Origin of the sequence: Methylomonas sp. LL1 (assembly GCF_015711015.1) — a bacterium.
In the GTDB taxonomy this organism is placed as follows: domain Bacteria; phylum Pseudomonadota; class Gammaproteobacteria; order Methylococcales; family Methylomonadaceae; genus Methylomonas.
Window position 1 is genome coordinate 1,843,156 of record NZ_CP064653.1, and the last position, 57,671, is coordinate 1,900,826.

The following is a 57,671-nucleotide window of genomic DNA, read 5'->3' on the forward strand; positions in this document are numbered from 1 at the left end:
AATCAATGTACTTAGGATTTTTTTCATCATATTCAAAAAGGATTCAAGTGATTAAGCCAGGAACCGGCGGCATCCGTTGCCGAGCCGCACTCCGAATATTCGCTGGGACCCGAACCATCGGCAAAGGGAAACAACCGGGCACCGCCGCAGCCTTCGCCGGTTAACCAACCCGTGGCCGCATCTATCCATTTCATTTCCACATTATCCGGCGGCACCAGCGTGACCGGCTGATGGCTGATTTGACGCATCAGCTCGGACCAGATTTGCAACGCGCCGCTACCCCCGGTCAAACCCGTGGGCTTATTGTCGTCACGCCCCACCCAAACCACCGACAGATAATCGCCACTAAAGCCGGCAAACCAGCTATCGCGTAACTCGTTGGTGGTGCCGGTTTTGCCGACCAGATTCATCTCGCCGGGCAGGTAATTGTAGGCCGAGCGGCCGGTACCGACGCGCATCACCTCTTGCAAGATGGTATTGGTGATAAAAGTGGCCGCAGGGTCAACCGCCTGACGCACGGTAAACGGATAACTCTGCAGAGCCTTGCCATCCGCCGCGTTGACAGCCCGGATCGAACGCAACGGAGTGGCGAAACCGTCACCGGCCAGGGTTTGGTAAATTTGGGTCACTTCCAGCGGCGATAAGGGCGAAGCGCCCAACAGCAAGGATGGATACAAGTCCACCGGCCTACTGACGCCCATGTTTTTCAGGTTATTGGCGATCCGGCTCAAACCCACGTCCATGCCTATCCTGACCGTGGCCATGTTGTAGGAATTGGTCAAGGCCGTATGCAACGGGACGACGCCATGTTCGCGATTATCATAGTTGTCCGGCGACCAGGTTTTGCCTCTTTCGGCCGGAATTTCCAACCGGCTATCGCTGACCGGGGTGGTAATCGTGTAACGATCCGGATATTCCAAGGCCGTCAGATAGACCACGGGCTTGATCAATGACCCTATCGGCCTCACCGCATCCAATGCACGGTTAAAGCCGATGTCGCTGGCCTCGCGCGCGCCGGCCAAGGCGACGATTTCACCGCTATCGCGTCGGGTAACGATGGCCGCGCTTTGCAGATCATTGCTCTTGGGACTTTTTTCCAGTTGTTTCAATTTCGCGGCAATCGACTGCTCCAGCGCTTCCTGCACCCGTGTATCCAGCGTCGTGACAATGCGCAAACCTTCGGAGGTCAGATCTTCCTCCTTGTATTCCTGCTTCAACTGACGCTTGACCAAGTCGATAAAACCGGGATAGCGGTTGGCGGAACGATGCGTCACCGAGGCTACGGCCAACGGCTGTTTCTTGGCTTCGCTCGCCTGTTGGGCATCGATATAACCTTGCTCCAACATCGAATCCAATACCAGATTGCGCCGTTCCATCGCCCGTTCCTGATTGCGGCGCGGGTCGTAATAAGACGGGCCGCGTACTAATGCTACCAGTGTCGATACCTGCGATAAATTCAAGGTTTTCAGCGACTGACCAAAATAAAACTCGCTGGCCAGGCCGAAACCATGCACGGCATTGCCGCCGTCCTGGCCCAGAAAAATCTCGTTCAGATAGGCCTCGAGAATTTCATCCTTGCTATAGCGATATTCCAAAATCAAGGACATCAAGGCCTCGTTGACTTTGCGCGTCAGGCTGCGCTCGGAAGTCAGGAAAAAGTTTTTTACCAGCTGCTGGGTGATGGTACTCCCGCCCTGAACCATGCCGCCGGCCTTCACATTGGCCCACATCGCCCTCAGAATGCCTTTGGGCGAGACGCCGAAATGGTGGTAAAAATCTCGATCTTCGGTGGAAAATAAGCCTTGCAGCAAGGTTTGAGGCGCTTCGTCCAGTTTGATCAGAATCCGGTCTTCCTTGCGAGTCGGATAGAAACTGCCGATCTGAATGGGATCCATCCGCACAATCGCCAGCTCCGCACCGTTACCAACATCGGTAATACTGGCAACGGCGCCACCGACGAAGCGGATATTGATCTTGCGGCTTTCCTGCAACTTATCGCCAAAATTAAAGGCACGGGTTCTGACGCTGGCTTGGCCGCCCTTAATCAAGTACGAGCCCTCGCCCGCCAATTGGTTATCCTGCCGGTAATGTAATTGCAGCAGCAAATCCTCAAAACTTTTGCTGCTATATTCCAGACCGGCATAAAGCTCTACCGGACTGGCATACACGCGCGCCGGGATAGACCAGCGTTTGCCCTCGAACTGTTCGCGAACGGTATAATCTAGGTAGCCGACATAGGAAGACAACAGGAATCCGGCCAGCAACAGCAGCGGAATCAGCGCTTTTATCAGCCACGAAGAATTTGACTTCGTTTTTCTGCGTCGGACGGAGGATGAACTGGATCGAGTTCGGGGTCTGGGTCGTCTTGCCATTCAAGTAAGATGAGTTTGCTATATGAGGCCGCGGGTAAAGATACAAAACCACGGGGTCTAGCCGTGGCCGATTATCTTGATTTCGGCGCTTCAACCGCGAAGAACGGAGTCGTGCGCGTCGTGCCGAAATAATTTATCTGGGTTTATTAAGGCTGCCATTATCCATCAATTCATAATTTATCGCGATGCATGATGCGATTGAATCGAAAAGACCATGCCAAATGCATAGCAAAACCGGGACCGGTTTGACACGGCTGGTTTTTTCATACTATACAATGCTAAGTTATTAGCATGCCGCCATTTCCAGGTTTAAGGATGGCGTTCTACAATCGTAAAATCAAGGCATTCATAGCTTATGGTTGCCGTCTTAATTTAATCTTAACTCTAGTGAATGATGTGAACGAAAGTGATCAACGCCGGCACCCGCGACTCAAGCATCGCGCCAAGATACGGGTCGTGCTGCCCATCCCATCCGGACTATTTTTTGCCGACATGCGGGATTTTTCGGAAAGCGGGCTTTTTTTGATCTATAAAAACGACGACATGCCGAAAGTAGGAGATGTTCTGGAGGTACAAACCACGGAATTCGAAGACGCCCCGATCAGGTCCACTAAAGTGGTACGGATCGAACCAGGCGTCGGTTTTGGAGTCGAGTTTATCTAACTCACGCCCTGACATCCAACTGGAAACCGCTTCGATTGGCTTCCTGCTGCCCGCGCAACAATTCGATGCCGGCCTTATTGGCCATTGCCGCCGCCTTGCTGGCCACGCTGAAATCCTGAGCGGAAGGTTGTGCGGGCGCCATCGCCGCTCTGCGAATGGTTTCCGCTTTACGCATTGTGGCTTCAGGATCGCCGGGAACAGCCGAGATATCGATACCGACTTCTCCGCCGGTAGCGTAGCGTTGTCCATCAGGGCCGGTAACAAATTGAAAATTCGCGCCACTAACGGCAATACCGCCGGCCGCGCTCAGATGCGCCTGTTCGTGGCTACGCACTTCGCGGTCGCGATCTTTTAAGGCTTGGATTTCCCGCTGTTGCTGCTGAGCATCGGTCTTGTCGGTTTGATTTTGGCCGGACGCATTGGTCGTTGGCGAAATCTCGGACACAGCTTTGGCCTGATCCTGATAGCGCAGGATAAAGGCTGAGTGACTAAGTGAAGAACTGGTTATCTGCATGGCGGGCCCGGTTCTATGTTGCAAAAACCTGTTTGCGAATATAACGCTATTTCAGACATTTGTACAAATTGTTTGTTCATTTTCCGGAGAGATAAAACCATGTCAGACAAACGGCGCATGGAAATCAGTCAATCGGCGATTACTGGCATAATACCCAGCCGGCAATCCGCCCCGACACCGTCCCACGCCATGCAAAAACCCTTCAAAATCCAGAGCCGCTATCAACCGGCCGGCGACCAACCGACCGCCATCAAACAACTGGTGGACGGCATCAATGACGGCGAGTTGCATCAAACCTTGCTCGGCGTGACCGGCTCCGGCAAGACCTTTACCGTCGCCAATGTGATCCAGCAAACCCAGCGCCCGGCGATGATCATGGCCCCCAACAAAACGCTGGCGGCGCAGCTGTATGGCGAGATGAAGGAATTCTTTCCGGAGAACAGCGTCGAGTATTTCGTCTCCTACTACGACTACTACCAACCGGAGGCGTATATCCCTGCTTCCGATACCTTCATCGACAAGGATGCCTCGCTAAACCAACATATCGAGCAAATGCGGCTGTCCGCTACCAAGGCTTTATTGGAGCGCCGCGATACTATCGTCGTCGCCACCGTGTCGGCGATTTATGGTTTGGGCGAGCCGGAATCCTATTTCCAGATGGTGCTGCACTTGGTGCGCGGCGACATGGTCAAGCAGCGCGACATCCTGCGCCGCTTAGCCGAGATGCAATACACCCGCAACGACACCGAACTGCGCAGGGCAACTTACCGGGTGCGCGGCGAAGTCATCGACGTGTTCCCGGCCGAATCGGAAGAACAAGCCTTGCGCATCGAGTTGTTCGACGACGAAATCGAACGGCTGTCGATGTTCGACCCCTTGACCGGCGAAGTCACGCAAAGGCTCGCCCGGTTTACGATTTATCCGAAAAGCCATTACGTCACGCCGCGCGATCAATTGCTGGTCGCGGTGGAGAAAATCAAGCTCGAACTGGCCGAGCGCCTGGAGCACTTGCGTGACAACCACAAGCTGGTGGAAGCCCAGCGGTTGGAGCAACGCACGCTGTTCGACATCGAAATGATCATGGAAGTCGGCTATTGCTCCGGCATCGAAAACTATTCCCGCCACCTGTCCAATCGCGCCGACGGCGAGTCTCCACCGACCATGTTCGATTATCTGCCGAAAGACGCGCTGGTGATCATCGACGAAAGCCATGTCACCGTGCCTCAGATCGGCGCGATGTACAAGGGCGACCGGTCGCGCAAGGAAACCTTGGTCGAGTATGGTTTTCGGCTGCCGTCGGCGCTGGACAACCGGCCGCTACGCTTCGAAGAGTTCGAACAAATCTGCGGCCAGCGCATCTATGTTTCGGCCACGCCGAGCACTTACGAAAAAGAACATTCCGGCGCGGTGGTGGAACAGGTGGTGCGGCCGACCGGTTTGGTCGATCCGCTGATCGAAGTCAGGCCGGCCACCACTCAAGTCGACGACCTGCTGTCGGAAATCAACAAACGCATCGCAGTTCAGGAGCGGGTGCTGGTGACGACGTTGACCAAGCGCATGTCGGAAGACTTGACCGATTACCTGATGGAACATGGGATCAAGGTGCGCTACCTGCATTCGGACATCGAAACCGTGGAACGGGTGGAAATCATCCGCGACTTGCGGCTGGGCGTGTTCGACGTGCTGGTCGGCATCAACCTGCTGCGGGAAGGCCTGGACATCCCCGAGGTGTCGCTGGTGGCGATCCTGGACGCCGACAAGGAAGGTTTCCTGCGCTCCCTGACTTCGTTGATCCAGACCATAGGCCGCGCCGCCCGCAACGCCAACGGCAAGGTGATACTCTACGGCGACAAGATCACCCGCTCGATGCAACTGGCCATAGACGAGACCGAGCGCCGCCGAAACAAGCAGATTATTTTCAATAAGGACCACAACATCACGCCTAAAACTATCTTCAAATCGGTCACCGACATTCTGGAACTGTCGATTCCGGGTTCCGGCGGTTCGATTTCCAGCGCCCGCGCCAAGGTCGCCGAGCCTGCCGTCGAATACAAGGCCATGAAGCCGAAGCAAGCCGCCAAGCTGTTGAAACAGTTGGAGGAGAAAATGTACCAGCACGCCAAAAACCTGGAATTCGAGGATGCGGCTCGGGTCAGGGATCAGATAAAATTACTGCAAGCGGAAATGGTGGTTTGATCCACCGCATACACTCATTACAGGAGATATAGATCATGTCTACAGCCTGGGCCGGCGGCGCCGATGCCATCGCCGAACGCATGGAAAAAATGACCGAATTGTTCGTGGCTGAAACCCGCAAGGCGATCTATACGGGCAAGTCGGCGACGCATTGCGAGGAATGCGGAGAACCGATACCCGAAGCGCGAAGAAAGGCAATCGCCTGTCAATATTGCTTGCCTTGCCAAACCCAACTGGAACAAGGAAAAAAATAAATCCGGCCGCAGTAACAACTGTTACTCCTTGTTAGCGCGAGCTCCAATCCCTCTTATCGGTCACGCGGCATATACCGCGCTATTCCACTTAAACCATTGGGATATGACATAGTTTTTTCATGCCACTTGCGCGCAAACACAATAAATAACTGATTAAAGTCTGCTTTTTATTTACGGCCCAATGTTTGCTTGGTCACACGACTTTACCTTGTGATTCAGGAGTTTTGGCCTTGTCATCTGCCTCCATCGATCGCCTGCAAGTATCGCGGCTGTTTCTTACTCATCGAGATGAGATCGTTAATTTCCTGATGCTGAAAGTTCGCTGCCCGGACGCGGCACAGGATTTGAGCCAGGAAACCTATCTGCGCCTGCTGCGCAAGGACACGCTGCAACACACCGACAACTTGACTGGTTATTTATTCCGCACCGCAGAACGTCTGGCAATCGATTTCCTCCGTTATGACCAACGCGTTACCAGTAAACACGATGAACTGAACGAAGAATTGGTTTGCCCGAATATCCAGCCGGAAGCCTTGCTGATATTGCGCCAACAATGCGAGTTATTGCTGGATGCCATCGCTTCCTTGCCGGCCCAATGCCGCCATGTTCTGCTGTTAAGAAAAATCGACGAAATGAGTTATGCGGCCATTGCGATGAAATTGGGGATTTCCGAAAAAACCGTGCAACGCCATCTGGTCAAGGCGATGCTGCATTGTCACCGTCGCTTGGCTGCGCCGGTCCCCGCATGAGTTTCAGTCAGCGCGCGCTTGAACAAGCCATAACCTGGTTCGTCGCGCTACAAGACGAAGCCTGCGAACAAACCACCCGCGAACGTTTTCAACAATGGTTGTCCCAACATGAATCGCATGTCGCCGCTTATGCGCGGGCCGAACACTTATGGGGAAACCTGGATCAACTCGTTACCGATGATATTCCGGGCTTAAAAGCCGCCCGAGCCGCGCAACCCCGCCAATGGCGCTCGACTATCAGTGCCGGCGCGGGATTACTGTGTATCGCCATTGCGCCAGGTTGGTGGCTGGATTACCGAGTGGAAGCGATCGAACTGGCCACCGGTATTGGCGAGCGGCGCAACCTAACATTGGCCGACGGCTCCCAAATCCAGCTCAATGCCGCGACGCGCTTGAGCGCAAAGGTTTCCTGGTGCCGCCGCCAAGTGGTTTTACAGCAAGGAGAAGCGATGTTCGACGTCGCCCATCGGACCTTTCCAAGCTTTACTGTCCAAGTCGGCAACATGCGGATTCTAGACATAGGCACCCGCTTCGATGTGCATATGCGGTCCGACGATAGCCAAGTTTCGGTATTGGAGGGCGAAGTGGAGCTGAAACGGGACGGCGCCTGGCTGGGCGATAGCCTGAAGGCCGGTTTCAGCCGCCGCTTCGATAAAAGCGGCCGGTTACAAGCCGTTCAAGTTGCCAATGCCGATCAAGCCGGCGCCTGGCTCAACGGCCGCTTGCTGTTCGACCGCGCTCCGCTGTCGGAAGTAGCCAATGAACTGGAGCGCCAGCATGATCTGAGTTTCGTATTTGCCGATTCATCCCTGGCAAATGAAACCCTCAGCGGCAGTTTCGATGCCGCCGACTTGAAACCCTTCCTCAACGCCGTGGAAAAAATTCTGCCGATTCGTGTGCAACACCAGCATAAAAAAGTCATTTTGTCCCGCCGGCGGCCTTAGGCGATTTATGGCAATAAATGTAGCACCCAATCCAAGCAATTTGCCGTTGACTGAGCGAAGTCGAAATCAACCGTTCGCTTCAGCTACTTCGGCACAAGTCCGCTCAGCGAACGACACATATTTGACATTGGCAATAGGTACAAACTGATGTGGCTACACTAAACCGGACACACTTTTTAAAATAATCTAAAAAAGCGTGAATCCAAAATGAGCCAAGAAAAACCCAATACCTATACAGCCGAATTCAGAGCCTCAGCCGTCAAGTTGGCGAATGAATCCGATAAACCGATCAGCCAGGTAGCCCAGGATCTTGGCATTAACGTCAATACCTTGCATACCTGGATAGGAAAATACAGTCGCCCCAAAGACAGCAATAAAGCGGTCCGTACCGATGAACATCTGTACGATGAACTCAAGCGCCTTAAGAAGGAAGTGGCCCGATTGACCGAGGAGCGCGATTTACTAAAAAAGGCAGCGGCGTACTTCGCCAAGGAACAAAGATGAAGTACGCCTGGATCAAGCAGCATGCAGAGGACTTTGCGGTAGATACCCTGTGCCGGTTCATGAGGGTATCCCGAAGCGCCTACTACGACTGGCTGAAGCAAGGCCCCTCTGCGGGCGAACAAGACGATGCCGCCCTATCCGAGATGATCCAAAGCACCTTTGGCAAAAGCCGGGCAACCTACGGTACGCGCCGTCTCAAAGCCGCCTTATCCGCTCAGAACCGAACCGTCAGCCGCCGCCGTATCGGTCGTTTGATGCGAGAAGCGGGGTTGGCCTGTAAAACCAAGCGCAAATTCAAAGCCACGACGAATTCGAAGCATCATCAACCGGTTGCGTCCAATCACCTGGATCGGCAATTTGCCGTGGAAAAGCCCAATCAAGTCTATGCCGGCGACACCACCTATATCCATACGCAGGAGGGCTGGCTGTATCTGGCCGTGGTGATTGATCTCTATTCCCGGCAAGTCGTGGGCTGGTCTATGGCCGAACATATGCGGACCAAACTGGTGAACGATGCGCTACTGATGGCGGTTTGGAAGCGCAAGCCCGAGAAAGGCTTGCTATGGCATACCGATCGCGGCAGCCAATATGCATCGGACAGCCATCGAGCCTTATTAACGCAACACGGCATCCGGCAAAGCATGAGTCGTAAGGGAAACTGCTGGGATAATGCCGTCTCGGAAAGTTTCTTTCATACCCTGAAAACCGAGTTGATACATCACCAGACCTATCGAACCCGATCCGAGGCCAGGCAGGCCGTATTCGAATATATCGAAGTGTTTTATAACCGCGAGCGACTTCATTCCGCCAATGGCTACCTGTCGCCCGTTGACTACGAATTGCAGCTTAAAGCTGCTTAGCTGTGTGTCCGGAAAAGTGTTGACACATCAAACTTTCTCAAAAGTCACTTTAACAAACCTGGCATGACAGGCATTCCAGGCCGCTGTATCAGCCAATACCAAAAATAATTGTCCAGTTTCCCTAGCCGTCTTCGTTATTAAAGACATGGCAAGGACAAAGCCTCGCCAATACCAGGAAACCATGGAGATGATTATGAATGCTATCGTCAAGACTAGCCGTCGCGACACCAAGACCCGCCGCCTGGCGCTTTGCGCATTGCTATTGGGGGCATCGCTGGAATTGTCCGCGGCGGATACCGCTAAATTCGATTTCGATTTACCGGCCCAGCCATTGGCAAACACGCTGGACAGCCTTGGCAAAAGCGCCGGCACTAAATTGATTTACGCCGATTCGGTTGTCAACGGCCTGCGGGCCGACAGCTTGCGGGGACGCTATACGGTGGCCGAGGCGTTGCAACATCTGCTACGCAAAAGCGGCCTGCAATACGAAGCCGTCGGTGACGGCATGATAGCCATCAAATCAGCTCCGCCCAAACCACAATCCAGCGGCGACAATTCGATTTTCGAGTTGGGCGAGGTTACGGTCAGCGATCAGCCCGAGGGCGGCAAGCTCACCAGCCGCGACATTGCCACTTCAGTGGATGTGATGTATGCCGACAAAATTGCCGATCAAAACGTATTAACCGCCTATGACTTGTTCCACCGCATGCCCGGCGTGCAAATCACTCAGTTCGGCCAAGGCACGACGACGGGTAAGCTATCCTTCCGCGCCTTCAACGGCGAAGGTCGGGTCAACGCGGTAAAACTGTTGATCGACGGCATCCCCAGCAACACCAACGACGGCAACATGCCGTTCATCGATGCCTTGTTTCCGTTGGATATCGAGTCCATCGAAGTCGTGCGCGGCACTAACGACCCCCGTTACGGCTTGCACAACATCGCCGGTAACGCCAATATCAACACCACGGCCGGCGGCAATTATGTCAAGGGCCGGCTCAGCTACGGCAGTTTCAACAGCCACGACATACAAACCGGCCTCGGTTACGAAAAAGACGGCTTCAGCCAGAACTATCAAATTTCCTACCGGGCCAGCGACGGCTACCGCGACCACTCGGATTCGGATAAGGATAGCTTTTCCGGCAAATGGTTCTATACGGCGGAAGACAATAAATACAAGGTGGGCCTAATTGCCCGCTGGAGCGACGGCAACGCCGAGGAACCGGGCTATTTGACCTATCAGGAACAATTGGCCGATCCCGAACAATCGATGCCGCGCAACGCCACCGATTACAGTAAACGCTCAATAGGCCAAGTCAGCGCCCATCTGGATGTCAATCTGACCGACGAATTGTTTTGGTCCAACAAAGCTTACGGCAATGTGTTCGACGATCAGCGCCTGGTCAAATTCGAACCGGTCTTCGCCCAAGTCAAACGCGATCGCGACGAAGTCCAATATGGCGCGATCACCTCGCTGACCTACCACCCTACCATTGACTGGTTGGAAGACTTCTCGATCGAATCGGGATTTGACTTCCAGCAACAAGAAAACAAATACCGCCAATATAGAACCGACAATGGAATACCGCGCACCCCCGCCAACAGCGCAAACATCAGGAATGACGAGCAATGGAACCTCCTGGTTTATGGCGGCTACGTCCAAGCCGTGATCAAACCCACCAAATGGCTGAAAATCACCCCTGGCTATCGGGCCGACCAAGTGGACGGCAACCTAACCAACTACCGGCCCGGCAGCATCGGAGAATACCCGGTCAACGATTACGGCACCATTTCGCAACCGAAAATCGGCGCGGTGATTACCCCGCTGGAAGGATACAGCCTCTATGGCAACTGGGGCCGAACCTTTCAGATTGGCGTCGGCAGCGCCACCTTCAAAAACCCGCAAGCCGCCAACATAGCTCCGTCTATCAACGAAGGCTGGGAAGTCGGCTTAAAAGTCAATCCCGTGGACTGGGCCGAGGGCCGGGTGGCTTATTGGGTGCAAGATGCCACTAACGAAATGAGCCGTAATCTGGCCAGCAGCGCCTCGACGGCCATTGGTTCCACCAAGCGGCAAGGCGTCGATATCGAAGCCAAAATTACGCCGATCGAACCGGTCACTATCTGGGCCGCCTATTCCTTGCAAGAGGCCGTCGTAAAACAAGCCCCTCCCTATGTTCAATATTCCAGCGAATACGTAGCGGGCAATCAAGTCGTCAACACGCCCAATTATCTGTTTTCCGCCGGTATCGATTATCAAATCACCACCGCTCTGCGTTCGTCGTTGTGGACCAGCGGGCAAGGCAATTATTTTGTCGACCAATCCAATACTCGCGGTAAACACGGCGAATACGCCTTGCTAAACCTGGACTTGGGCTATCAGGTTAGCAAGGAAGTCGAATTGCAGTTCCAGGCTAAAAACCTGGCCGATACTCAACGTGATTATCTGTGGTTCGACGAAACCTACGGCACCGCCGCCCAGTTGTTGTATTCCCCCGCGGAAGGCCGCGCCTTTTACGGTGCGGTCAACGTCAAATTCAACTTATGAGTTCGATGCCGAGACAGCGTTCATCCGCCGGCAAAGCCGCGATCCGCCGGTTTTGGCTTGCGATGCATTTGTACCTGGGCCTGACACTGGGAGCAATCATCGCCGTCACCGGCCTAAGCGGCAGTCTGCTGGTATTTTATAACGAGCTGGATACCTGGCTGAACCCGGCGCTGAGCGTCGACCGAACAACCTCACATCGCCTTGATTACGAAGCGGTATTTCAGGCCCTGCGCCGCGCGGAACCTAACCGGCCGCACGGCTGGCGCCTGGAAATACCCGACGCTCCAAACCAGGCCATCACCGCGCGCTACTATCGGCCGGCCGAAACCGCCGCGCGGGGATTCGCGCCGCTACTGGTTTCGGTCGATCCCTACAGTGGCGACATCGTGGCCAACCGCTTCTGGGGTGAATTCGCGATGACCTGGCTCTATGACCTGCACTATAGCTTGCTGCTGGGAAAATCCGGCAAAATCGCGATGGCGGTAGTCGGCGGTTTGTTGCTGATTTCGCTGGCTAGCGGAGTGTATTTGTGGTGGCCGCCCCGGCATAAATTAATCAATGCCTTGACCTTAAAAGCCCACGGCAGTCCTGCCCGCCTCAATTACGACTTGCATAAACTGGCCGGCATTTATGGCCTGATCGTGCTGCTGGTGTTGACGCTGACCGGAATCGCGCTGGAAATACCGGACTATGTCAATCCGCTGATTAACACCTTATCGCCGCCGCGCGCAGCGCCCAACCCTTATTCCGATACGACCCGGCGGGCAAGCGGCCGCATCAGCCTGGATCAGGCTCTAGCCGTGGCCGGGCAACGATACCCCGATGCCCGGCCTTGCTGGATCGAAACCCCGCGCGATGCGGACGGCAGCTATCGCATCAACTTCCGCCAGCCATGGGAGCCGAGCCGGCGCTTCCCCAAAACCAACGTCTGGATCGACCAATATTCGGGCGCCATCTTGGCAATCGACGATCCTTCGACATTTGCCGCCGGCGACACCCTATTGACCTGGTTGCATCCGTTGCACAGCGGCGAAGCCTTGGGCCTATCCGGCCGTTTGCTGGTACTGATTTCCGGCCTGGCCTGCCCGCTATTGTTTGTCACCGGCATGCTACACTGGCAGCGCAAACGCCGAGTTCAAGCCATTAACCGGTCCGCGAAAACGGCAAAACCATTCCCGCGATAATCAGCCAAGGATAGGCTTATCGGAATAGATTTCGCTGTAGGCTTCCCACTTAAACTGCCGAATTTGAGTCCTTGTCAATAACCGTTTTGACCTGCCGTACGTTATATTTTCAGTTAATTTCCACGCGAAAGCGGCATAATATCGTCCATGAAAACGCCAAAAAGACTTGAACCCTTAATCGACAGCGGCCTCGTCGACGACGTACTACGCTCGCTGAAAAGCGGCAAGGAAGCAGCTGTCTATGTAGTACGTTGCGGAACTGAAATCTGTTGCGCCAAGGTTTATAAGGAGGCCGATCAGCGCGGCTTTCGCCAAAACGTGCTCTATCAGGAAGGCCGCAAGGTACGCAACAGCCGCCGCGCCCGCGCCATGGAGAAAGGCAGCCGTTACGGCCGCCAGGAACAGGAATCAGCCTGGCAAAACGCCGAAGTGACCGCCCTGTACCGCCTCGCCAATGCCGGTATCAGAGTGCCTAAACCCTACAATTTCATCGACGGCGTGTTGTTGATGGAGCTAATCACCGATGCTGACGGCAATCCGGCGCCCAGACTCAACGATCTGGAAATGACAGCGGAACAAGCCCGCGCCTATCACGGCTTTCTGATTGGCCAAATCGTCCGCATGCTGTGCGATGGCCTGGTTCACGGCGATTTGTCCGAGTATAACGTGCTGGTCGATTGCGAAGGCCCGGTCATTATCGATCTGCCGCAAGCGGTGGATGCCGCCGGCAACAACAATGCCCGAATGATGCTGGAGCGAGACGTCGCCAACATGGCCGCCTATTTCGGCCGTTTCGCCCCCGAGTTGTTGCGCACCGACTACGGCCGCGAGATGTGGAAGTTGTATCAAAGCGGCGAATTGCACCCGGAAACCAAGCTGACCGGCCATTTCAAGGACAGCTCAAAACCCGCCGACGTGCGTAGCGTGATGCGAGAAATCGACGCCGCCCGCGAAGAAAACCAGGAAAGACAGCGCTACGCACAGTCCACGGCCATACCCTAAACCGCCGCCCGCCAATAACGAATTAAGATCTTAAGGCCAAGTATTCGCGGAATTTATCACGTCATAACCGGATACCATGATAGACTGGCATCTGAATATCCATGATCAGTAAAACTAATCCCTAACCTCTCGGATGCAAGCCGCGATCACACGAATGATCCGAGCTCCGCTCCACCATTCCCCCATCGAGACCCTTAATGCCATTTTCCAATCTCGGTTTATCCGAGGCTTTATTAAAAGCTATTGCCGATTCCGGCTACACTACGCCCACCCCTATTCAAGCTAAAGCCATACCCGCCGTTTTAACCGGACGCGACTTATTGGCCGCTGCCCAAACCGGCACCGGCAAAACCGCCGGCTTTACCCTGCCGATTTTGCAGCGCCTGGCGCAAACCAGCCATGACCGCAACCGCCCAGTACGCGCGTTGATTCTGACCCCGACCCGCGAACTCGCCGCCCAAGTCGGCGAATCCGTGCTGAAATACGGCGCGCACCAAAATCCACGTTTAAAATCCGAAGTGGTCTTCGGCGGCGTGAAAATCAATCCGCAAATGATGCGCTTGCGCGGCGGCGTCGATATTTTAACCGCCACACCCGGACGCTTATTGGATTTGGTCAGCCAAAATGCCGTCAAGCTAGATAAGGTTGAAATGCTGGTGTTGGACGAAGCAGACCGCATGCTGGACATGGGGTTTATCAAAGACATCCGCAAAATCCTGGCGCTGTTACCCAAGAAACGGCAAAACCTGTTGTTTTCCGCCACCTTTTCCGCCGACATCCGCAAACTGACCGGCGATCTGCTGGTTAATCCGGTAAAAGTTGAAGTCGCGGTCGAAAATGCCACCGCCGACACGATAGACCAGATCGTCTACACGGTGAATAAGACCGCCAAAACAGCCTTGTTGACCCATCTGGTTAAAAGCAAAAACTGGCAACAAGTGCTGGTATTTACCAGCACCAAGCATGGCGCCAATAAACTCACCGAAAAACTCAACACCGCCGAGATCAAGGCGGCGGCGATACACGGCAATAAAAGCCAAGGCGCCAGAACTAGTGCCTTGGCCGGTTTCAAGGCCGGCGAGATTCGAGTGCTGGTGGCGACCGATGTCGCGGCGCGAGGCATCGATATAGCCTTGTTGCCGCATGTGGTAAATTTCGAGCTGCCGCGCTCTTCCAGCGATTATGTCCATAGAATCGGCAGAACCGGCCGCGCGGGCCAAAACGGCCAAGCGGTTTCCCTGGTATCCCAAGACGAATACCAAGCCTTGAAACTGGTTGAAAAACTGATAGGCGCTCAAATACCGCGCGAACAGATAGACGGATTCGCGGCCGCCTAACTGCCCATGCCGCCGTTCGCCGGAGGTTGTCGTAAAAGCCCCCTCTCCTCGCGGGTTTCTGTTTAGACTTTTACGTTAACCTCCGCAGAGCGGAGTCGAAGCGCATTTACCGGAGCAACTCGTTGAAATGCGCACGGTCTAGTCGTTTTCAGGCTCGCCACCTCGGCGAAGCCTGCCGCGCTGCTCAAAGTCGAGTCACAAAGTTCCCTGTAAAATTTCCGGTTTTGGTATAGACTTCAAAAATTTCCTTGTCGCCAATCTGCGAATCACGTGCGTTTATTGCAAAAGCTATTTCATAAGCATTCCACAACGCCCCAGGGAGTCGTTGCTATCAGTTTTCTTGGCACCGGCTTTATAGTTGCAATCAGCCAATATCATGCAAACAATCGGCCCCGGCTGTTGTTTTGCGATGTTATCGAAGCTCCTCAACAGCAATGGCTTTCTAAACTACAAGCACTGGCCGAAACCTACCGGCTTGGCAACTATAGCTGTCATATATTATTGAGCCAGGAACAGTATCGGGTCTTCGATACCGAAGTCCCGCAAGTCGATGAACAGGAAATGAAACAGGCGGTACGCTGGCGCATCGCCGAGATGCTGGATTACCCGGCCGATCAAGCAATCATCGATTACTTTCCGCTACCCAAATCCAATCGCGCCAACAGCACACCGTTATTGGAGGTGGTTAGCTGCAATCAGGCCATCATTGCCCCCTTGCTGCAAACCTGTCATCAAGCCGGTTTGAAGGTTACGGTGGTCGAAATCCAAGAGATGGCTTTGCGCAATCTGGCCTTCCTGCTCCCGGAAAATACTCGGGGTATTGCGGTGCTGAACCTGCAGCCCAACAATGGACATATCATCATCCAGCAAGCCGGAGCCCTTTATCTTTCCCGAAAATTCAACATCGGCTATAACCAACTGGCCGACAGCGCTTTGAGCGCCGAATTGCAGATGACGACCGAGCACGATAATTTGGCGCTCGAAATCCAACGATCCCTGGATTATGTGGAAAATTACTTCGCCATCCCACCGATTTCCAGCGTAGCCTTGCTTCTGGCGCCCAACCGCACCGAAGCCATCGTCAACAATCTGATGATACATCACGGCATCACGGCCCGCGCCATGGATCTGTCGGCCATTATCGACGGCGACGTTATCCTGACCGATGCGCTGCAAAACAGCTGCGCGGCGGCGATAGGCACCAGCTTGCGCCCTTATGTCGAGGGCATGCGATGATCCAGCAGGTCAATCTTTTACCGGAGAAACTGGGTAGGCACACTCGAATCGGTTTCAACCCCTACTTACTATCGATCGCCTTGAGCTGTATCGCGATGATCGGCGTCAGCGGTTACAACGGCTATCGACTAAACAGTCTGGAAACCCAAAGCCTACAACTTCAGCAACAATTGCAACGCCTCACTGCCCAAGTCTCAAGCCTGCAAGCCCCCAACCCGCAAAACGATGCCTTGTTCAATCAAGAGTTGCAACAGTCTCAAGCCTTGTATCAAAGTTTGGCCCAAGTCGTGGAATTACTGGCCGACAAACAGACTGACCAAACCCAGGGCTTTTCCCGTTACTTGGCGGCCTTGGCCGGCCAATCCGATCCTAGCGTCTGGCTAAACAGGATCACTATCGACGCCGTTGGCAATGACATCGAACTACAGGGCAGCAGTTTTAAACCCGAGCAGATTCCGTATTTGCTGCAACGCTTGCAAACCACCAGCGCATTCAAGGGCCGCCATTTTGCCCGCCTCGGCATGCGGCAGTCGGAAAAGGCAGAGGAACAAATCGATTTTACCGTCAGTTCGAATCTCAACCCCGTCGCGGAGGCAACCAATGCAAAGCAGCCTTGAGCAATTGCAATTCCGCTATAACACGCTGAGTCAGCGCGAGAAACTGATGACGAGCGCCGCCGCCATCGCCTTGCTATGGGCCGGCTGGGACAGCTTGATCAATCAGGCCATGCAACAAGAACAACAGCGCCTACATTCCGAAATTCTGGCTTTGCAAACCGAGCTGTTGACCCAACAGCAACTGGTGCAACAAGCCGATTTGTCTGGAATTTCCCAAAAAAACCAGCAACAGCAACTGACGCAAATCCGGCAATCGGTTGAAAACCTGAAACGGCAACTCGGTACCGGCGACAAAAAATTCGTGCCGCCGGAACTAATGGCCAATGCCTTGCGCGACATCCTGAAACAACAAGGCCACCTAAAACTGGTGAAGCTGGAAACCTTGCCTGCCGCCCCCTTCGCCGGCCAAGACAATCAGCCGGCCTGGGTATACCGGCACGCCCTGAAATTGACCCTGCAAGGCGATTTTTTTAGCACCCTAGACTATCTAAAAGCCCTGGAAACCTTACCGTGGCGTATTCATTGGGACAGCATCGACTATCAAGTCGACGCCTATCCACGGGCCGAAACCCGCATCCAGGTTTATACCCTAAGTTTCGAACAGGACTGGCTGGGTGCGTAAGTTTATTCCGCTCTTCGTTGCCACCCAGCTGATAAGCTTTACCAGCCTGGCCCAATACCGCGACCCAACCCAACCCGGCAATCTACCGGCCGGCCCGGCTCAATCGGTCACGCCCGCAAACAGCGAAGCCGAATTGGTCCTGAGCGCCATCCTGATTTCAGACAGCTCCCGGCGCGCCATCATCAATGGCGTCTCACTCAAGGCCGGCGAGAAACTGGACGACGACACCCGCCTAGTGAGAATACATCCCGGCCATGTACTGGTTAGACAACACGGCATCACTAAAAAACTTTATCTGGTACCCTCCGTAAAAGACCGCTGACATGAAACCAATCCCCCATTTTTTTTGCTCACTCAGCGCCGCCCTGATTTTTTTACTCGCGGCCTGCGAAACGTTGCCGCCCGGCTCGCCTTTGGTAGGCAAAACCTTCCCACCGGCTGCTCCTGTTTCATCCGCCGCAATTGATTCCACGCCCCCCGCCGCAGTCACCGAGGCGCTGATACCCGGCTTCAACCCTGGGTTGTTGAGTGAACCCCTGCCTAGTGGACCCTCTACTTTCAACATTTCGGTCCACGAAGTCGAAGCCCGCGAGTTTTTCATGAGCCTGGTGGTCGACAGCCAGGAAAACATGGTGGTCCATCCCGATGTCACGGGCCGTATTTCGCTGGAGCTGAAAAACGTCAGCATCCCGCAGGTATTGAGCGCGGTACAAAAAGTTTACGGCTACGATTACAACAAAACCGACATCGGCTACATCATCTACCCGGCTACGTTGCAAACCAAAATATTCAAGATCGATCACATCGATTTACTGCGCGAAGGCAGCTCCAACACCCGCGTATCTTCCGGACAAATCAGCACCGGCGGCAGAATTTCAAACCGATCCGGGCAAGATCAAAGCCTCAATAATACCGACAGCAACGGCAGCAACCGCGCCAGCACCTCCACTTCCGGCAGTTGGATTACCACCTCGTCCAAGACTGATTTTTGGGACGAACTGCAGCAATCGTTGTCGGCGGTGGTCGATGTCAGTCCGATGGCGGCCAACAGCGATGAATTGAGTAATCCACAGACCGGCAGCAAAGTTGTGATCAACAAACAAACCGGTATCGTGGTGGTGCGCGCCAATCCCAGCCAAATGCGCGAAGTGGAAAAACTGATCGCAAGCACTCAAGGCCAAATCGGCCGCCAGGTAGTGATCGAGGCCAAAATCCTGGAAATCATCCTCGACGACCAGCATCAGGATGGGGTCAATTGGGCCAGCATTGTGCGCGAGGGTAGCCAGGCATTTTTGACGGCCACTAACCCATTGCCGTCCATCGTGGCCCAAACCGCCGATGTATTCACCATCGGCCTGCATGCCGGCGATTTTTACGCCTTTATCGAACTAATGGAATCCCAGGGCAAAACCAATATTTTATCCAGCCCGCGCATCTCCACGCTGAACAATCAAAAAGCCGTGATCAAGGTCGGGCAGGACGAATATTTCATCACCGATGTCTCGTCCAATAATAATTCCTCGGCCGCCACCACCACCTTTACTCAAGACATCACTTGGACCCCTTTTTTCTCCGGCATCGCGCTGGATGTGACGCCGCAGATCGCCGACGACAACAAGATCACGCTGCACATCCACCCGTCCATTACCCGGGTCGAGAATCAGACCAAGGACTTTTCAATTAACGGCGAGGAAAACAGCATTCCGATGGCGCTGAATACCGTGCGCGAATCCGATAGCATCGTGCATGCCGAAAACGGTCAAATCATCGTCATCGGCGGTTTGATGCAGGAAACCCGCGATGAAAATCAGCAAGGGGTTTCGCTGTTATCGCGCATTCCCTATTTGGGCACGGCGTTCCGCGAAAACAAAGGCACCGGCAGTAAATCGGAATTGGTAATTCTGTTGAAACCAACCATCATCGCCGGCAGCGAGGATTGGAAGGCTCCGATTGAAGAGGGCCGGCAACGGATGGAACAATTAGAGAAAAAGCAGCTGTGGAAATGACAATTTCGGCAATTCGGATGCGAATATATTCGCACCTACAAGCGATCAACTCCTGTAGGGTCGAATTCATTCGACCGAAATAGCCCAACTATCATGTACCTGCAACATTTCGGCCTAAATCAGCTGCCTTTCAATCTGACACCGGATACTGAATTCTTTTGCGATCTGCCCACGCATCGAGAAGCACTGAACGTGTTATTGATAGCCCTGCAAAGCGGCGAAGGCTTCATCAAGATCACGGGTCCGGTCGGTGCCGGTAAGACCCTGCTGTGCCGTAAATTGCTGAACGACTTACCGCCGCCCTTCGTCACGGCCTACATTGCCAACCCACATCTAGCGCCAGCTGCGTTGTATCAGGCCATCGCCGACGAACTGGAACTAAAATACAGCCTCAATACCGAGCAAAACCAACTGCTGGGCCAAATCAACGATTATCTGCTGTCTGCCGCTACTCTGCAGCATAGGATCGTGCTGATCATCGACGAAGCCCAGGCCATGCCGCTGGAAACTCTGGAAGCACTGCGTCTGTTAACCAATCTGGAAACCGAGAAACAAAAACTGCTGCAAATCGTGCTGTTCGGTCAGGCCGAACTGGATCAGCTGCTGCTGAAAAAATCGATTCGGCAATTACGCCAACGCATTACTTTCAGCTATATCCTGAAGCCGCTTAACTATGCGCAAGCGCGGGCCTACCTGCAACATCGTTTGCAAATCGCCGGCAATACCCACGTCGATTTACTACCCGCCGCCAGTGTCGCCGCGCTGTGTTTTTATAGTCGCGGCATTCCGCGCCTGCTTAACATCCTGACTCACAAAGCCATGCTGGCGGCCTACGGCAAGGGGCTTGGCAAAATCGGTTGGCAGCAAGTGCAATTGGCGGCCCAGGACACCGACGCCACCCGTGTTCGCTGGCGCTTGCTGGGTTTCAGGCCGGTTTTTCCATGGCTGATGCTGCTCGGTTGCGGAATTTTTGCTTACTTTTCGTCATCGTCATTGCCGTTATGAGCTTAATCAACCAGATGTTGCGCGATCTGGAGCAACGTAAACCTGCAGCCGGTCCATCCAGTCAACCGTTAAGCATACAACTTCCGCAACAACCAACCGGTAGCCGGTCTAAATGGGTTTGGCTGGCCTTGGCCGCGCTGACCTTCACCTATATTGTTTATCAAGACCGAACCGCCTCCCCAGGCCAGGCTGTCGCTACCCAACAACCCATAATAGCCTCGCCCGTGCCGGCCAAACACCAGCCCATCGACACTCAGCCTCCCGCGCCAAAACCCCAAATTGCCGCCGTTGCAACCGAAGCCAAAATACCTATAGCGCCAGCAGAGGCTGACGGCTCGGAACCCTCTCCCGCCGCCGCAATTCCAATTGCATCGGTATCGGAAAAGGCCGCCGCACCGGCCAAACCGAAACCGATGCCAACGCCGGTGGCAAACCCCAAACAATCAGCCTCATCAGCCGCCGAAACCGATACGGCAAGCCTGTTCCGCCAGGCCCAAGACAGCGCCTCGCTGCTGATGCGTAAGGAAACCCTAAAAGACTTGCTAACTCTCGATCCACGGCATCTGCCCGCCCGAAATTTGATGTTGCAAACCTTGATTAAATTAAACGAAGCGGCCGAACTGGATGCATTCGCGCAAGAAAGTCTGGACTTGTTTCCCAGCCATTTGGCCTTCATCACCGCCCGCGCCCATCTGCAAATCCAGCGCAAACAGTTTGCCGCCGCGCTGGCGATGCTGGAACAGCTCGACGCCAACCAAATCAACGACCAAACCTATTTATCGCTACTGGCGGCCGCTTACCAGCAACAGCAGCACTATCAAAAATCGGCCGACTTGTATCAAAGACTGACACAACTCCAGCCGAACAAGGCCGAGCATTGGCTGGGACTGGGCATCGCCTCGGAAAATCTGCACCACGGCCAAAGCGCCATTTCGGCTTACCGGCAAGCTTTGGCTAAAAACAGCCTGAACAGGCAGGTTGTCGACTATATTAACCAACGACTCGGCACTCTGACACGTTGACCACCATGGAACCGCAAAAAAAAATCCGCATCGGCGACCTCTTGGTCCAACACCGCATCATCAGCCATGAACAATTGATGCTGGCGCTGGCCGAACAGAAAAAAACCGGCCGTAAATTGGGCCGCACCCTGATCGACCTGAACTACATCGGTGAAACCGATTTACTCAACTTTCTATCCCGCCAGTTGCAAATCCCGTTTCTGGACATCGCCCAATACAAACGCAAACCGGAAGTCTGCAAGGAACTACCGGAAAATCTGGCCCGCCGTTTTCGAGTCATGCTGTTGGAAAGCACCGCCAACGACGTACTGCTGGCGATGGCTGATCCGACCGATTTGATGAGCCTGGACGAAATCAGCCGGGTTTTAAAAAAACGCATCCGCCAGGCCGTGGTGCGGGAAACCGACCTGCTGACCGCGATCGATCAGGCCTATCGGCGCACCGAGGAAATCAGCAACCTGGCCGAGCAACTCAGCGACGAATTATCCGAGCACAATTTCGACATCAACAGTTTGCTGTCCAACGCCGAAGTCAACGAGGCGCCGGTGGTAAAACTGCTGCAATCGATATTCGAAGACGCGGTGCAAACCAACGCCTCCGACATTCATATCGAGCCGGACGAGCGGGTCTTGCGCATACGCCAGCGTATCGATGGCGTATTAAACGAACAGGTGCTGGATAACATCAACATTGCCCCGGCCCTGGTGGTGCGCTTGAAATTGATGAGTGGACTGAATATTTCCGAAAAACGCCTGCCGCAAGACGGCCGCTTTTCAATCAGGATCAAAAACAAAGTCCTGGACGTGCGTCTATCCACCCTGCCGATTCAGAACGGCGAATCGGTGGTGATGCGGATACTCGACCAATCCAAGGGTCTGCTCGACCTGGAGCAACTCGGCATGCCGCCCGAGTTGTTGGACCGCTTCAAAAAACACATTCGTAACCCGCACGGCTTGATTCTGGTCACCGGCCCTACCGGTAGCGGTAAAACCACTACCCTGTACGCCGCGCTGTCGGCGGTCAATTATCCGCAAACCAAGATTATTACCGCCGAGGACCCGGTGGAAGCCAATCTGCCGCGCGTCAATCAGTCGCAAATCAACGAAAAAATCGGCCTCAGTTTTGCCAACGTGTTGCGCTCGGCACTACGGCAAGACCCGGATGTGATTTTGGTGGGCGAAATCCGCGACCGGGAAACCGCCGATATTGCCGTGCGGGCCTCGATCACCGGCCATTTGGTCTTTTCCACCCTGCACACCAACGGTGCGGTGGAGACCGCTACCCGCCTGCTGGACATGGGGATTGAAGGTTACATTCTGGCCAGTTCTCTTAAAGTCATCGTCGCTCAGCGCCTGGTGCGTAAAATCTGCGACCGCTGTGCCCAAGCGGTCGAGATCAAGGAAGATCAACGTATCTGGCTGGAACAAACCTTTAATCTGCCGGCATCCGATTTTGTCTTCAAGAAAGGCAGCGGCTGCCAATACTGTAACCACATGGGCTACCGGGGCCGAATCGGAGTTTACGAACTGCTGGAAATGCGCCATGAAACCCTGGATGCCTTGCGGCGGATGAACTCCGCCGATTTCGTGAGCGCTGCCCGAAGCACTCCCGGTTTTAAATCCTTCACCGAACAGGCTCTGGATTTGGTCAAGCAAGGGTTGACCACGCTGCATGAAGTCATCCGTATTTCGGAAGTCTAGGATGCCGCATTTCAGTTACCAAGCCCGCAACAACACCGGTAAACTGCTCGCCGGCAACCTGGAAGCCCAAAGCATCCAGCATGCCGCGCAAATTCTGAACAACCGAGGCCTGATTCCGATCGGGATCGAAGCCGCGCCAAATCAAACTGATTTATTGGAACAATTTTCCAGCTGGCGGGCGCTACGGCAGCTCAACGTCAGCGATTTGATGCTGTTCAGCCGCCAGATGTATAGTCTGACCAAGTCCGGCGTACCCTTGAGCCGGGCGATCAATAGCCTGTCCGAATCGTCGCGTAACCTGGCCCTGAAAAAAGCCTTGCTCAATATCAGCCGGCAACTGGAATCCGGCCTATCCCTGTCGCAAGCCATGTCGCAACATGGCGACATTTTCCCGTTATTATTGATCAGCATCGTCAATGTCGGCGAGACCACCGGCGGTCTGGAGCAGGCGTTTTTGCAAATCAGCCATTATCTGGAACGCGAAAAGGAAACCCAGACCCGAATCAAATCCGCCCTGCGCTATCCGACCATGGTGATCATCGCCATTAGCATTGCCCTGGTCATCGTCAATATCTATGTGATTCCGGCCTTTAAGGGCGTATTCGACAAGATGGGAGCGCAATTGCCCTGGCAAACCCAATTGTTAATGGGCGTTTCGGACTTCTTCCTGCACTACTGGCCGCACACGCTGGCCGGTCTGGTCGCGTTGCTGTTGGTCGTTGCCAAATATCTGGAAAGCCCGGACGGACTCAGGCAATGGCACAAACTGCAGTTGAAAATTCCGGTGGTTGGCAGCATCATCGAACGCGCCACGATGGAACGCTTCTCGCGCTCATTTGCAATGACGCTGAGTGCCGGCGTGCCGCTGGTGCAAGGCATCGCAGTGGTGGCCAGGGCCGTCGGCAACGAATATATCGGTTCCCAACTGCATAAAATGCGGATAGGGATCGAAAAAGGCGACAGTATCAGCCGGATGGCCAAGAGTATTGGTCTGTTTCCGCCGTTGGTGATTCAGATGATTCTGGTCGGCGAGGAATCCGGTAACATCGCCGAAATGCTGCGGGAAGTGGCGGACTTTTACGAAGGCGAAGTGGATGTGGAATTAAAAAACTTGTCCAGCGCGATAGAGCCGTTTCTGATCATCATCATCGGCATCATGGTACTGGTGCTGGCGCTGGGCATCTTTCTACCGATGTGGGATTTGTCGACCAACGTGCACCGCTAAGATTGCGTCAATCATGCCAACGTATTTTACCTCGGTAGCAAAAGTTGGGCTTGCGCTTATTCAGCTCAAACTTGCCAAGAATCCTCGGCCCTTCAGACTCCCGGCCGCCGGTATTGCCGGTCTCAATACATTCCTCTATATATTCCTTCAGCATATTGTCCGCCTCCGCCCTGGTGTGATAAGGGCCTGAATCCCCTTCGCGGGATTGGAAATACCAGCCGAAATGGCCCGTAACCGGATTGATGGCTGAATAGAGTCTATCTGTTTTAAACATCTTGCCGCCTTGGAAAACAACCGTTCTGTTAGTTTTCTATTCCAACAGACAGTTTGGTTTAGATAAGATTCAATGCCAACCCAAGGCGACACCAACCCGAGCCAGTGGTTTTGCAAAATCCAAGCTTAACCCTCAATGCTTCAGATGCGCTAGCGCCATGCATGAGGTCTAATATACTTCCCGAAAGTATATTTGCTGGTTGTTGCCTTTATAAATCCCGAATGTAGCCCTGGCGGCGGCCGAATTATCGTGTACGCCGTCATGATCCCAATCGAACCGCAACCACGGTAAGCCGGCAAAGTTGCCGCTGATGTCGATATAACCGGTATTTCCGGCGCCGGGCGCGCTGAAACTCAAACCGGCATCGCCGGCGACTAAGGTCGAATTTGCCAAAACCGCCTGTATCGAGCCCGACGGAGCAATCGTCATCACGGCATTTCCGGCTTGCGCCACACCGGCGGCGGTATCGGGATTCGTCAGCACCAACTGGCTGCTCAAGCTTAAACTCGTGCAATTATCCGCCGTATTAGCGACGAAACCGCTGCCGTTGAAATACTCGGCGAACAATGGTATTGACAACGGTAGCAGCTCGGAACCATAGCCATTTCGCATCACCAATCGCCCCCAACGCATGTTCTTATTTGCGCCGCTAAACGCCAAGCCATTGCCTACGCTGGCCGTCCCGAAATGCACGGGATTAGCGGCCGCGACGCCATTAACATTGGCAACCGCCACCGCATCGGTATCCAGTAAATTAAAACTCAAGGCTATTTCGGCATTAAAGGGGGCGACGGGATTGGTTCGGGTAACCGCCAAAATATTGCTTGAGGTGTCGGCAAAACTCAGACTACCGCTGCCATTGCCGTTATCCGTAACCGAGGGCGCGCTGCTGTTTAATACCGTCAAAGGCTGAGCGGCTTCGCCGTAACTTGGCGTAATTCCGTATGTGGCATCGGTCGGATTGATTTTCCAATAGCTGCCCGTGTAATTCCGGGTGACCGCCCCTGCCGTATTTTTTGCGCTAACGCTGGCAACCGGCTTAGTCACAAACTGGATCGGCTGACCGACATAAGTAAATGTGTTACAGGCCGGCGCGAACACCGGCGTATTCAACACCAGATCGAAATGGTCCGGTATGAAGCGGCCGAAGTTGGCGCTCGTCGCACTATTGCCGAATTTACAACCGAATTTGCCGGAAACCGAAGTGTTGGAAAAATCGCTGCTGCAATCACCGGCCGCCGAATCGACGGCGGTAAACGTGTCGTCGTAAACGCCTTGCGCCGACAAATTGAATTGCCCTACTTCGGAGTAGGTGAACAAGCTCCCGGTAGCGATCCCTGTCGCCGAATCCGCTGCGCCGAAAGTACCGACCAAAGTGCCAATCGCAACGGCGCCGCTGTGGGCAGCGACCTTGCCGGCATCCAATTTCGGTGTGCCGTTGTAGCCGACCGCACCGCTGGCGGCGGTCAACGAAAAACCGGCACCGGCCTTGAGCGTCGAGCTGCCGTCAGCGCTGGAACTAACGCTAAAATCGGTTGGCCGCACGGCAAAGTTATCGGTGGAACAGCCAATAACAGGTGATGTTTGGCTGGCATCGGTCACCCGGCAGCGTAGATTCGGATAAGCTTTGGACAGCGTCATACCGGCCGAACTTTTTCTACCGAGTTCGCTGGTTTGCGCCGCTTGGTTAAAGGTCAGGGTTTGGCTGACCGCAGGGCTAATCGCCGGTAGCGAAGAACATGACGCAGCGCTGGAACCGTCCACCAGCTCTAGCGTGACGCTGCGATTGGCATCGGCTGCGTAGGTCGTTTCAACGGCATCGGCAACATGGTCATTATTGCTGTCCTTGAGCGCCACGACGTCAAAGGCAAACGGCGTCCCCGACAACTTGGTGTAAAGATGACCGCTGAGGGCGTTGGCGGCGGATTCCACGCAATTGAACGAGCTAGGCATCACCGTCGCCGAGCTACCAAGCCGCTCCGCCCGCACGGTGACACCGGCCAGAAACGGCAAACCAGTCGAAGAACTGCCGGTGGACGTAAAGACAATGCTGGTCAAGATTTCAGTCTGAAAAGAACTCGGCAAGCTAAAAGCCTGCATGTCCAGATGTGCAGTGTTGGGCGTATTACTACCGATAACATTGAGCGTGACCGCGCTGGAACTGAGTGTGTTGGCAAAGCTCCCGCTATAGTGATCGCGCACATTCACGCCTTCCACCAAATGCACGGTATGAGTATCACCGTTGCTGGCATTAAAGGTAATCGAACCGACATTGCTGCCGGATTTACCCCAGGCGGAATTGATCAGGGTGTAAACGGTAGTAGCGCCGTATAAATTGGTAGGCAACGTCAGCGTCAGACTGGATGAACCGCTAAAGTTCGACAGATTTAGATTAGTGCCCCAGAAAACATTGTCGCCATCCACATCGGTCTGTAACTCAAAGGGAACGCCACCCAAGGTCTGAGTACCGTTGAACTTACCCGAATAAACGCTGCCATTACTCCAAGTGATAATATTCTCGTTTAACGGCGAAACAGGGACAGGAAAATAACCGAGCGCCGTGGACGGTGTTGGCGTACATTGCGGCGGCATCGGATCTTTGGGGTTTATTTTGACCACACAGGATGTAGCGCAACTCGAACCACAACAAACACTGTTAATCTTGGCCTCATAGCCCAGCTTAATTTCGGCGGAACTAGTCGACTTTACGCAGCCCTCGGCCACGCTATCCTGCGCGAAAGAAATGTTACCCGAACTGGTGGTAATAGAACCCGACACTCTTGCGCCATAACCCACCGAAACGTTACCCGTAGAGCCGGTTATTTTTCCCGCTATCCTGGAGTCCTGCGCGGTGCTAATAGCGCCGGACGTGGCGACATCGCCGCTTATCCGCGCCGAGTAGCCGATACTGACCGCGCCGCTATCGCTGCTGATATTGCCGCCCACCTCATTGTTCTGTCCTATGCTGATGCCGCCGCTGGTACTGGAAATATCACCCGCCACGGTAGACTCGAAGTTCAGCGAGATATTGCCGCTGGTGACGGCCAACGAACCGCCGAAGGTGACCTTGCCGCTGGAATCGCTGATCGAGCCGGCGCTGATATTGGCCTGGATGTTAGCCTCATAATCGGCCCGCAACTGGCCGGTGACAATCAAAGTCAAATCGGCCGCAGCCCCCCCGACATTGATCCGACTGGTATTTGTGTACAGATCGCCGTTAATGGTAATGCTGGCAATCTTGGGGGAGCTAAGGGTGATTTTGTCCCCATATCCGAGGGACAGGCTTCCACAACTGTATACGCCGTTACTGCCGCTACAACCGGAAGGCATTTTGTTGGGAAAAACGTAATTCGTCGCGTGGACAGTACCGATAGCCGCCAGCCAAACGGCAAAAATCGATAGCAGAAAAAACCAGGAGGGGGGCACGCGAACATTCGCCATCCGGTCAATCATTCTTCACCCCTGGTCGAACGCGTAGCGAACAAAGCTGAAGAGGTAGCCTCCGCTCCGAGACATCGAGTTAAGCGCCACAAGAACTTAGGTGAGGTTAGAAGCATGACAGGCCGGACAAATATGCCGCCCATCGCTGGTGCATATCCAGCCGGATTTGACCGCCATGCCCGGCTCCCCTTCGAACCAGGCCCTGCCATCACTGATGCGCCGGCCGTTTCGCTCCTGAGTCCGGGGCGCGCGCCGGAACTCGATGGACCTTAATCCTTGCGGATTGCAAATATCGCAAAAAATGAATTTTCGTATACTCATGTAGACTGTCTGGAGAAATACCTGAAAGTGGAAAAGTATGGCATGCAAATTGACTTTTGAGCCAAAATTGGCCGCAATTGCAGTATAGTCTACACTTATCGGGCTTCATCCTGATTCGGCTTTCTTCTTGTTCAAAACAAAATAAATATAAGGTAACAAAGTGAGATTACATAAACAGCAAGGTTTTACATTGATCGAATTGGTCATGGTAATCGTGGTACTTGGGATTTTGGCGGCGGTAGCCTTGCCGAAGTTTGCCGATCTTGGAAAAGATGCCAGGAAAGCCACGTTGCAAGGTGCCCAGGGTGCGGTTAAATCAGCCGCGGCTATTGTTCATGCAAAGGCTCTCGCCGAAAGCAAAACCACCACCGGCGACGACAGTGAATCCGTCACCCTGGAAGGCAGCACCGCTATTACCTTAAAGTACGGCTATCCTAATGCGGCAACAATCGATGAGGCAGCGGGGATTTCTTCAAGCGATTACCATGTGGCCGTTGCCAGCGGTGTCAGCACCATAAGCGGCACCAAGGATGGTGGTTCTACCGCCATTGGCAGCTGCAATTTTACTTACACACCGCCCGCTAGTGCCGGTGCCGTACCAACCATTTCCGCCGTGACTTCTTCCGGCTGCTAACGCTAAAAGCAAACCGCAATTGTCTCGAGGCATAGGTCCGAGCCTACCCCTCGAGACACGGCGTATCGCCGGACTACTAAGGCGATTTATGGCAACAAATGTACCTAGTCCAAACCATTTGCCGTTGACTGAGCTAAGCCCTGATTCAACCACCGCCGTGACGCGTTCCGCCAAGCAAGCCTGTCAGACCGGTTTCACCCTGATTGAATTAGTCATGATCATCGTGATGCTAGGCATTCTATCGGCCACTGCGATGCCCAGGTTTTTTGACCTATCCATCTTCCAACAACGCGGCTTTTTCGACGACACCCTCAATGCGATGCGCTACGCCCAAAAACTGGCGGTAGCCACCGGCTGCAATGTTCAACTCAGCATCGCCGCCAATCAATACCAACTGAAACGGCCCGGCGCCAGCAATCGCAGTTTATGCGAGTCGACCAGTGCCACAGACTTTACCCTCGAGGTTATTCGACCCGGTTCCGGCGAAGCCAGCTATCAAGGCAATCAATCCGGCGTAGCGGTCAGCGATGCCACGTTATATTTCCTTGCCAACGGCAGCGCTTCGACCGGAGCGACGATCACGGTCGGCGGCCGGCAAATCACGGTGGTGCAAAACACCGGCTTCGTCTATGACAGCACGCCTTAACCGACAAGCTGGGGTCACCCTGGTCGAGCTGATTTTAAGCATGGTAATCATCAGCGTGGCTCTGGTCGGCATATTGTCGGTGATGAATCTGACGGTCAGCCACAGCGCCGACCCGGTGGTACAACATCAGGCCGTCGCCATCGCCGAATCCTATCTGGAGGAAATTCTGCTGCAGCATTACAGCGGCGGTGCCAGCAGCGGCCGGGCCGATTTCGACGATATCGACGACTACAACAATCTGCTCGACAATGGCGTGCATGACCAAAACGGCACGGCCATCGCCGGACTCTCGCAATACACGATTTCGGTGTCGGTCTCCGCGCCTATTGCCCAGGAGGGTGGCGTCAATGCCAAACAAATCAGCGTCAGCGTGTCCGGCCCCGGCGTCAGCGGTTTGACTCTGGTGGGTTACAGGGCCGATTATTGATGTTTAAGCGCCAACAAGGTTTTACGCTGATCGAGCTGATTACCGTGATCGTCGTCATCGGTATACTGGCGACCATGACCACCAACATTATCACGCTGCCGGTCAACAGTTATTTCGACCAGCAGCGCCGTACCACGCTGGTCGACAACGCCGAATCGGCCTTGCGCTTGATGCAGCGCGACATCCGCCGGGCCTTGCCCAACAGCATCCGCGTCAGTGGCGGCGGCACGGCGCTGGAACTGCTGCATACCAGCAATGGCGGGCGCTATCGGGCCAAACTTTCCGCCGACGGCAGTGGCGATTTATTGGATTTTACCGCCGCCGATGGCAGTTTTGACGTCATCGGCGGCTTGAGTAGCGCGCCGACCGGCGAACTGGTGATCTATAACTTAGGCGAAAGTCTGGCCGACGCCTATGCCGGCGACAATCGAGCCAGCTTGAAAGACACCTCGACCACCACACTGATCAATTTAGCCGCGGCCAAAAAATTTCCGTTGCAATCGCCTCGGCAGCGCTTCTTCATCGTCGATACGCCCATCAGCTACCGTTGCGATTTGCCCAATAAGCAATTGTTGCGCTATTCCGGCTACGCCATCAGCGCCGCGCAGGCCAATCCACCCGCCGGCGCGGCCGGACAATTACAAGTCAATCATGTCGGCGCCTGTTCGTTTGCCTACGCGTCGGCCACGGCCAACCGTTCCGGCTTGGTAACCTTGCAAATCACCCTAACCGATAGCGCCGGCGAATCGATTCGATTGATTCATCAAGTACATGTGGACAACGCCCCATGAAAAAACAACAAGGCTTTTCCATCGTCATGGCGATTTTCATTCTGGTGGTTTTGGGTTTGTTGGGGGGGTACATGGTGCGGATGAGCGGCGTACAGCTTGCCACATTCAATCAGGCCCTGCTGGGCGCCAGAGCCTATCAAGCCGCGCGCGCCGGTATCGAGTGGGCCATGGCCCGCATCAACAATGGCGGCAATTGCGCCGATGTCAACGCGCAAACCGCCATGAGTTTTTCCGGTCTTGAAGGTTTTAGCGTGAGTTTGAACTGCACCAGCCAGAGTTTCTCGGAAGCCGACCAAAACCCTACCGTTTTCCGGATCAATGCCCTGAGCCAATTCGGCGCTTACGCCAGCAGCGATTATGTGGCACGCCGGATCGAGATCGCTATCGTCAATTGACCAACAATCCGCAAGGCATAAAAAAGCCCACATAAAGTGGGCTTCGTCCTGTTTTTATTATTGATGTGGACGCCTACCATTAAAAATGGCGGATTAATAACTTGCGATTATTCTTATTGTTTTGCCGGGTTAGCGGCCGCTTTCCTTCCTCTCCTCATTTTGAAAGAGTCGATTCTTGCGATTCGTCTCTACCTTATTCAAGGTAGGGGCATTCTATTCGATAATGATGGCCACGTCCAGTAAAACCGCGACAAATTGTCGCACTTAATTGAAAACAACAGAATAAGCGCTTTGATTCAATCAGTTAGAATAAAAGCGATAACTAAATAATCCCGGCTGCCTGTAAATCGGCATGGTAGGACGAGCGCACCAACGGCGCGCTGGCGACTTGTTGAAAACCCAGCTCTCGAGCAATCTCGGCATAACGTTTGAATTGATCCGGGTGAATATATGCCTTGACTGCCAGATGATCTTTACTCGGTTGTAGGTATTGTCCCAGGGTCAACATGCTGCAGCCGTGCGCCAGCAAATCTTTCAATACCCGTACCACTTCTTCTTCGGTTTCACCTATGCCCAGCATCAAGCCGGATTTGGTCGGTACATCCGGCAATAGCTGTTTGTGGCGCTGTAATAATTGCAACGAAGTTTGATAATCCGCCCCCGGCCGTGCTTCCGAATACAACCTGGGTACGGTTTCCAGGTTATGGTTAAACACATCGCAGGGCTGCTGTTGCAAAAGCGCCAACGCCGTATCCATGCGGCCGCGAAAATCCGGCGTCAGAATCTCGATGATGGTACTCGGGGACTGTAGCCGAATCGCGGCGATACAAGCGGCAAAGTGCCCTGCCCCGCCGTCGCGCAAATCGTCGCGATTGACCGAGGTTACCACCACATATTTCAAAGCCATCGCCGCAATGGTACTGGCCAGATTGCGCGGTTCCTCGGCATCCAAGGACTGTGGCTTGCCGTGAGCCACATCGCAGAAAGGGCAACGGCGGGTGCATAAATCGCCCATGATCATGAAAGTGGCGGTGCCGTGACTGAAACATTCCCCCAAATTCGGACAGGCGGCTTCCTCGCAAACCGTATGCAATCGGTTTTCTCGCAGCGATTGCTTGATTTGATTAACCTTGTCGCCGACCTGCAGTTTGATCCTGATCCAATCGGGTTTGCGCAACACCGTTTCCGGCTTCTCGACCTTGATCGGAATCCGTGACAGTTTGTCGGCGTTGCGTTGATGGGTTTCGGGAGTGGTGCGCGATGGCGCATTGAGTTTCATGATTCGATGGCCTTGATGATGTGATGAACAACCGGCACCGCCAGTTCGTGAGTCCGTATCTTGACGCCGAAATCGGCCAACTGGGTTACTTCCAAGCCGGCATGGCCACAAGGGTTGATGTTACGAAACGGCGATAAATCCATGTCATTGTTCAAGCTCAATCCATGATAACTGCAACCGCGCTTGATTCTAAGCCCCAGCGCGCCAATCTTTTTGCCGTCGACATAGACGCCGGGCGCGTCGGATCGAGCCACGGCGGCGACACCGAATTGACGCAAGGCGGCTATCATCGCGCTCTCCAACAAGGTTACCGCTTGACGCGGCCCCATGGATAAGCGGCGCAAATCCGCCAACAGGTACACCACCAACTGGCCGGGGCCATGATAAGTCACCTGCCCGCCCCGGTCGGTTTCGACCAGCGGAATAGCGCTTGTCCGCAACATGTGTTCGTGCTTGCCGTTTAGGCCCAGGGTAAAAACCGGCGGATGCTCGGTAATCCAAATTTCATCGGCCGTGTCCGCCGAACGCTCGGCGGTGAATTGTTGCATGTCGCGCCAGACGCTTTGATATTCCCGCAAGCCCAACTGCCGGAGGACGGTTTGCCTGTCCACGGTGAACTTACAGCGCCATCAACACATCAGGGTGATCGGTCAGACCCTGATAAATGGCATCGAGTTGTTCGCGGCTGGTGGCTTCTATCATGACCGTTACCGAGACATAAGTCCCGGCTCGGCTCGGACGGCTACTGACGGCGCCCTCGCGAATATCGCCGGCATGACGGCGGACGATTTCCACCACGATGGCGTCGAAATCGTCGCGGCTTTTACCCATCGCCTTGATCGCGAACTGGCAGGGAAATTCTAAAAGACTATCTGTTTCGCTCATGCTAACGATTGTTTATAGGCTTGAAATAACCGGTCCATTTTTTGAAAAACCGGCCCCGGCTCGCCATCGCCCACGATGCGGCCATCCAATTCGACCACCGGCACGATTTCACGCGTGGAGCTGGTCACCCAGATTTCGCTGGCGTTTTCCAAGGCTTCCAGCGCGATCACATCTTCCCGGCACGGGATTTGATGAGCCTCGGCCAGTTCCAATATCACATCGCGGGTAATGCCCGGCAGAATTTCGTTGGTTTTCGGCGGCGTGATCAGTTGGTCGTCGATCACCGCAAATAAATTGCTGGCGGCGCCCTCGGTGACATAACCGTTTCTGGCCAATATCGCTTCGGCGCAATCCTGATCCAGCGCTTCCTGCCGCAACAACACATGGGCCAACAAGGCCGTGGCTTTGACATGGCACAGTTGCCAGCGAGTATCGTCCAGCGTCACGGCCTTGACCCCGCTGATGCGACCGGCAAACGGCTTGATCTCGTTACACATTGCAAACACGGTCGGCACCACATGCTCGGGAAAGCCATGATCGCGCTTAGGCGCGTAGCCGCGGGTAATCTGCAAATAAATGTATTGATCCTTGCCGCTGTCGAGCATGGGTTCAAAAATCGCCCGCCATTCATCCGCGCTTTTGCTCAGTTCCAGGCGAATCGCCCGCAGACTGTTATCCAGCCGCGCGATATGGTCCTCGAACCGGAACAAACGGCCGCGATAAACCGGAATGACTTCGTAAACCCCATCGCCGAACAAAAAACCGCGATCCAGCACCGAAACCTTGGCATCCGCCAACGGCAGGTATTCGCCGTTTAAATAGACTGTGTCGGCCATTATTTCTCCAGCATGACCAAGACGGCGTCATACAAACGGCGGAAAAAACCACCTTCGGCAATACTATCCATCGCCACCAAGGGCTTGCTCAGAATGGTTTCACCGGCCAAAGTCACATTCAGGCTGCCGACCGTGTCGCCCTTGTTGATCGGCGCCAGAATGGCTTTATCGACTTGGGTTTCGCCCTTCAGTTCATTGAAATGCTTGCGCGGCGCGGTGACATAAATATCTTCGGCCACCCCCACCGACAGCTTGGAGGTCTCTCCTTTCCTAACCCTGGCTTCGGCCAAGGCGGTACCGGCTTCATACAAGCGATGGGTTTCGAAGAAACGGAAGCCGTAGTTCAACAACGACTGGCTTTCGTTGGCGCGCGCATTGGGGCTGGAGGTTCCCATCACCACCGCGATCAGCCGCATATCGTCGCGTTTAGCCGAGGACACCATGCAATAACCGGCATCGTCGGTAAAGCCGGTCTTGACGCCGTCCACGGTCTGATCCCGCCACAACAATTGGTTGCGGTTTTGCTGGGTAATATTGTTATAGGTGAATTCTTTTTGCGAAAACCAGCGGTAATATTCCGGAAATTCCTTGATCAAGGCTTGCGTCAGCAAGGCCAGATCGCGGGCACTGCTGTAATGGTTGGGCGTGGGCAAACCGGTGCTGCTCTCAAAATGACTATTGACCATGCCCAAGCGTGAGGCCTGCTCGTTCATCATCGTCGCAAAGGTCTGCTCGCTGCCGGCCACATGCTCGGCCAGGGCCACGCTGGCATCATTGCCCGACTGGATGATGTCGCCCTGCAACAAGTCTTCCACCGACACCTGTTTATTGACCTCGACAAACATCTTCGAGCCGCCGGTTTCCCAGGCGTTTTGGCTGATGGTGACTTTTTCGTCCATGGTCAAATGGCCAGATTTCAGCTCGCGAAATACCACATATACGGTCATGATCTTGGTCAAACTGGCTGGAGACACCCGTTTGTCCGGATCTTTTTCAGCCAGAATGCGGCCGCTGTTAAAGTCCATCAAAAAATAACTGGTACCGGCAATACTGGGCGCGGCCGGAGTAAATATCGGACCGGCGGCCTGCAAGCTTTGCACAGCCAGAAATAAAAGCAGCCCAACAAAAAGGCTAAATGTTGAACGGAAAGATAACATCATGATTGCAATTCAAAAGTCATTCTGGGAACGGCCATTGTACCACCGTCCCGCCCCGCTAAGAAAAACGGCGCGAAACTGGGGTGATTCAAACTGATGGGTGTTCCGTTTGCCTACAATGGTTCGGAGAAGCGGAAAAATGCCGAAGCATGCCGTTAATCCCCTTAGTCCGTCCGAGCATCGCAGTAATTGGCGAGAAATGCCCTCGGGGGAGGGAAAGGAGAGCCTGCCCCCACTTTTTCGAGCCTACCGCTCGTTTTCGGTGGGGCTGGGAAGCCCTTTCCGAAAACCCGCGCCAAATGCGGGAAGCACGAGTATCGGGCGGCATAATTACTGAAAAATACCGGATTTTCTACCAGAACTAGGAAAAAACTTCAGTGCCCACTTATAACCGTAGAGTACGGCAAGTGACGGCCAATCTGAGACGCTCAATTGAATGTATTTTCTCATTTTGAATAGCAAGTATTGGGAGAAAGCAGCCACTCAAAGCATGAGGTATTTACTCTTATTTCCAATAGAGGAATTCCCATTATCGGCACCTTTAATTATCTTTTTCTGTTTTATCATTCTTATCTCTTAAGGTATTTAACATTTCATGAGCCAGTATATCCATGGCTTCTTTAATTTGACTTTGAAAAACTATTTTATCATTACCACAGTAGGCATTCATTACATAACAAGATGGAGATTTTTGAGTTCGTACTTCATAAGGTCTATCTTGTATGCTAGCTTCAGATTCGCTATAAATCATAGTTTTTCCGAATAACACTTGACCTGACTTGATATCGTTGACAGTAAAATGCATGGCAAACTCCATGCAAAACGTGCCGTCTTTTGCGCATTCTCGAAGTTGAATACGCTGAATATCTGCTTTTAAAATCGTCTTCAGTCCATGAAGACTAGCCTCTTCCATTTGATTTAGAGAATGACTGAGATTGAGAGGAGCAGGTGAAAATGTTTTGGGGAATGTTTGAATAATTGCATCGCCAAGCTTGGTGGGAAAATCGTAATGCGCCAACTCTTGTTGCAAAGATGAAATACAGGGCTGCCACTTTGCTTCCGTATATTCACCATAACCAGCTCCTATTAAAGCGCCAACGGGTAAATACATAAGATATAACATTAATATACCAGCACATGCTTGACCGCATCCACCTCCGCTAAAGTTAGGAGATGGTGGATTATAAGCCTTGCCTGGATCGCCAATACCTGTGAAACGGCTCATCCCCCGTCTAACCCATGGTGGAGTAAATAATTCACCCTGCTGTTGAATCACCAAACCAATTGGTTGTAAATCGGCTAAAGTCCTATTGATTGCCAAAGGTTGAAGCAATTCAGTAACGAACGGCTTTGAGTCTGCGAAGAACTCTTGGGTGATCAATTTTGCTGCTTCCGTTTCATCATGAATGGCATCAACTACGTCGCAATTTACCAATAACCCATATTTTGTATCGTGACATTTACTGCCGAGGGAACCCCCATAAATTATTTTTACATCCTGCCTGACATGAAGTACAAAATGTTTAGATAAGGGTGTTATATATGATGATTCGGAAGCAGACTGATAAGTTGTTACCTCTAAATCATAATCGCCTGGGGGGGCATAAAAATAAATCCAACCTTGGGTCTTAGTTTCCTCTGACGGAGTCGCCACTTGGTCTGTTCGGGGATAAATCTTTACTGGCGCATCTCCAGTTGCTAGGTTTGATAAGGCCAAAGGGCGGATTCAAAACCGAAGTGCAACACCTCGATATTAATGAAAGAGAGTTGACTGTTGCGAGCTGTTCAGCAGCAATTCCCTGTAAACAGCGAGCGGACAGCGTACCCCAAGACCTTTTCGGGGGCGAGCGTTAATTTGATCGGCAATCGCATCGAGTTGTTGCTGGGTGTAGCCTGACAGATCAGTACCCTTAGGCAAATACTGACGAACCAGGCCATTCATGTTTTCGTTGGAGCCGCGTTGCCAAGGGCTATGGGGATCACAGAAGTACACAGCAATGCCGGTATTGGCCGAAAGCTGCTTGTGTAAAGCCATTTCGCGCCCTTGGTCATAGGTCATACTCAGCCGCATTGGTTGGGCAATGCTGTTGAGCTTATCGGTAAAGGCTTGCAGCACATTGGCGGCGCTGGCAGGCTGTGGATGGGGCAGTTTGATCAGCATCAGCAATCGACTAGTTCGCTCCACCAAGGTGCCGACGGCACTGGCATTGCCCGCGCCTTTGATGAGATCGCCTTCCCAATGCCCTGGAAACTGGCGGTCTTCGATTTCAGGTGGCCGCAGGTGGATGCTGAGCATGTCCGGTATCTGGCCGCGACGGTCTTGGCCTTTGCTGCGGGGCACACGTTTGTTTTTGGCCTGGCGTAGACAGGCAATCAGATCGCGTTTTAATGTGCCGACCGGCTGGGCATAGATGCAGTTGTAGATGGTTTCGTGTGACACGCGATACTCATGGCCTTTGGGATAGAGCGCGGCCTGCGCCAGAGCAATCTGCTCCGGTGACCAGCCTTGCTGAAGGAAATGCTGAACAACGCCAAATAACACGCCGTCAACCTGCAGTTTCTGTCGAGGTCTGGATTGTCGCCGCCGATGTTGACAGGCCTGGTGCGCTTGGACACTGCCGTAATGATCGGATGTGCTATTACGACCCAGTTCTCGGCTGATGGTGCTGGCGGGACGTTTCAGCACCCGTGCTATGGCACGAACACCGTAGTTTTGTTGCTTCAGACTGCTAATCGTGACGCGCTCTTCAGGCTGAAGCTGTTGATACTGTTTTGTGCTGATTTCCATGTGCATACCTTACTGGCATTTCGGGTGTTGCACTTCGGTTTTGAATCCGCCCCCCTTTAACTATTGAATACTATATAGCGATTAGTGCTGCTGATCCGTTCGGCATCGCACATTGATAACTTATTTTTTCAGAATTACCGAAAACGCAGATCTTTGAAAAATAATTATGTACGCCACCGAACCGACTGGAATGAATGATTTAGATTACAGTTCAGTTGGTATAAATTAATTGACTTGGCTTAAAAATATGATGTAAAGCCAATAATGAAAAATATATTTCAAAATTTTCAGTAGAGTTATTTTTTAGAAATTCTAATTAAATATACAAGACAAGTAAAAAAATGTTTTTTGAAAGATTTTTTTCAAAAATCCGACTATTAACCATCAAAGTAAAACTACTATGAATATAAAAAAACACACTACAAAATCATCTAACAATACCAGTTTGGCACCCAATATGATCCGTATAGCCACGCTGATAGGTATTGGACTTTCTATTGTGATTAATCCTGCATACGCCGAGACGTCAAATTCAGGTAATCAAAATTCGCAAACTAATTCTGCCAAAAAATCAGCGGATGGCAAGGGAAAGTTACCCACATTTGCCGAAGCCGATGTCAATGGCGATCATTTCGTGACGAAAAGTGAATTACAAAACTTCCCTTACTTGCTGCAGACCTTCGACAAAGTCGATGCGGGAAATGATGGCAAGCTAGAGCAGCATGAATACCAAAACCTGAAAATGGAAACCAAACGAGAAGGTGAAGTTAAGTAAGTTGTTATAAGCCAATGCAAGGACGCATTGGCAACTCAGCCGTTCAGTGAGTTTTATGGATTTAATCCTATTCGATTAGTCCTGACTATTTTACATGCCAGTTAATCTAACTGATTAGCTATGGCTAAAGACTGTCCCGCGCTAATAAGCGATTCGGGGCAGTCCAGTCGCCCAGTGTGAATTTCAATGAATATCAATTGATCAGACCTAGTTGCTATAGCCAATGCCTCTTCAAGCTCTCCTTCGGTGTGGACATCAACACCTAATCCACCGCCATACACCTCCACCAGTTTATGATACTGCCAGGGCTGGAGATCATTGTAGGGATGGTCGCTAATGACTCGCTCTATCGTGTAGCCTTCATTATTGATCAGAAATATAACGGGCTTGAGATGGTTGCGGATCATCGTTGACAGATCCTGGCCGGTTACTTGAAAAGAACCATCCCCCACGAATAGAACGACCTGTCTGGCTTTTGCCGCTATAGCGGCACCTAGGGTGGCTCCTATGCTGTAGCCGATAGAACCATAAAATGTTTGCCCGATAAAAGTGGCGCCTTTGGGCAGCAGTAATTCGGCAGCACTGAATAGCGATACGCCGGTTTCTGCAACGATAATCGCATCGTCTTCTATAAAATGACTCATGCGATCGAAGAATCGCTTGATGGTCAGCGGTTTTTGTCCATCAGCAGAGTATTGTTCCGAACGGCGATGAACACAGCCATCGACCGCCGATCGGATATCCAGGGTTGTCGAATCGCGTCGGGTAAGACTTTTGGTCAACCCAAGGATAAAGTCATGAAGTGACACGTTCTCGTAAACATGATGTTTGATCTGAAGGGAACGGCTGTTGACGCTGATCGTTTTCACATCATCAAGCTTGGCGGTAAAACCACCGGTGTTAAAATCGGTGAGCAATGCCCCGAGCTGCAATATGCAGTCGGCAGACTCTACTCGATTTTTTACGTAGTCGCGGCTCCGTTCTCCCTCATATAAACCGATGAATTGTGGATGTTGTTCTGACAGAACGCTTTTGCCCAACATCATGGTGGCATAGGGAAAGCCGGTTTTTTCAAGAAAATCTGCGAATGGTTTTTGCAGTTCAAATCGTATCAACTCCACATCGCCAATCACCACTGGTTTATCGGCATTGTTTAGCATCTTCGTGGCTTCATTGATCGCCTCAGCGAGCACATCAGGATCACTACCGAGGTCAGGCGGGAACAGGAAAGCCTCAGGATAACGGCATTTCATCATCACCACGTCAGCGGGAAGACTTATATAGACCGGTAGTTGATGAGAAAAACACACCGATAACACCCGGTCGATCTCGGCGGGTGCCATATCAGCAGAAACCAGTTCAGTCGAGGCGGCCGTAATTTTCTCGTATATTCGCAGCGGAATCTGATAATCGCCTAATGTGTGATGCAGCAATGGCCGGTTGCGGAAATTAATCGTCGCCGGAGAACCGGTGATTACTACTATGGGCACTCTCTCCGCGAATGCGCCCGCCACACCGTTGAGCGCGCTTAACTCACCCACGCCATAGGTTGAAGAAAATGCGCCAATACCCCGAATACGTGCGTAGCCGTCAGCAGCATAGGCTGCATTGAGTTCATTGCAGGTACCGACATAGGCCAGGTCGCTTTTCAAAACCTGATTGAAAAATCCCAGCACAAAGTCGCCCGGCACACCAAACAGGTGATCCACGCCTATCTCTTTCAGTCGAAATATCAGGTAATCGGCAACGGTGATGTCTGAATTACTCATAGTGATGGCTCCTGATCTTGCTGCGTAAACAAAGTCAAATGGTTAATTCGTGAAAGATCAACTTGCGGCTTTGAACACCGCTAATGATTAAATGGCTGAATGGCTATTTGGATAGCCTACCTGCAAACTATGATTTGGTCGGTACGGCAAAGCACATTGATGGCTTGTTGCTCAATTACGTCGTGCATTTACACCTAAGTCCAGAACGTCAACCGTATCTTGTCATCTATACAGATATTGGAGGTTTTACCGAATGAAAATTGAACTAAAAAAGAAATCGGGGATGTCAAAATAATTTTCAAAAAATCTAATTCTGGGCAGATAAAGAAATTCATCTTCAATGTGCGACAACGCACCGACTCTAAGACGATTTTCCTAGAAACTTTAACCCAGCTTGCTTCTTGATGTCTTTAAACAGCCTGTTTGAATGTAAGCCAAATCCAATAAATAGAATTATATACACGAATATTTTAGGAGATATGTCATGGGTAAATATTTTATAGGTTGGCTGCTGGGCGTGCCGGTGATTGTTTTGGTCATTATTTATTTATTTTTCAATCATTAATCGCTCTGTCCACCTGCAGCCATTTAAAAGACTGTTAAGGTCGGCGTGCCATGTGTAATTAGCATGGTGTTGACATCATCAGATTTTGAAACCAACCGATCCTTTTTCTTTTTTATAAGGAATCCATTATGGAAGCAACAAACAATACCAACACTGTCGATGACACCGTTGACCGAATTAGATCAGGCGCTCACTCGGCCGTTGACAAAGTAGCCAATGCAACCTCTCAGGCAGCAGAAGTGCTGGGTCAAAAAGGCGAGCAATTGAAAAACGTGGAGCAGCAGTTTTTAGAAGATTGCCGCGGTTACATTGATAAAAATCCCGCCACTTCATTAGGTATAGCCGTCGGAGCCGGTTTTCTGTTAAGCCGGCTGTTGAGCGGGCGCTAGACCATGAACCTGGTTCCGAGAACAGGTTTTACCAAGCAACAGCGATTTAACGATGACATTTGTCGTTAGATCAAGTGGGTGGTCATTCGTTGAAACAAAAGAATAAAGCCTGCCATTCAATTATTTCGAAAAAGAAACACTCACTATTTAGGAGCTAAATATGTCAACACGCTTATTGTTAGTTACGTTCACTTTGACAGGCAGTTTAATAATGATGACGGGTACTGTTCGAGCCGAACAGAATAGCGCCATCTATCTTGCGGCCGACTCAACATTGGAAAATACCGAGATCAACGTTCGCGACAAGGATAACTCGACGTTAACCCCGGAAGATCAAAAGGAAAACGAAGGCGATATCAAAATTACAGCGGCCATCCGGCAAGCTGTGATTAAAAATGAGTCATTTTCAGTTAATGCGCAAAATATAAAAATCATTACCCGTAATGGAGCCGTGACTTTGCGCGGGCCTGTAAAAAATGAAGCCGAGAAAATTAAACTGCAAGATATCGCCAAGCAAACGCCTGGTGTACTGCAGGTAAATAATAACCTTGAATATTAAGCGCCATAAAGGCCTTGGAGAATCACATGACTAAAGCAGTTTTCTGTATCGCCCAAAATACCGATCAGGGAGAGAGTATTGTTAATGACCTGATTGCCGCAGGTTTTTCAAATAATGATATATCGGTGCTGTTTCCCGACAAATCCAGCACCCAAGATTTTGCGCATGAAAAGCACACCAAGGCACCGGAAGGAGCGGCGATTGGTGGGTCAGTGGGTTTAGGTACTGGCGGTGTACTCGGATTGTTAGCCGGGATTGGTGCGCTGGCTATTCCAGGCGTGGGTCCCTTTATCGCCGCAGGACCCATTATGGGCGCCTTGAGCGGAGCAGCAGTAGGTGCTACCGCTGGAAGTTTGACGGGCGGTTTAATCGGACTGGGTATTCCGGAGTACGAAGCCAAACGCTATGAAGGAAAAATCACCGGAGGCAATGCTTTGATTTCTGTCCATACGACAAGCAGCGAAGGGGTTGATAAAGCAAAAAAAATCTTTGAGGCCGCCCATGCCGAGGATATTTCCTCGACGGGAGAATCGTCAGTTTAAGCTTGATGCCGCGATTGCATGTCGTCAAAAAAATAATCAACCAGGAGTTTAATTATGCATACCATAGACACACTCAACAAATTTCTAAAAGACGAATTATCTGCAACGGAAACCTATCAACAGGTGCAGGACAAACTTGCCGAAGATGCCGCATTGGGCGAATCGAAGGATCTTAGGCCCATTTATGAGGATCATAAAGAGGCCGTTTCCAGTTTACAGACGCTCATCAGTCAACTGGGAGGAACTCCCTGCGAGGATTCAGGAGCTTGGGGCACTTGGGCGCAAATAGTCCAGGGAGGCGCTAATCTGCTGGGTAAAGAGGTGGCACTCAAGTCTTTACAGAGCGGCGAAAAAAGTGGCGCAGAAGCATATGAGGAAGCGTTGCAGGAGACTGAACTGCCTTTAGAGATTCGCTCTTTGATTGAAACGCAGTTGCTGCCTGCTCAACAAGCTCATATTCGTGCTTTGGATCGGCTTTTGGCCACCGAAACTGATTAGTTTTTCGTCCTTACCTTAGCGCGCAGTTTTTAAATGAAGCCAGCGTGGATTCAAATTAATTCGTGCTGGCTTTATTTATTCCGTTACCGGCCTTTAAATAAAGGTTTTTGATGTTTTTAAGGGAGTCGCCAATGTCACTATTTCATGCTGAAGATTCAACAAGATCAAGCCTGGATCGCGTTCGTAGCTCCACCGCTTCCGATGTCAACGAAGAAATAGATCTTCAAACAGATATCAATACTCAACATTATAAGGGCAAATGCAAGGCAGAAATTCTTGAGCGTATTCAAATGCTGGATAAGGAATGGGATATAGAACGAGTGCTTGAAGTCAATGCCTCTACTTTAGCTCTATCCGGTCTGATTCTCGGTTTAATCAAAAATCGAAAATGGTTATTTCTGCCCGGCATTGTTTTGCCGTTTCTGTTGCAGCATGGCATACAAGGATGGTGTCCTCCCTTACCCCTCTTGCGCCGGTTTGGTATCCGTACCCGGGGAGAAATCGACCGGGAAAAATACGCGCTTAAAGTCCTGTTAGAGAAAAACTGAATTGAATGTAAGATGCAATTTATGCTTGCGGTGAGGTTCATAGGGTATACAAGGTATAGGAGCGAGCCAACTATCCCCCTTAATTATTATCTAGCTTATGAATTACGATAATTGGACTGTTAATATGAAACCGATTAGTAAAATTTTTTTCAAAGGGTTAATCGCTATTATTCCCCTTACATTCACTCTTTATTTGCTTATCTGGTTTGCCGGTACTGCAGAATTGGCACTGGGGAATATATTCAAATTTTTCTTCCCTGACAGTTGGTATATAAAGGGCTTGGGGTTTGTGTTAGGTCTTCCTCTAGTGTTTTTTTTCGGGGCTTTCCTAGAATCTCGAACGTTACGAAGCCTGTTCAATAACTTGGAAGAACTTGTTATCCAAATTCCTGTTGTTAAAAGCGTTTATACAACAATACGCGATTTCAGTTCTCTTTTTTCCAGTAAAAACAAAGGAAAATTTAAACAGGTAGTTCTAATTAATGTACCTCCCGGCAATGGTCAACAAATAGGTTTTGTCACCGTTTCAGACTTTGAAGAAGTTTTACATACTTTTATTGCCGATGACCAGATTGCCGTATATTTGCCATTCAGTTATCAGATGGGGGGCAACACCGTCATTATGTCACGGGGAAATGTAACAGAAATAGATATGTCTGTTGAGGATGCTCTACGTTTTATCGCAACAGCGGGAGTTGTTGGCAATGTCAATGATGACAAATATAGATGATTCTCTGTTCTTGATAACGCTTCCCAATTTACTTTGAACTCTCGGGCAAATTTTATTCCAACCTAACTGAATAAAATTCATCCATGCCATCTCCCAACCCAACCATCGCCATTCTTTATGCATTTGCTGCGAATTTAGGCATTGCAGCGGCAAAAACCGGTGCTGCATTCTGGACGGGTTCTAGTTCTCTATTAGCCGAAGCCATTCACTCGTATGCCGATTGTGGAAACCAAGTACTATTGTTCATCGGTATGAAACGATCTGAAAAAGAAGCGACCCGTAAACATCCCATGGGTTTTGGAAGGGAATCTTATATTTGGTCCATGATGGTGGCATTCATCTTGTTTTCCGTAGGTGGCGTGTTTTCCATTCATGAAGGATGGCAGCGATATATGCACCCGCATACTGTTGAAAATGAGGGTGTCGCATTGCTTGTTTTGCTGATTGCGTTGGGTTTGGAATATTTTTCTTTAAAAAAGGCGCTGGCGGTAATTCAACCAGAGAAAGGCGTCCGCTCACTGTGGCAATGGTTTAAAGATACTCAGTCCAGCGAATTGATGGTGGTTACAGGTGAAGACCTGGCAGCCTTGGCTGGACTCGGGATTGCGCTGGTAATGCTGGGCCTGACAATGATTACCGGCAATACCGCCTATGATGCCGTAGGCTCGATTTTAATCGGGGTTTTATTGATTACAGTTGCCGTTGTGGTGGGCACAGAGGTGCACTCTTTGCTGCTCGGTGAGGCGGCTGTTGATATCAGCGATAACGTACAGCAATATCTGGAGAATCAGCCCTGTGTACTACAGGTACTGAATGTATGGGCGATCAATCACGGCAATAATGTCATGGTTACCATTAAAGCCGAACTCCAACCCGATATGATCGTGATGAATGCAGTTGATGAAATTAATGCGATGGAACGGCAAATCAAGCAAACGCATGCGCGGGTTAAATGGATATTCTTTGAGATTGATAACGCTGATTAAGTTATTGACGGTTACTTACCTGGCTTTCTTTTCCCAGGATCTCCCAACAGGTAATAAATAAAGCCGCAATAATGGGGCCTAGTACAAATCCTGTTAAGGAAAACCAGGTTAATCCACCCAGAGTGGATACCAATACCAAATAATCCGACATTTTACTGTCTTTACCTATCAGCCGTGGCCTCAGAAAATTATCAATCATACCAATGACTAAAATACCGATTGCCAAAACGATAGTTCCTTTTAAAGTTTGTCCTTGTAAAAATAAAATGATCGCGGCAGGAGTCCAAATTAGAGCGCTGCCTATAGGTAATAACGATAAAACTATCATTAACATACCCCATAAAAAAGCTGCTGGAATGCCTACAAACCAAAATAATAATCCCCCGATACTGCCCTGAATGACAGCGACTAGTAATCCGCCTTTGACAGTCGCTCGAGCTACGCTGGTGAAACGCTCAAATAACTCTATTTCTATCCTGTCACCTATTGGGATTAAGGACATGAGTTTTCTTATCAATTGTTGGCCATCCCGCAATAGAAAAAATAGAATGTAGAAAGCTAGGGCAACCTGAACGATCAGATTTAATAGGTTCTGGGTCAATGCGGGGAGTTGTTGCGCTATATATTTTACTGCTTGGGTAAAGGCATTCCCTGCTGAGGCGCTTATCTGCTCAACGCTTACTGCTTCCATATGTGAAAGCTTATTGAATATTGGCAAAAGAAGCGCGAGAGTATCTTGAAAATAAACTTGAGGATTTATTTCCCCGTTTTGTATCTTTTGATAATAGGCTGTGCTTTCATCCGTTATCATCAAGGTTAAGGTCAACAAAGGAAGAACAAAAACCAGAATAATCATCATCATGGTCAAAAACAACGGCAGTATTTCTGAGTTTTTAAAATAGTGTTTAATCCACTGATAAACAGGATGAAAAACTACCGCCAGAATGATGGCCCAAAAACAAGCTAATAAAAAATCTTTAATCAATAGAAAAAAAGATACCGTCACTAACAAAACGAAGGTCAGAAAAAGAATATAAGGGGTATTTTTTTGCATGGCCACCAACTTGAAGCAAATGAACAGTTTAGGTACCCTATCATTGCAATAATGAGTTCCCAAAACAGTTGGAATCGGGGTCTGAAGTCCAGTGATACGAAAACGTACACTCAGACCAGATATAACCAAAAATCAAGTCTAAAAATTAGTCTGTTCGATAGCGTAGCTTATTAGAGATTGGGGGGTTCTGATCCGTTCAGCATCCAACATTGGTTGCTGAATTATTCAGAATTTCCGTGGACATCGAAACAGGCTTGCAACTTAAGGTTTCTCTTGCAACGCCTCTTGAAACAAACCGGACCAACCTTCTGAGAGGGCTTGAGCCGATCAATGCCAATCGTTTTTGTGGGTTTTCTTGATTTTTTCCCTGACATCACTAAACCCATTTTGCCTCTTGCCGACATTCTGCTGTGGGTATCTATCTACCTCAATATCGTCTTGGTCCCGTTGGGTATTAATTACATTCTCACTTACAGATGGGGTTTCTTCGGTTTGCTGATTAGTCTGTTTATGTTTCATCACGGTTTCCTGACAATTCGTTGCTGTTACCCAAAGGTCTAATAACAATTCTCGTCGCACGGTAAAAACAGTACCGATAAAAATGAAATGATTCAGTGCGGTACTGCACATAGGACTGGGCGTTGAAAAGCGACATGTTCTCCGCCTCTGACGAGTCTCATCTCCGTTGCGGTAGATAATTCGAACCAATCACCCAAAGCGAACGCCCAGAAAACCTCATTTCAACCTTGGTCAGTTAAGACAAAAACTGCACATCACAAGACGCTATGTGATTAATCGTACAGACATCCTGAAGCAGAACGGTATATACATACGGCGTAATCGCTTTTCCTTGAAAATCGTTCTTAAAGGGAGTTCTAACATGTATAAATTAATTGTCGGATTTATCCTGCTCATCACTTTTCCCATGCTTTGTAGGGCCGAAGTGCTTAATGACGCTCAAAGTTCGCCCGTCCAGCCTTCTGACACCGAATCACAAACGACCTCGGAAAAAGCCAATGGCGACTCTGCGGACACGCAAGGCGGAGCTTACGATATCTGCCTACGCGCCACTCAGCGCTTCGAACAACAGGAAAAAGAAAAAGGAACCGAAAAAGCCGCAATAGCATCACTATCCGCTTCGTGCAAAACGGAATTGAAGCCCGCCAAGTATTGGTTTTGCATGGAAAAAGAAGCTATCGCGGAAGTCGACTTTAATGCCGCCCATTGGCGTTGCGCAAAAAAACTTAACCATTAAATTAACAATGGATTCAGAAGCTAATCGTAGAGGCATAATGTCAGTATTGAGAGTTGAAGACTCAGCAAAAACAAGCCCGGATCAAATTCGAAAATCAACTGCTGTCCATGTAAACGCAGCAATCGATCACCAATAATCCCAAGGTCAGGCAAGATAAACTGGCAGTTAGTCCGCGAGTGACACACAATAGCGATCGCTTATAATGCACCTAATGAACTTTAGTTTCGTTTATTTAAACGTACCCAAAGTTAATCCGTTGCCTGCCGTATCATTTTCTGGCAATCAATGTTTTCAACCTCGCCTATATCTATCGGCGGTAGCAGCATGAGAGTAGACAAAGGGTCAATTGAAAATTTTGGTTTTAATATAGTGCCGGAAACATTTAAGGTGGAACGAAGGGTAAGCGGACTAAAATCACGCGGATAAGGGGTGATCGCTACTTCAAATGTTTCGTTTTTAAATGACAAATAGCCATTGCCATGAACAACACTATCCTTGGTATTCAGCAATAAAGTTTTTAACTGACCAATCCCGTCTTTAATATCGACGTCAACAATCGCGCAGAGAATAGGAATTTGAGTATCTCCCGAGATATAGTAGCCAAGAGCGTGGAAAATATCTAAACCTATCAACTCTACTATCAAAGCGCTAATTTTACCATCGTGTTGCACTAAATACGCTTCTCCATTGGAACTTGAAAGTATAGCTTTAAGTGAATTGCCAGACCCTTTTATTTTCAATTTACCGTTAATTTTTCCCAATGTTTTCTGAATATCTTTAACTTCCCTGATTAGCTTGCTCAAAGGTAGGTCAATCACATTAATTTGGATGTCAACATCTGCCGTGTTTTGAGATCCATAGGCTGACATCCAAAGATTTACCCGTCCATCGTCAATTCCGAACATGACAGGTTCGAATTTCAACACACCATTATTGAGCGATATTTGACCGTCAAAGTTGGTTAGGGGGATTTCCTTGTTAATGATATTCGTGGCTCGAAGCCGAGCCTTGCCATTGGCGGCATGAATTTGTTTAAAATCGAAATGACGCTCGGGTATCAAAGTATTATCTTCAGTAACACTTTGATCTGTGTGGCTGGGTTCGCCGCCAATAAATCCGCTTAAATCGGCAAGGTCAAGCGTTTTAGCGAACAAATCCATATCGAAATACAAGAGTTCAAGTGTTGGATTGATTAGAACTGTTCCTTGCAAATCACTATGACCAATTTCACCATTAAAATGATCAAAGCGCCAAGTGCTATCCTGACGGCTTAAATCCCCCGTTATTTTATAGGCTGAGCTAGGTGGTAACGGGATGCCGATTAAAGGAAATAATTCGGCAATATCAGCTCCTGTAAAAGAAAGCTTAAGCTTTGGATCAGGCGCTTGCAGAGGATGAATCACTGTGCCGAGAATAGCTATTTCCGTTTGGCCGAACACCATATTCAACTTGATAGGATAGGGATTATTTTCTGAGCCTAATTCTGCATAGGAACCGGCAGCAGCCTGGATATTTAGCGTTTTGTGTTGGTAGTTGCCCTTACTTTCAATGATAATCGGCAGTTGCCAGCCACCAGAGCCTATCAAGGAATCTATATTCCCTTCAAAATTCATATCACGGATTTCATCATAATAATGAAATATTCCAGAAATAATATGAAGATTCTCGAAAATAACCGGTAACTCAAGAGCGCTTGAATCAGCTTTCGGGCCAGAAAAACGCCAGTTTGCATCATTTTTTTTATTTTTTAATAGGAATAACTCCGGCTTGCTAATGCTTAAATCATTAATGAATATTTCACCATGAAAAAGCTTTGAAATTGAAATTTGTAATGTTAATTTATCGATTTGTGCAACATTTTCAGGACTCGGCCAAGCCGTATTTTTGATTGAGATATTACGAAGAGTCAGTTCAGGTTGCCAGCCATATTCAAAAATAGTTTTGCCTTTTATATCAAGCTTTAACTTTTGGGTATTAACGCTATTCTCAATAAACCAAATCCTAGCATTATCGGAATAGGCAAAAATTAGTAGCATACTGCCAAAAGCAAATAACCCTATTAGTAACATGACTAAAAATATTCGGGTTAGGCTTATCAGTTTGCAGTTCATTGGTTATTTGAGAACGCTGGCGGTAGAGTTTGGCGACGGGATTGGCACCAATAAGAAACTCAAAAATGCCACCTTTAACAACCAAAACGAATTAAAAGCTTTGTGCCTGGAAGTCAAAGGTGAGGCACATGCTTTGGATAGCGAAATTATCAAGCCAGTGTTCTGATACTGGCTTCGCGCTCCCACTGCCGGGTCTTGGCAGCAGCGATGAAATCATCCACGCAATCGATGTTAAACACGCCGCCATCAGGTTTAATATTCGCCGTGGTCAGTAAGACTGCGCCGCCCTCGTCAACAATTAGCGCTTTCAAATGACCAAACGCATCGCGCACGAAATCAATGGCGGCGGCTTCTTTGGCCAATGACGCGGCGGCATGTTCGGTCAGGAGGATGGAGACCGCGTCAAACATTACTGACGGCGTACCCGCCAATTGGCCATCGACTTTCATCAGCCAGCCGTCAGCGAGTGTGGCTTCAGCTATTACCGTGGCGACAATTTTGCTTGTTGCGCCGGCGTTGGTCACAGCTTGCTGCACAGCGGCAATACTTGCCGCATCCGAACCCTCCGCGATCAATATCCCAACACTCCGACCCTCAAGTGTATTCTTCATGTTACCGATCAGCTGTAACGCCGGCGATGACTCCAATTCCTGGATCGCCACCGCCGCAGTTGGCGCTGGCGGCAATTCAATCAGACCTAGGCCGGAGGCTACCCGCTGCGCAAGGTCTTGTTCGATATGACGTAGGTGACCGACCATCGCGGCACGAATATGCGGATGTTCTACCTTGGATAGTTCAAAGACCAAGGCCGAGGCCAGATGCGCTTGTTCGTAGGCAGACTGACTCAGATAAAACTGCCTGGCCTGACTGTAATGATCGGCAAAGCTCTCGGGTCGAATTCGCCCCTTGGCACCACTCTCATCAATCGACGCACTGCGAAAGCCGTTGGCCGCTTGTTCGCGTGGCGAATCAACTGCCAGCGTATTGGGTTCGTAAGCCACCCGCCCGCGCGCTTGCGCCATTTGCATGTGACCGTCGCGCTGGTGATTGGCGAAGGGACACTGCGGTGCATTGACCGGGATTTGGTGAAAATTCGCTGAGCCCAGCCGGGATAGTTGCGTGTCCAGATAGGAGAACAGCCGGCCCTGCAATAAGGGATCGTTGGAGAAATCGATGCCAGGCACCACATGAGACGGGCAAAACGCCACCTGTTCGGTTTCCGCGAAAAAATTGTCCGGCCAGCGATTCAATACCATGCGGCCGATAACCCGCAACGGCACCAACTCTTCCGGGATCAGTTTGGTAGGATCGAGATGATCGAACGGGAAGGCATCGGCATCTTCTTGCGTGAACAATTGCACCGCCAAGTCCCATTCCGGGAAGTTGCCGGCGCTGATCGCTTCGAACATGTCGCGACGATGAAAGTCGGAGTCGGCACCGGCTATTTTCACCGCCTCATCCCAGAGGGTGGATTGCAAACCCAGCTTCGGCCGCCAGTGAAATTTCACGAAGGTCGAATCGCCGGCGGCATTGATCAAGCGAAACGAATGAATACCGAAGCCTTCGATCATCCGCAACGAACGCGGCAAGGTGCGGTCCGACATCACCCACATCACCATATGCATGGCTTCCGGTGTTAAAGAAATAAAATCCCAAAAGGTGTCATGTGCCGACGCCGCTTGCGGAAAGCCACGGTCAGGTTCCATTTTAACGGCATGAATCAGATCGGGAAATTTAATAGCATCCTGGATGAAGAACACCGGGATGTTATTGCCGACCAAATCCCAATTGCCTTCCTTGGTGTAGAACTTGACGGCAAAGCCGCGCACATCGCGCGGCGTATCGGCGGAGCCGGAGCCACCGGCGACAGTGGATATGCGCGTAAACAGCGGCGTTTGTGCGCCCAATTCGGTCAGCACTTTGGCGGTGGTGTATTGTTCCAGGGATTCGGTGAGCTCGAAAAAGCCATGCGCACCGGTACCACGGGCGTGGACGATGCGTTCCGGTATTCGCTCATGGTCGAAATGCGTGATTTTTTCGCGCAGAATGAAGTCTTCCAGCAGCGTCGGGCCATTGGGATTAGCTCTCAGAGAATTCTGATTATCGGCAATCGCTAAACCCTGATTGGTCGTCAAAGTGGGCTGATCGTCGATGGCTGACTGGTGCCACTCGCCGCCGTTGCCGACTGAAATTGTCGATACTTCCTCCCCAAATTGGGCTGGTTCGTTCGCTACGGTTAGAACAGGTGTTTTTGCTTTATTCATGATGCATCCCCAATGGATTTAGCGTGTCGGCTTATAATCGAAAGATCATCCGACACCTAGCGCTTGGGGTCTGTACGCTACGCCACTTTTAAAAGCTTGATCGTGATTTGAGTTGTTTAACAGAGGTGGGCCGTATTATTTATGCCGAGTTTTCCAATTCTTACTGGCCGCAATTGATCAATTGAATAATTTCCGCCGCAATGCTGACGGCGATCTCTTCGGGCGTATGGCTGTTGATCGGCAACCCCATCGGCGCGCGCAGCCTGGCAAGTTGTTCGGTAGACATACGGTTCGCCAAGCTGGCTTTCAGTTGGCTAACCTTGTGGCGGCTACCCAGCACGCCCAAGTAGGCAAATTGCTTGCGCGCCAAGCGAGCCAGCACTAATTCGTCCCTACTGTAGTGATGGGTCATGACGAACACAAACACGTCCGGCCCGTCCGGCACCTGCTCGGCAATGTCGCTGTAAGGTATCCGCCATTTTTGCCGGGCATGGCCGTTCAATGGCATCGATTCCGCTTGTTCGCGCTCGTCGATCACGGTGACATCGAAATCCAGCCAGTCCAGAACCCTGGATAACGCCAAGCCGACATGTCCCGCGCCGATAATGTAGGCGCTACGGCGCATCCCCAGCGCTTCTTGATAACGCCAGTGTTCGCCGTGTTCAAACCTTGCTCGGGACATTGCGGTTGACATCGGCACGATACGCAAGCCCGATGCGAAAATACTCAACCCAAACGAAGTAGGCTGCCGGCAATATTCCAAGCATTGTTCGAACAGACGCCTATCCTCGCTTCGGCAGGGATAGAGCAACACGGTTTGCTCGCCGCCGCAAATCATCCCGGAGGCCTCAAGACCAGCTTCCGGATGATGCACGCGCCGACACAATCGCGGCTCGGCGTCGGCCTCGGCCAGCAAGGAGCGGGCGATATTGATCATGCCGGATTCAACGGCCCCGCCGCCTATCGTGCCCGCGCAGCCCTGGCCGCTGACCGCCATTTTGGCGCCGATCTTGCCCGGCGAACTGCCAACGCTATCGACCACCACCAGCAAGGCCGCCGGCTGCCCCAGCGTCAGCGCCTCTATCAACCATTGCCACAGCTCGCCCCGCTCAGCCAAACCAAACCTCGCTCAGCGCGAAATAAATCGCCATTACCGCCGAATACGACGCGCTGGCTAAAAATCGCCAACTTAGCGGCACCCGATTCTGGATCGTATAATTCATCAACAAGCCTATCGGCACGATATGCAGGAACGAGTCCACGCCTATCGCCAGCAAGTGCCAATCGATTTCGGACCCGCGCCCCGAAAATAATTTGATAAATGCCAGATGGCGGGCAATCCATAACGGATTGAAAAAGGCCTGGGCCAACAATGCCCTTTTAATCTTGTTGCCGCGACCGCTCCGGCTGAAGCGCGTTTCTATCCAGCGGAAATAAGCCGGTATTTCGCTGGCGTACAGCGTGCCGCCCAACACCAGCACGCCTAGCGCGCGCGGCAGCATAAATTCGCCGCCGATCAGGGTGGCGATGCTGTCGCCGGTCGCGTAAACCAAACCGCCGCGCAAGGCGTTTCGCCAACTGAAAATGCGGCTAGCGCTAGCCATGCAGCGCCAGCAGAACTTTTTCCGGCGTCAACGGCGCGCAATAGTCCGGCCGCCAAGCCGGATTAAATGCCTGTATGGCTTTGACCAAGGCAAAGTAGCCGGCAATGCCGTACATCAAGGGCGGCTCTCCGACAGCCTTGGAATGCAGCAAGCCCGCCGGATTATCCGCCACTTCCAGAAAATGCACGTCGATCTCCGGCGCAAAATGCATGTCGGGAATTTTATACGCGCCGAGATTATCGGTTAACAGCCGGCCATTCTGGTCGAATACCACTTGTTCCAGTGTCATCCAGCCCAGGCCTTGCACCACGCCGCCTTCGATCTGGCCATGATCGACCCTCTCGTCCAGTGGTTGACCGCTGTCGTGGACGATGCTGACCCGCTTGATACGATAGCGGCCGCGCAGACAATCGAGCGCTACCTCCACCGCCGCGCAACCGTAGACATGATAGGCAAATGGCTGCCCCTGATTGACGCTGCGGTCGAAGAACAGATTCGGCGTTGCGTAATGCGCCTGCGCCGATAACCCCGTCCGCGCCATATAAGCCTGGCTGACCAGTTGTTTCCAGCGAATCTTGGTCGGCTGGCCTTGCCTATGTACCCGGCCGTGCTCGATGTCGAGTTGCTCGGTGCCGGCATCGCCCAGCAAGCCGGCGGCAATCTCAAGCAGGCGCAGCCTGATTTGCAAACAGGCCATGCGCACGGCCTGGCCGTTCAGATCGGCGCCGGTGCTGGCGGCGGTCGGCGACATATTGGCTACCCGGCTGGTATTGGTACTCTCGACCTTGACCCGTTGCTCGCCGATACCAAGACTGAGCGCGGCGACCTTGGCGATCTTGCGCCTGACGCCCTGCCCCATTTCCACCGCGCCGCAACTGACGCCGACGCTACCGTCGGTATAGACATGCACCAACGCATCGGCCTGATTCAAAAAAGTCGCGGTAAAAGAAATGCCGAAACAGACCGGCATCAGCGCCAACGCTTTCTTTTCCAGCACATGCCCGGCATTGAATGCGTTGATGGCCCATTGGCGCCGGCTTAAGTCGAAACGAGTTTGCAGCGTATCCCAGCTAGACTCCGCCAGACAGCGCTGGGCAGGCATGCCGTAGTAAAACATCTGATGTTCCCGCAACAAATTGCGGCGTTGAATCTCGCCGGCATCGATGCCCATGATCTTGGCGGCTTTGAAAATCGCGCACTCCAGCACGAACATCGCTTGCGGGCCGCCGAAGCCGCGAAACGCGGTATTCGGCGGTAAATGGGTCCGGCAACTAACCGCGCTGGCCCGCAGATGGGGAATGAAGTAGCTGTTACCGGCATGAAATAGCGTGCGCTCCAGAATCGCCAGCGACAAATCGGCAAACGCACCGGCATTCTGATAAAAATCGACTTGATAGGCCAAAATCTTGCCGGAGGCATCCAGCCCCAATTTGAAGTCGGCGTCGTAGGGATGGCGTTTGCCGGTGAGCTGGCAATCCTCGCCGCGCCGTAGTGTCAACTTTACCGGCCGTTGTAACTGTTGAGCCGCCAGTGCCGCCATCGCCGCGAACGGCGCGGCCTGTTCTTCCTTGCCGCCGAAACCGCCGCCCAAGCGCGGCACATCGACTTCAACCTGATGCATGGAAAGCCCCAGCACTCTGGCGATGATGCGCTGGGTCATGCCGGGCGACTGGGTGGCGGAAATCAGCCGCAGGCCTCGGTTTTCCAGCGGATAGGCCAGCGCGGTCTGCGTTTCCAGATACATATGTTCTTGAGCGCCACTGGTGGTGGTGCCTTCCACGACCAGCGCGCAATCAGCCCAGACACTGTCGACATCGCCACTATTGAAAGTTTGCCGTGGCGCGATATGCATGCCCAGACTGTCGGCCTCGCGGGCATCGAACACGGTGGGCAGCGGCTGATAATCGGCCTTTACCATTTTGGCCGCCCGCCGGGCTGTAGCGGCGGATTCCGCCACCAGCAGCGCAATCGGCTGGCCGTGATACAGCACTTCGGTATCCGCCAACAGCACTTCGTCGGCCGAGACATTGCCGACTTGATTCAAGCCCGGAATGTCGGACGCGGTGAACAGCGCGATCACACCGGGGCAAGCCAAGGCCTCCGCCGAATCGATCCGTGTAATCAGGCCGTGGGCAATCGTCGCGCCAACCGGCTGCGCATACAACAAGCCTGCCGGGGTGGGTAAATCATCGACAAATTGGGCGGCGCCCAGCGCGTGCAATTCAGCGTCATCCAGTCGCATGCAAAGCCTCCCACACCAGCAGGTCCGGAAACAATTTTAGAAAATGCGCATAAATCAGCTGCCTTAACAGCAATCGCTTGTATGCCACCGAGCCGCGCAAATCACAAATCGGCGAAATTTCGTTTTGCGCAATCGCGGCGGCCTCACGCACGCTGTCGGCACTAATGGGCTTGCCGCGCAGATAATCGCAGGTAGCGCTCAGGTAAAGTGGAATCGGCGCCACCCCGCCCGCCGACAGATGCACAGTGTCGATGCGGCCGTCATCGAGTAGCCGGATCGACATGGCCGAATTGACGCTGGCGATGTCCAGAAAAGTCCGCTTGCTGACTTTTTCGAAACTGAATCGAACAGCCGGTGCCGGACAGTCGAAGCTTATCTCCAGCAATTGTTCGCCCGCCCGACAAGCGGTTTGTTTATAGCCGCCGAAAAAATCCCGTAGCCGAATGCCACGCCGGCTATTGTCGATGCCTAGCCGCACACTGGCATCCAGCGCCAGAAAAAACACCGATAAATCGCCGATTGGCGAGGCATTGGCCAAGTTGCCGCCTAGCGTGGCATGTTGGCGGATAGGCGCGGAACACAATAAGGTTAAATCCCGGGCGATGCTCGGCAGCAAGCTTTGCAGCAATGGCGAGGCACGCAGTTGTTCGATGTTGGCCATCGCATCGATCCGGCATTGTTGGCCGTCCATTCGCGCGCAGTCGCGATTGCCGGCGGAAGGCAAGAAACGCAGCGTCCTGCCGCTTAAACCGTCCGCTTGCCGGACAAACAAATCGGTGCCGCCGCCGACCAACAGGGCCTGCGCTTGCTGATCTTCCGCCGCGTCCGTCATCGCCGCCAATTGCCGGGCAATGTGGGCAAAATAATCCGGCAACAACCGCCATTCAATACAGTCATTGATCCGGTTTTCCGGCGTCGAATCCGTCAGATCGAACTGAGCGCAAAGCCGATGTATTGCGCGCTTGATGCCGCTATAGCCGGTGCAGCGGCACAGATTACCGGCCACCGCATCGATAGCCGCATCGGCATCCGAGCGCGGGCTGTTCAGAAAAAAAGCGGTCAATGCGACCACCAAGCCCGGCGTGCAAAAACCGCACTGAATCGCGCCGCAATCGACCAGCGCCTGTTGAAGCGGATTGAGCTGTTCGGCGTTCAAGCCTTCGATGGTTACCAGATGCCGGCCGGCCACCGCGCCCAACGGCAGCAGACAAGCCGTGGCGGGCTGATAGGTCATCAGCGCTTGCTCGCGTTTACCCAGCAACACCAGACAGGCGCCGCAATCGCCTTCGCGGCAAGCCTCCTTGCAACCGGTCAGACGCCAATGCCGGCGGATCAGATCCAGCACCGGC

At 51.9% G+C, this 57,671-nt stretch carries 54 protein-coding genes and 1 pseudogene (2 of these 55 only partly in view); 34 read left to right on the forward strand and 21 right to left on the reverse strand.

Translation table 11 applies throughout. The features are described from left to right. Positions 1-30, reverse strand: the start of a protein-coding gene (gene lolA, locus IVG45_RS08600; protein ID WP_196437419.1) for an outer membrane lipoprotein chaperone LolA. It extends 597 nt beyond the left edge of the window; the window shows 30 of its 627 coding nt (coding positions 1-30); its start codon is at positions 28-30; the stop codon falls past the left edge of the window. A 2-nt stretch (positions 31-32) separates the two neighbouring features. After that, the gene (mrcB, locus tag IVG45_RS08605; RefSeq protein WP_196437420.1) at positions 33-2,372 is read right to left on the reverse strand and encodes a penicillin-binding protein 1B; all 2,340 of its coding nucleotides are present in this window, start codon (positions 2,370-2,372) and stop codon (positions 33-35) included. A 396-nt stretch (positions 2,373-2,768) separates the two neighbouring features. On the opposite strand from mrcB, the gene IVG45_RS08610 reads away from it, so the two are divergent. Next, a complete protein-coding gene (locus IVG45_RS08610; RefSeq protein WP_230874809.1) occupies positions 2,769-3,035 on the forward strand; it encodes a PilZ domain-containing protein in 267 nt (88 codons plus the stop codon). Position 3,036: 1 nt separating this feature from the next. Here IVG45_RS08610 and IVG45_RS08615 read toward each other — a convergent pair whose 3' ends face one another. Next, a complete protein-coding gene (locus tag IVG45_RS08615; protein WP_196437422.1) occupies positions 3,037-3,549 on the reverse strand; it encodes a putative metalloprotease CJM1_0395 family protein in 513 nt (170 codons plus the stop codon). 189 nt (positions 3,550-3,738) lie between these two features. On the opposite strand from IVG45_RS08615, the gene uvrB reads away from it, so the two are divergent. The 18 genes and pseudogenes from uvrB (at position 3,739) to IVG45_RS08710 (ending at position 24,557) form a co-directional block, all read left to right on the forward strand. Next, positions 3,739-5,745, forward strand: coding sequence for an excinuclease ABC subunit UvrB (uvrB, locus tag IVG45_RS08620; protein WP_196437963.1), 2,007 nt, complete (start codon positions 3,739-3,741; stop codon positions 5,743-5,745). 35 nt (positions 5,746-5,780) lie between these two features. After that, positions 5,781-5,999 (forward strand): TraR/DksA C4-type zinc finger protein, encoded by a 219-nt coding sequence (locus tag IVG45_RS08625; protein ID WP_196437423.1) that lies wholly within the window; start codon positions 5,781-5,783, stop codon positions 5,997-5,999. 230 nt (positions 6,000-6,229) lie between these two features. Continuing rightward, on the forward strand, positions 6,230-6,748 hold the full coding sequence (locus IVG45_RS08630) for an RNA polymerase sigma factor (RefSeq protein WP_230874810.1): 519 nt from the start codon (positions 6,230-6,232) through the stop codon (positions 6,746-6,748). Continuing rightward, positions 6,745-7,692: a FecR family protein gene (locus IVG45_RS08635; RefSeq protein ID WP_196437425.1), complete on the forward strand. Its 948-nt coding sequence runs from the start codon at positions 6,745-6,747 to the stop codon at positions 7,690-7,692. The genes IVG45_RS08630 and IVG45_RS08635 overlap by 4 nt, the downstream gene beginning before the upstream one ends. A gap of 207 nt (positions 7,693-7,899) precedes the next feature. Further along, positions 7,900-9,056 (forward strand): annotated as a pseudogene (locus IVG45_RS08645) (IS3 family transposase). Between the two features lie 193 nt (positions 9,057-9,249). Then, positions 9,250-11,601, forward strand: coding sequence for a TonB-dependent receptor domain-containing protein (locus tag IVG45_RS08650; RefSeq protein WP_196437426.1), 2,352 nt, complete (start codon positions 9,250-9,252; stop codon positions 11,599-11,601). After that, complete coding sequence (locus IVG45_RS08655) at positions 11,598-12,785, forward strand: PepSY-associated TM helix domain-containing protein (RefSeq protein WP_230874811.1); 1,188 nt, start codon at positions 11,598-11,600, stop codon at positions 12,783-12,785. The genes IVG45_RS08650 and IVG45_RS08655 overlap by 4 nt, the downstream gene beginning before the upstream one ends. Before the next feature lie 147 nt (positions 12,786-12,932). Further along, on the forward strand, positions 12,933-13,787 hold the full coding sequence (locus IVG45_RS08660; protein WP_196437427.1) for a PA4780 family RIO1-like protein kinase: 855 nt from the start codon (positions 12,933-12,935) through the stop codon (positions 13,785-13,787). A gap of 197 nt (positions 13,788-13,984) precedes the next feature. Then, entirely contained in the window at positions 13,985-15,124 is a 1,140-nt protein-coding gene (locus IVG45_RS08665; protein WP_196437428.1) for a DEAD/DEAH box helicase, read from the forward strand. A gap of 399 nt (positions 15,125-15,523) precedes the next feature. Then, positions 15,524-16,360, forward strand: coding sequence for a pilus assembly protein PilM (pilM, locus tag IVG45_RS08670; RefSeq protein ID WP_196437429.1), 837 nt, complete (start codon positions 15,524-15,526; stop codon positions 16,358-16,360). Continuing rightward, positions 16,357-16,977, forward strand: a complete 621-nt coding sequence (locus IVG45_RS08675) for a PilN domain-containing protein (protein WP_196437430.1) — start codon at positions 16,357-16,359, stop codon at positions 16,975-16,977. Before pilM ends, IVG45_RS08675 begins: the two co-directional genes overlap by 4 nt. Further along, positions 16,961-17,599, forward strand: coding sequence for a hypothetical protein (locus tag IVG45_RS08680; protein WP_196437431.1), 639 nt, complete (start codon positions 16,961-16,963; stop codon positions 17,597-17,599). Before IVG45_RS08675 ends, IVG45_RS08680 begins: the two co-directional genes overlap by 17 nt. Then, positions 17,592-17,921, forward strand: coding sequence for a hypothetical protein (locus tag IVG45_RS08685; protein ID WP_196437432.1), 330 nt, complete (start codon positions 17,592-17,594; stop codon positions 17,919-17,921). Before IVG45_RS08680 ends, IVG45_RS08685 begins: the two co-directional genes overlap by 8 nt. A gap of 1 nt (position 17,922) precedes the next feature. Continuing rightward, positions 17,923-19,605 (forward strand): pilus (MSHA type) biogenesis protein MshL, encoded by a 1,683-nt coding sequence (gene mshL / locus IVG45_RS08690; protein ID WP_196437433.1) that lies wholly within the window; start codon positions 17,923-17,925, stop codon positions 19,603-19,605. Between the two features lie 93 nt (positions 19,606-19,698). After that, entirely contained in the window at positions 19,699-20,610 is a 912-nt protein-coding gene (locus IVG45_RS08695; protein WP_196437434.1) for an ExeA family protein, read from the forward strand. Then, positions 20,607-21,632: a hypothetical protein gene (locus tag IVG45_RS08700; RefSeq protein WP_196437435.1), complete on the forward strand. Its 1,026-nt coding sequence runs from the start codon at positions 20,607-20,609 to the stop codon at positions 21,630-21,632. Before IVG45_RS08695 ends, IVG45_RS08700 begins: the two co-directional genes overlap by 4 nt. Before the next feature lie 5 nt (positions 21,633-21,637). After that, complete coding sequence (locus IVG45_RS08705; RefSeq protein WP_196437436.1) at positions 21,638-23,332, forward strand: GspE/PulE family protein; 1,695 nt, start codon at positions 21,638-21,640, stop codon at positions 23,330-23,332. Between the two features lies 1 nt (position 23,333). After that, a complete protein-coding gene (locus IVG45_RS08710; RefSeq protein ID WP_196437437.1) occupies positions 23,334-24,557 on the forward strand; it encodes a type II secretion system F family protein in 1,224 nt (407 codons plus the stop codon). 7 nt (positions 24,558-24,564) lie between these two features. Here the strand turns inward: IVG45_RS08710 and IVG45_RS08715 are convergent, their stop codons facing one another. Together IVG45_RS08715 and IVG45_RS08720 are read right to left on the reverse strand one after the other, a co-directional pair. Then, positions 24,565-24,831, reverse strand: coding sequence for a DUF6316 family protein (locus IVG45_RS08715; protein WP_196437438.1), 267 nt, complete (start codon positions 24,829-24,831; stop codon positions 24,565-24,567). A gap of 168 nt (positions 24,832-24,999) precedes the next feature. Beyond that, positions 25,000-28,284 carry a DUF6701 domain-containing protein gene (locus tag IVG45_RS08720; protein ID WP_196437439.1) on the reverse strand — a complete coding sequence of 1,095 codons (3,285 nt, stop codon included), beginning with the start codon at positions 28,282-28,284 and terminating at the stop codon, positions 25,000-25,002. A 469-nt stretch (positions 28,285-28,753) separates the two neighbouring features. Between IVG45_RS08720 and IVG45_RS22885 the strand changes: the two genes are divergently transcribed. The 5 genes from IVG45_RS22885 (at position 28,754) to IVG45_RS08745 (ending at position 31,486) form a co-directional block, all read left to right on the forward strand. Then, complete coding sequence (locus tag IVG45_RS22885; protein WP_330165389.1) at positions 28,754-29,227, forward strand: type II secretion system protein; 474 nt, start codon at positions 28,754-28,756, stop codon at positions 29,225-29,227. An 88-nt stretch (positions 29,228-29,315) separates the two neighbouring features. Next, the gene (locus IVG45_RS22635) at positions 29,316-29,873 is read left to right on the forward strand and encodes a hypothetical protein (RefSeq protein ID WP_230874879.1); all 558 of its coding nucleotides are present in this window, start codon (positions 29,316-29,318) and stop codon (positions 29,871-29,873) included. Next, on the forward strand, positions 29,857-30,300 hold the full coding sequence (locus IVG45_RS08735) for a type IV pilus modification PilV family protein (protein WP_196437440.1): 444 nt from the start codon (positions 29,857-29,859) through the stop codon (positions 30,298-30,300). Before IVG45_RS22635 ends, IVG45_RS08735 begins: the two co-directional genes overlap by 17 nt. Beyond that, the gene (locus IVG45_RS08740) at positions 30,300-31,091 is read left to right on the forward strand and encodes a type IV pilin protein (RefSeq protein ID WP_196437441.1); all 792 of its coding nucleotides are present in this window, start codon (positions 30,300-30,302) and stop codon (positions 31,089-31,091) included. The genes IVG45_RS08735 and IVG45_RS08740 overlap by 1 nt, the downstream gene beginning before the upstream one ends. Next, positions 31,088-31,486: a hypothetical protein gene (locus IVG45_RS08745; protein ID WP_196437442.1), complete on the forward strand. Its 399-nt coding sequence runs from the start codon at positions 31,088-31,090 to the stop codon at positions 31,484-31,486. Before IVG45_RS08740 ends, IVG45_RS08745 begins: the two co-directional genes overlap by 4 nt. Before the next feature lie 322 nt (positions 31,487-31,808). On the opposite strand, the gene lipA is transcribed toward IVG45_RS08745, so the two are convergent. The 7 genes from lipA to IVG45_RS08780 form a co-directional block, all read right to left on the reverse strand. Next, positions 31,809-32,765, reverse strand: coding sequence for a lipoyl synthase (gene lipA, locus IVG45_RS08750; protein ID WP_196437443.1), 957 nt, complete (start codon positions 32,763-32,765; stop codon positions 31,809-31,811). Then, positions 32,762-33,313 (reverse strand): lipoyl(octanoyl) transferase LipB, encoded by a 552-nt coding sequence (gene lipB / locus IVG45_RS08755; RefSeq protein WP_442923369.1) that lies wholly within the window; start codon positions 33,311-33,313, stop codon positions 32,762-32,764. Before lipB ends, lipA begins: the two co-directional genes overlap by 4 nt. Before the next feature lie 70 nt (positions 33,314-33,383). Next, positions 33,384-33,650: an HP0495 family protein gene (locus IVG45_RS08760; protein WP_196437445.1), complete on the reverse strand. Its 267-nt coding sequence runs from the start codon at positions 33,648-33,650 to the stop codon at positions 33,384-33,386. Next, positions 33,647-34,486 carry a D-amino acid aminotransferase gene (locus IVG45_RS08765; protein ID WP_196437446.1) on the reverse strand — a complete coding sequence of 280 codons (840 nt, stop codon included), beginning with the start codon at positions 34,484-34,486 and terminating at the stop codon, positions 33,647-33,649. The genes IVG45_RS08760 and IVG45_RS08765 overlap by 4 nt, the downstream gene beginning before the upstream one ends. Beyond that, positions 34,486-35,646 carry a D-alanyl-D-alanine carboxypeptidase family protein gene (locus IVG45_RS08770; RefSeq protein ID WP_196437447.1) on the reverse strand — a complete coding sequence of 387 codons (1,161 nt, stop codon included), beginning with the start codon at positions 35,644-35,646 and terminating at the stop codon, positions 34,486-34,488. Before IVG45_RS08770 ends, IVG45_RS08765 begins: the two co-directional genes overlap by 1 nt. Positions 35,647-36,184: 538 nt before the next feature. Then, positions 36,185-37,360 (reverse strand): hypothetical protein, encoded by a 1,176-nt coding sequence (locus IVG45_RS08775; protein ID WP_196437448.1) that lies wholly within the window; start codon positions 37,358-37,360, stop codon positions 36,185-36,187. 36 nt (positions 37,361-37,396) lie between these two features. Then, positions 37,397-38,431, reverse strand: a complete 1,035-nt coding sequence (locus IVG45_RS08780) for an IS30 family transposase (protein ID WP_196437449.1) — start codon at positions 38,429-38,431, stop codon at positions 37,397-37,399. A gap of 400 nt (positions 38,432-38,831) precedes the next feature. On the opposite strand from IVG45_RS08780, the gene IVG45_RS08785 reads away from it, so the two are divergent. Then, positions 38,832-39,206, forward strand: a complete 375-nt coding sequence (locus tag IVG45_RS08785; RefSeq protein ID WP_196437450.1) for an EF-hand domain-containing protein — start codon at positions 38,832-38,834, stop codon at positions 39,204-39,206. Between the two features lie 101 nt (positions 39,207-39,307). Here IVG45_RS08785 and IVG45_RS08790 read toward each other — a convergent pair whose 3' ends face one another. Continuing rightward, positions 39,308-40,975: an alpha-keto acid decarboxylase family protein gene (locus IVG45_RS08790; protein WP_196437451.1), complete on the reverse strand. Its 1,668-nt coding sequence runs from the start codon at positions 40,973-40,975 to the stop codon at positions 39,308-39,310. Between the two features lie 693 nt (positions 40,976-41,668). Between IVG45_RS08790 and IVG45_RS08795 the strand changes: the two genes are divergently transcribed. From IVG45_RS08795 to IVG45_RS08825, 7 genes are all read left to right on the forward strand, one after another. Then, the gene (locus tag IVG45_RS08795; RefSeq protein WP_196437452.1) at positions 41,669-41,929 is read left to right on the forward strand and encodes a DUF883 family protein; all 261 of its coding nucleotides are present in this window, start codon (positions 41,669-41,671) and stop codon (positions 41,927-41,929) included. Positions 41,930-42,089: 160 nt separating this feature from the next. After that, the gene (locus IVG45_RS08800) at positions 42,090-42,488 is read left to right on the forward strand and encodes a BON domain-containing protein (protein WP_196437453.1); all 399 of its coding nucleotides are present in this window, start codon (positions 42,090-42,092) and stop codon (positions 42,486-42,488) included. Positions 42,489-42,514: 26 nt separating this feature from the next. Then, on the forward strand, positions 42,515-43,030 hold the full coding sequence (locus IVG45_RS08805) for a DUF1269 domain-containing protein (RefSeq protein WP_196437454.1): 516 nt from the start codon (positions 42,515-42,517) through the stop codon (positions 43,028-43,030). Positions 43,031-43,084: 54 nt separating this feature from the next. Continuing rightward, positions 43,085-43,528, forward strand: a complete 444-nt coding sequence (locus tag IVG45_RS08810; protein WP_196437455.1) for a DUF2383 domain-containing protein — start codon at positions 43,085-43,087, stop codon at positions 43,526-43,528. Positions 43,529-43,659: 131 nt separating this feature from the next. Continuing rightward, on the forward strand, positions 43,660-44,076 hold the full coding sequence (locus IVG45_RS08815) for a DUF2892 domain-containing protein (protein ID WP_196437456.1): 417 nt from the start codon (positions 43,660-43,662) through the stop codon (positions 44,074-44,076). 124 nt (positions 44,077-44,200) lie between these two features. Next, the gene (locus tag IVG45_RS08820) at positions 44,201-44,806 is read left to right on the forward strand and encodes a DUF502 domain-containing protein (protein ID WP_196437457.1); all 606 of its coding nucleotides are present in this window, start codon (positions 44,201-44,203) and stop codon (positions 44,804-44,806) included. 83 nt (positions 44,807-44,889) lie between these two features. Beyond that, the gene (locus IVG45_RS08825) at positions 44,890-45,792 is read left to right on the forward strand and encodes a cation diffusion facilitator family transporter (protein WP_196437458.1); all 903 of its coding nucleotides are present in this window, start codon (positions 44,890-44,892) and stop codon (positions 45,790-45,792) included. Position 45,793: 1 nt separating this feature from the next. Here IVG45_RS08825 and IVG45_RS08830 read toward each other — a convergent pair whose 3' ends face one another. Further along, the gene (locus tag IVG45_RS08830; protein WP_196437459.1) at positions 45,794-46,846 is read right to left on the reverse strand and encodes an AI-2E family transporter; all 1,053 of its coding nucleotides are present in this window, start codon (positions 46,844-46,846) and stop codon (positions 45,794-45,796) included. Positions 46,847-47,173: 327 nt separating this feature from the next. Next, positions 47,174-47,365, reverse strand: a complete 192-nt coding sequence (locus IVG45_RS08835; RefSeq protein ID WP_196437460.1) for a hypothetical protein — start codon at positions 47,363-47,365, stop codon at positions 47,174-47,176. Between the two features lie 361 nt (positions 47,366-47,726). Here IVG45_RS08835 and IVG45_RS08840 point away from each other — a divergent pair, with 361 nt between their 5' ends. After that, positions 47,727-48,101 carry a hypothetical protein gene (locus tag IVG45_RS08840; RefSeq protein WP_196437461.1) on the forward strand — a complete coding sequence of 125 codons (375 nt, stop codon included), beginning with the start codon at positions 47,727-47,729 and terminating at the stop codon, positions 48,099-48,101. Positions 48,102-48,349: 248 nt separating this feature from the next. Here the strand turns inward: IVG45_RS08840 and IVG45_RS08845 are convergent, their stop codons facing one another. Beyond that, the gene (locus tag IVG45_RS08845) at positions 48,350-50,170 is read right to left on the reverse strand and encodes an AsmA family protein (protein WP_196437462.1); all 1,821 of its coding nucleotides are present in this window, start codon (positions 50,168-50,170) and stop codon (positions 48,350-48,352) included. Between IVG45_RS08845 and IVG45_RS08850 the strand changes: the two genes are divergently transcribed. Next, positions 50,169-50,378 (forward strand): hypothetical protein, encoded by a 210-nt coding sequence (locus IVG45_RS08850; protein WP_196437463.1) that lies wholly within the window; start codon positions 50,169-50,171, stop codon positions 50,376-50,378. The two genes, IVG45_RS08845 and IVG45_RS08850, sit on opposite strands and share 2 nt — an antisense overlap. Here IVG45_RS08850 and IVG45_RS08855 read toward each other — a convergent pair. From IVG45_RS08855 to IVG45_RS08875, 5 genes are all read right to left on the reverse strand, one after another. Next, positions 50,362-52,476: a catalase gene (locus IVG45_RS08855; protein WP_196437464.1), complete on the reverse strand. Its 2,115-nt coding sequence runs from the start codon at positions 52,474-52,476 to the stop codon at positions 50,362-50,364. The genes IVG45_RS08850 and IVG45_RS08855 overlap by 17 nt on opposite strands. Before the next feature lie 160 nt (positions 52,477-52,636). After that, positions 52,637-53,593: an XdhC family protein gene (locus tag IVG45_RS08860; RefSeq protein ID WP_230874812.1), complete on the reverse strand. Its 957-nt coding sequence runs from the start codon at positions 53,591-53,593 to the stop codon at positions 52,637-52,639. Continuing rightward, positions 53,586-54,080 carry a hypothetical protein gene (locus IVG45_RS08865; RefSeq protein ID WP_196437465.1) on the reverse strand — a complete coding sequence of 165 codons (495 nt, stop codon included), beginning with the start codon at positions 54,078-54,080 and terminating at the stop codon, positions 53,586-53,588. The genes IVG45_RS08860 and IVG45_RS08865 overlap by 8 nt, the downstream gene beginning before the upstream one ends. Beyond that, a complete protein-coding gene (locus IVG45_RS08870) occupies positions 54,073-56,322 on the reverse strand; it encodes a molybdopterin cofactor-binding domain-containing protein (protein ID WP_196437466.1) in 2,250 nt (749 codons plus the stop codon). The genes IVG45_RS08865 and IVG45_RS08870 overlap by 8 nt, the downstream gene beginning before the upstream one ends. After that, on the reverse strand, positions 56,309-57,671 hold the 3' portion of the coding sequence (locus tag IVG45_RS08875; protein WP_196437467.1) for a 2Fe-2S iron-sulfur cluster-binding protein. 62 nt of this gene lie beyond the right edge of the window; the window shows 1,363 of its 1,425 coding nt (coding positions 63-1,425); its start codon lies off the right edge, out of view — the gene reads right to left on this strand; it ends in the stop codon at positions 56,309-56,311. The genes IVG45_RS08870 and IVG45_RS08875 overlap by 14 nt, the downstream gene beginning before the upstream one ends.

Coding starts and splice junctions, on each gene's coding strand:
- IVG45_RS08680 (WP_196437431.1), top strand. CDS start 16,961: ATGCAAAGCAGCCTTGAGCAATTGCAATTCCGCTATAACACGCTGAGT.
- IVG45_RS08855 (WP_196437464.1), bottom strand. CDS start 52,476: ATGAATAAAGCAAAAACACCTGTTCTAACCGTAGCGAACGAACCAGCC.
- IVG45_RS08845 (WP_196437462.1), bottom strand. CDS start 50,170: ATGTTACTAATAGGGTTATTTGCTTTTGGCAGTATGCTACTAATTTTT.
- IVG45_RS08635 (WP_196437425.1), top strand. CDS start 6,745: ATGAGTTTCAGTCAGCGCGCGCTTGAACAAGCCATAACCTGGTTCGTC.
- IVG45_RS08790 (WP_196437451.1), bottom strand. CDS start 40,975: ATGAGTAATTCAGACATCACCGTTGCCGATTACCTGATATTTCGACTG.
- lipA (WP_196437443.1), bottom strand. CDS start 32,765: ATGAAACTCAATGCGCCATCGCGCACCACTCCCGAAACCCATCAACGC.
- IVG45_RS22635 (WP_230874879.1), top strand. CDS start 29,316: ATGGCAACAAATGTACCTAGTCCAAACCATTTGCCGTTGACTGAGCTA.
- IVG45_RS08740 (WP_196437441.1), top strand. CDS start 30,300: ATGTTTAAGCGCCAACAAGGTTTTACGCTGATCGAGCTGATTACCGTG.
- IVG45_RS08655 (WP_230874811.1), top strand. CDS start 11,598: ATGAGTTCGATGCCGAGACAGCGTTCATCCGCCGGCAAAGCCGCGATC.
- IVG45_RS08745 (WP_196437442.1), top strand. CDS start 31,088: ATGAAAAAACAACAAGGCTTTTCCATCGTCATGGCGATTTTCATTCTG.
- IVG45_RS08825 (WP_196437458.1), top strand. CDS start 44,890: ATGCCATCTCCCAACCCAACCATCGCCATTCTTTATGCATTTGCTGCG.
- IVG45_RS08765 (WP_196437446.1), bottom strand. CDS start 34,486: ATGGCCGACACAGTCTATTTAAACGGCGAATACCTGCCGTTGGCGGAT.
- IVG45_RS08835 (WP_196437460.1), bottom strand. CDS start 47,365: ATGAAACATAAACAGACTAATCAGCAAACCGAAGAAACCCCATCTGTA.
- lipB (WP_442923369.1), bottom strand. CDS start 33,313: ATGCAACAATTCACCGCCGAGCGTTCGGCGGACACGGCCGATGAAATT.
- IVG45_RS08695 (WP_196437434.1), top strand. CDS start 19,699: ATGTACCTGCAACATTTCGGCCTAAATCAGCTGCCTTTCAATCTGACA.
- IVG45_RS08815 (WP_196437456.1), top strand. CDS start 43,660: ATGTCACTATTTCATGCTGAAGATTCAACAAGATCAAGCCTGGATCGC.
- uvrB (WP_196437963.1), top strand. CDS start 3,739: ATGCAAAAACCCTTCAAAATCCAGAGCCGCTATCAACCGGCCGGCGAC.
- IVG45_RS08660 (WP_196437427.1), top strand. CDS start 12,933: ATGAAAACGCCAAAAAGACTTGAACCCTTAATCGACAGCGGCCTCGTC.
- mshL (WP_196437433.1), top strand. CDS start 17,923: ATGAAACCAATCCCCCATTTTTTTTGCTCACTCAGCGCCGCCCTGATT.
- mrcB (WP_196437420.1), bottom strand. CDS start 2,372: ATGGCAAGACGACCCAGACCCCGAACTCGATCCAGTTCATCCTCCGTC.
- IVG45_RS08870 (WP_196437466.1), bottom strand. CDS start 56,322: ATGCGACTGGATGACGCTGAATTGCACGCGCTGGGCGCCGCCCAATTT.
- IVG45_RS08780 (WP_196437449.1), bottom strand. CDS start 38,431: ATGGAAATCAGCACAAAACAGTATCAACAGCTTCAGCCTGAAGAGCGC.
- IVG45_RS08800 (WP_196437453.1), top strand. CDS start 42,090: ATGTCAACACGCTTATTGTTAGTTACGTTCACTTTGACAGGCAGTTTA.
- IVG45_RS08805 (WP_196437454.1), top strand. CDS start 42,515: ATGACTAAAGCAGTTTTCTGTATCGCCCAAAATACCGATCAGGGAGAG.
- IVG45_RS08820 (WP_196437457.1), top strand. CDS start 44,201: ATGAAACCGATTAGTAAAATTTTTTTCAAAGGGTTAATCGCTATTATT.
- IVG45_RS08665 (WP_196437428.1), top strand. CDS start 13,985: ATGCCATTTTCCAATCTCGGTTTATCCGAGGCTTTATTAAAAGCTATT.
- IVG45_RS08625 (WP_196437423.1), top strand. CDS start 5,781: ATGTCTACAGCCTGGGCCGGCGGCGCCGATGCCATCGCCGAACGCATG.
- IVG45_RS08675 (WP_196437430.1), top strand. CDS start 16,357: ATGATCCAGCAGGTCAATCTTTTACCGGAGAAACTGGGTAGGCACACT.
- IVG45_RS08715 (WP_196437438.1), bottom strand. CDS start 24,831: ATGTTTAAAACAGATAGACTCTATTCAGCCATCAATCCGGTTACGGGC.
- IVG45_RS08795 (WP_196437452.1), top strand. CDS start 41,669: ATGGAAGCAACAAACAATACCAACACTGTCGATGACACCGTTGACCGA.
- IVG45_RS08830 (WP_196437459.1), bottom strand. CDS start 46,846: ATGCAAAAAAATACCCCTTATATTCTTTTTCTGACCTTCGTTTTGTTA.
- IVG45_RS08785 (WP_196437450.1), top strand. CDS start 38,832: ATGAATATAAAAAAACACACTACAAAATCATCTAACAATACCAGTTTG.
- IVG45_RS08735 (WP_196437440.1), top strand. CDS start 29,857: ATGACAGCACGCCTTAACCGACAAGCTGGGGTCACCCTGGTCGAGCTG.
- IVG45_RS08760 (WP_196437445.1), bottom strand. CDS start 33,650: ATGAGCGAAACAGATAGTCTTTTAGAATTTCCCTGCCAGTTCGCGATC.
- IVG45_RS08850 (WP_196437463.1), top strand. CDS start 50,169: ATGACTAAAAATATTCGGGTTAGGCTTATCAGTTTGCAGTTCATTGGT.
- IVG45_RS08650 (WP_196437426.1), top strand. CDS start 9,250: ATGAATGCTATCGTCAAGACTAGCCGTCGCGACACCAAGACCCGCCGC.
- IVG45_RS08710 (WP_196437437.1), top strand. CDS start 23,334: ATGCCGCATTTCAGTTACCAAGCCCGCAACAACACCGGTAAACTGCTC.
- IVG45_RS08840 (WP_196437461.1), top strand. CDS start 47,727: ATGTATAAATTAATTGTCGGATTTATCCTGCTCATCACTTTTCCCATG.
- IVG45_RS08700 (WP_196437435.1), top strand. CDS start 20,607: ATGAGCTTAATCAACCAGATGTTGCGCGATCTGGAGCAACGTAAACCT.
- IVG45_RS08720 (WP_196437439.1), bottom strand. CDS start 28,284: ATGATTGACCGGATGGCGAATGTTCGCGTGCCCCCCTCCTGGTTTTTT.
- IVG45_RS08615 (WP_196437422.1), bottom strand. CDS start 3,549: ATGCAGATAACCAGTTCTTCACTTAGTCACTCAGCCTTTATCCTGCGC.
- IVG45_RS08810 (WP_196437455.1), top strand. CDS start 43,085: ATGCATACCATAGACACACTCAACAAATTTCTAAAAGACGAATTATCT.
- IVG45_RS08705 (WP_196437436.1), top strand. CDS start 21,638: ATGGAACCGCAAAAAAAAATCCGCATCGGCGACCTCTTGGTCCAACAC.
- IVG45_RS08770 (WP_196437447.1), bottom strand. CDS start 35,646: ATGATGTTATCTTTCCGTTCAACATTTAGCCTTTTTGTTGGGCTGCTT.
- IVG45_RS08865 (WP_196437465.1), bottom strand. CDS start 54,080: ATGGCTAGCGCTAGCCGCATTTTCAGTTGGCGAAACGCCTTGCGCGGC.